The 56,797-nt window shown below is 57.0% G+C and carries 56 protein-coding genes and 4 tRNA genes; 8 read left to right on the top strand and 52 right to left on the bottom strand.

Features of this window, described 5'->3' with window-relative positions; translation table 11 throughout:
* Positions 1-4: 4 nt before the first annotated feature.
* The 12 genes from DWV57_RS11860 to ppdK form a co-directional block, all read right to left on the bottom strand.
* Positions 5-355, bottom strand: coding sequence for an LPD28 domain-containing protein (locus DWV57_RS11860; RefSeq protein WP_120020890.1), 351 nt, complete (start codon positions 353-355; stop codon positions 5-7).
* Between the two features lie 12 nt (positions 356-367).
* Positions 368-706, bottom strand: a complete 339-nt coding sequence (locus tag DWV57_RS11855; RefSeq protein ID WP_117948871.1) for a DUF3846 domain-containing protein — start codon at positions 704-706, stop codon at positions 368-370.
* A 12-nt stretch (positions 707-718) separates the two neighbouring features.
* Positions 719-1,435: a DUF1071 domain-containing protein gene (locus DWV57_RS11850; RefSeq protein WP_120020889.1), complete on the bottom strand. Its 717-nt coding sequence runs from the start codon at positions 1,433-1,435 to the stop codon at positions 719-721.
* A 61-nt stretch (positions 1,436-1,496) separates the two neighbouring features.
* Positions 1,497-2,408, bottom strand: coding sequence for a lambda-exonuclease family protein (locus DWV57_RS11845; RefSeq protein WP_243112357.1), 912 nt, complete (start codon positions 2,406-2,408; stop codon positions 1,497-1,499).
* Positions 2,409-2,425: 17 nt separating this feature from the next.
* A complete protein-coding gene (locus DWV57_RS11840) occupies positions 2,426-2,764 on the bottom strand; it encodes a DUF3848 domain-containing protein (RefSeq protein ID WP_120020886.1) in 339 nt (112 codons plus the stop codon).
* Between the two features lie 10 nt (positions 2,765-2,774).
* Positions 2,775-3,710 (bottom strand): DUF932 domain-containing protein, encoded by a 936-nt coding sequence (locus DWV57_RS11835; RefSeq protein ID WP_120020885.1) that lies wholly within the window; start codon positions 3,708-3,710, stop codon positions 2,775-2,777.
* Positions 3,711-4,133: 423 nt separating this feature from the next.
* On the bottom strand, positions 4,134-5,867 hold the full coding sequence (locus tag DWV57_RS11830) for a recombinase family protein (protein ID WP_120020884.1): 1,734 nt from the start codon (positions 5,865-5,867) through the stop codon (positions 4,134-4,136).
* Between the two features lie 90 nt (positions 5,868-5,957).
* Positions 5,958-6,101, bottom strand: a complete 144-nt coding sequence (locus DWV57_RS14575; RefSeq protein WP_015537439.1) for a hypothetical protein — start codon at positions 6,099-6,101, stop codon at positions 5,958-5,960.
* Between the two features lie 73 nt (positions 6,102-6,174).
* A complete protein-coding gene (locus DWV57_RS11825; protein ID WP_165853696.1) occupies positions 6,175-7,863 on the bottom strand; it encodes a phage/plasmid primase, P4 family in 1,689 nt (562 codons plus the stop codon).
* On the bottom strand, positions 7,856-8,431 hold the full coding sequence (locus DWV57_RS11820; protein WP_120020882.1) for a hypothetical protein: 576 nt from the start codon (positions 8,429-8,431) through the stop codon (positions 7,856-7,858). Before DWV57_RS11820 ends, DWV57_RS11825 begins: the two co-directional genes overlap by 8 nt.
* 242 nt (positions 8,432-8,673) lie before the next feature.
* A complete protein-coding gene (locus tag DWV57_RS11815; RefSeq protein ID WP_120020881.1) occupies positions 8,674-9,525 on the bottom strand; it encodes a hypothetical protein in 852 nt (283 codons plus the stop codon).
* 122 nt (positions 9,526-9,647) lie between these two features.
* Positions 9,648-12,314 carry a pyruvate, phosphate dikinase gene (gene ppdK / locus DWV57_RS11810; RefSeq protein ID WP_120020880.1) on the bottom strand — a complete coding sequence of 889 codons (2,667 nt, stop codon included), beginning with the start codon at positions 12,312-12,314 and terminating at the stop codon, positions 9,648-9,650.
* 420 nt (positions 12,315-12,734) lie between these two features.
* Here ppdK and DWV57_RS11800 point away from each other — a divergent pair, with 420 nt between their 5' ends.
* From DWV57_RS11800 to DWV57_RS11785, 4 genes are all read left to right on the top strand, one after another.
* The gene (locus tag DWV57_RS11800; protein ID WP_120020879.1) at positions 12,735-13,493 is read left to right on the top strand and encodes a DapH/DapD/GlmU-related protein; all 759 of its coding nucleotides are present in this window, start codon (positions 12,735-12,737) and stop codon (positions 13,491-13,493) included.
* 167 nt (positions 13,494-13,660) lie between these two features.
* On the top strand, positions 13,661-14,239 hold the full coding sequence (gene pth, locus DWV57_RS11795) for an aminoacyl-tRNA hydrolase (RefSeq protein WP_097774427.1): 579 nt from the start codon (positions 13,661-13,663) through the stop codon (positions 14,237-14,239).
* A 208-nt stretch (positions 14,240-14,447) separates the two neighbouring features.
* Positions 14,448-17,915, top strand: a complete 3,468-nt coding sequence (gene mfd, locus DWV57_RS11790) for a transcription-repair coupling factor (RefSeq protein WP_120020878.1) — start codon at positions 14,448-14,450, stop codon at positions 17,913-17,915.
* A gap of 25 nt (positions 17,916-17,940) precedes the next feature.
* A complete protein-coding gene (locus tag DWV57_RS11785) occupies positions 17,941-19,059 on the top strand; it encodes a foldase (RefSeq protein WP_120020877.1) in 1,119 nt (372 codons plus the stop codon).
* Positions 19,060-19,122: 63 nt separating this feature from the next.
* On the opposite strand, the gene DWV57_RS11780 is transcribed toward DWV57_RS11785, so the two are convergent.
* The 8 genes from DWV57_RS11780 to DWV57_RS11745 form a co-directional block, all read right to left on the bottom strand.
* Positions 19,123-20,892: a sugar-binding domain-containing protein gene (locus DWV57_RS11780; RefSeq protein ID WP_120020876.1), complete on the bottom strand. Its 1,770-nt coding sequence runs from the start codon at positions 20,890-20,892 to the stop codon at positions 19,123-19,125.
* 339 nt (positions 20,893-21,231) lie between these two features.
* A complete protein-coding gene (gene tatC / locus DWV57_RS11775; protein ID WP_120020875.1) occupies positions 21,232-22,032 on the bottom strand; it encodes a twin-arginine translocase subunit TatC in 801 nt (266 codons plus the stop codon).
* A gap of 2 nt (positions 22,033-22,034) precedes the next feature.
* Positions 22,035-22,238 carry a twin-arginine translocase TatA/TatE family subunit gene (gene tatA / locus DWV57_RS11770; RefSeq protein WP_097800908.1) on the bottom strand — a complete coding sequence of 68 codons (204 nt, stop codon included), beginning with the start codon at positions 22,236-22,238 and terminating at the stop codon, positions 22,035-22,037.
* Between the two features lie 91 nt (positions 22,239-22,329).
* Positions 22,330-22,908, bottom strand: a complete 579-nt coding sequence (locus DWV57_RS11765) for a twin-arginine translocase TatA/TatE family subunit (protein ID WP_120020874.1) — start codon at positions 22,906-22,908, stop codon at positions 22,330-22,332.
* A gap of 344 nt (positions 22,909-23,252) precedes the next feature.
* Positions 23,253-23,696 (bottom strand): Fe-S cluster assembly scaffold protein NifU, encoded by a 444-nt coding sequence (gene nifU / locus DWV57_RS11760; protein WP_005937858.1) that lies wholly within the window; start codon positions 23,694-23,696, stop codon positions 23,253-23,255.
* Positions 23,697-23,698: 2 nt separating this feature from the next.
* The gene (locus DWV57_RS11755) at positions 23,699-24,916 is read right to left on the bottom strand and encodes a cysteine desulfurase family protein (protein ID WP_097774421.1); all 1,218 of its coding nucleotides are present in this window, start codon (positions 24,914-24,916) and stop codon (positions 23,699-23,701) included.
* A gap of 133 nt (positions 24,917-25,049) precedes the next feature.
* On the bottom strand, positions 25,050-25,490 hold the full coding sequence (locus tag DWV57_RS11750; protein WP_097774420.1) for a hypothetical protein: 441 nt from the start codon (positions 25,488-25,490) through the stop codon (positions 25,050-25,052).
* 20 nt (positions 25,491-25,510) lie between these two features.
* Positions 25,511-25,834, bottom strand: coding sequence for a rhodanese-like domain-containing protein (locus DWV57_RS11745; RefSeq protein ID WP_005937868.1), 324 nt, complete (start codon positions 25,832-25,834; stop codon positions 25,511-25,513).
* A gap of 129 nt (positions 25,835-25,963) precedes the next feature.
* On the opposite strand from DWV57_RS11745, the gene DWV57_RS11740 reads away from it, so the two are divergent.
* Together DWV57_RS11740 and DWV57_RS11735 are read left to right on the top strand one after the other, a co-directional pair.
* Positions 25,964-26,422: an Rrf2 family transcriptional regulator gene (locus DWV57_RS11740; RefSeq protein WP_005937871.1), complete on the top strand. Its 459-nt coding sequence runs from the start codon at positions 25,964-25,966 to the stop codon at positions 26,420-26,422.
* 70 nt (positions 26,423-26,492) lie between these two features.
* Positions 26,493-26,568 (top strand) — tRNA-Trp (locus tag DWV57_RS11735).
* A 132-nt stretch (positions 26,569-26,700) separates the two neighbouring features.
* Here DWV57_RS11735 and DWV57_RS11730 read toward each other — a convergent pair.
* From DWV57_RS11730 to DWV57_RS11700, 7 genes are all read right to left on the bottom strand, one after another.
* A tRNA-Thr gene (locus tag DWV57_RS11730) sits at positions 26,701-26,776 on the bottom strand.
* Positions 26,777-26,779: 3 nt separating this feature from the next.
* Positions 26,780-26,856, bottom strand: a tRNA-Asp gene (locus DWV57_RS11725).
* Between the two features lie 213 nt (positions 26,857-27,069).
* Positions 27,070-27,145 (bottom strand) — tRNA-Thr (locus tag DWV57_RS11720).
* 239 nt (positions 27,146-27,384) lie between these two features.
* On the bottom strand, positions 27,385-28,761 hold the full coding sequence (locus tag DWV57_RS11715) for a sigma-70 family RNA polymerase sigma factor (RefSeq protein ID WP_120020873.1): 1,377 nt from the start codon (positions 28,759-28,761) through the stop codon (positions 27,385-27,387).
* Positions 28,762-28,831: 70 nt separating this feature from the next.
* Positions 28,832-29,791, bottom strand: a complete 960-nt coding sequence (gene fabG / locus DWV57_RS11710; protein ID WP_243112356.1) for a 3-oxoacyl-ACP reductase FabG — start codon at positions 29,789-29,791, stop codon at positions 28,832-28,834.
* Between the two features lie 263 nt (positions 29,792-30,054).
* On the bottom strand, positions 30,055-30,537 hold the full coding sequence (locus DWV57_RS11705) for a nucleoside deaminase (RefSeq protein WP_097777161.1): 483 nt from the start codon (positions 30,535-30,537) through the stop codon (positions 30,055-30,057).
* A 10-nt stretch (positions 30,538-30,547) separates the two neighbouring features.
* Positions 30,548-30,937 carry a CPBP family intramembrane glutamic endopeptidase gene (locus DWV57_RS11700; RefSeq protein WP_120020872.1) on the bottom strand — a complete coding sequence of 130 codons (390 nt, stop codon included), beginning with the start codon at positions 30,935-30,937 and terminating at the stop codon, positions 30,548-30,550.
* A gap of 210 nt (positions 30,938-31,147) precedes the next feature.
* Between DWV57_RS11700 and DWV57_RS11695 the strand changes: the two genes are divergently transcribed.
* Entirely contained in the window at positions 31,148-32,005 is an 858-nt protein-coding gene (locus tag DWV57_RS11695; RefSeq protein ID WP_097777159.1) for a DegV family protein, read from the top strand.
* A 155-nt stretch (positions 32,006-32,160) separates the two neighbouring features.
* Here the strand turns inward: DWV57_RS11695 and DWV57_RS11690 are convergent, their stop codons facing one another.
* The 8 genes from DWV57_RS11690 to DWV57_RS11655 form a co-directional block, all read right to left on the bottom strand.
* Positions 32,161-32,934 carry a TSUP family transporter gene (locus DWV57_RS11690; RefSeq protein ID WP_120020871.1) on the bottom strand — a complete coding sequence of 258 codons (774 nt, stop codon included), beginning with the start codon at positions 32,932-32,934 and terminating at the stop codon, positions 32,161-32,163.
* Between the two features lie 57 nt (positions 32,935-32,991).
* Positions 32,992-33,843 (bottom strand): serine hydrolase, encoded by an 852-nt coding sequence (locus DWV57_RS11685; RefSeq protein WP_120020870.1) that lies wholly within the window; start codon positions 33,841-33,843, stop codon positions 32,992-32,994.
* A gap of 22 nt (positions 33,844-33,865) precedes the next feature.
* Positions 33,866-34,855 (bottom strand): dipeptidase, encoded by a 990-nt coding sequence (locus tag DWV57_RS11680; protein WP_120020869.1) that lies wholly within the window; start codon positions 34,853-34,855, stop codon positions 33,866-33,868.
* A gap of 15 nt (positions 34,856-34,870) precedes the next feature.
* Entirely contained in the window at positions 34,871-38,173 is a 3,303-nt protein-coding gene (locus tag DWV57_RS11675; RefSeq protein WP_120020868.1) for a DEAD/DEAH box helicase, read from the bottom strand.
* Positions 38,174-38,334: 161 nt separating this feature from the next.
* Positions 38,335-38,727 carry a metal-dependent transcriptional regulator gene (locus DWV57_RS11670; protein ID WP_097774413.1) on the bottom strand — a complete coding sequence of 131 codons (393 nt, stop codon included), beginning with the start codon at positions 38,725-38,727 and terminating at the stop codon, positions 38,335-38,337.
* A 186-nt stretch (positions 38,728-38,913) separates the two neighbouring features.
* A complete protein-coding gene (locus DWV57_RS11665) occupies positions 38,914-39,468 on the bottom strand; it encodes a Fe-S-containing hydro-lyase (protein ID WP_118526597.1) in 555 nt (184 codons plus the stop codon).
* 12 nt (positions 39,469-39,480) lie between these two features.
* Positions 39,481-40,320: a fumarate hydratase gene (locus DWV57_RS11660; protein ID WP_005937916.1), complete on the bottom strand. Its 840-nt coding sequence runs from the start codon at positions 40,318-40,320 to the stop codon at positions 39,481-39,483.
* Positions 40,321-40,335: 15 nt separating this feature from the next.
* Entirely contained in the window at positions 40,336-41,508 is a 1,173-nt protein-coding gene (locus DWV57_RS11655) for a malic enzyme-like NAD(P)-binding protein (protein ID WP_005937919.1), read from the bottom strand.
* A gap of 354 nt (positions 41,509-41,862) precedes the next feature.
* Here DWV57_RS11655 and DWV57_RS11650 point away from each other — a divergent pair, with 354 nt between their 5' ends.
* Positions 41,863-43,020 (top strand): trigger factor, encoded by a 1,158-nt coding sequence (locus tag DWV57_RS11650; RefSeq protein ID WP_243112355.1) that lies wholly within the window; start codon positions 41,863-41,865, stop codon positions 43,018-43,020.
* A 272-nt stretch (positions 43,021-43,292) separates the two neighbouring features.
* Here the strand turns inward: DWV57_RS11650 and DWV57_RS11645 are convergent, their stop codons facing one another.
* The 17 genes from DWV57_RS11645 to infA all read right to left on the bottom strand — a co-directional run bounded on the left by DWV57_RS11645 (position 43,293) and on the right by infA (position 56,759).
* Positions 43,293-43,940 carry a hypothetical protein gene (locus tag DWV57_RS11645; RefSeq protein ID WP_120020867.1) on the bottom strand — a complete coding sequence of 216 codons (648 nt, stop codon included), beginning with the start codon at positions 43,938-43,940 and terminating at the stop codon, positions 43,293-43,295.
* 79 nt (positions 43,941-44,019) lie between these two features.
* Entirely contained in the window at positions 44,020-44,619 is a 600-nt protein-coding gene (pgsA, locus tag DWV57_RS11640) for a CDP-diacylglycerol--glycerol-3-phosphate 3-phosphatidyltransferase (protein WP_097777152.1), read from the bottom strand.
* 18 nt (positions 44,620-44,637) lie between these two features.
* Positions 44,638-45,963 (bottom strand): 30S ribosomal protein S12 methylthiotransferase RimO, encoded by a 1,326-nt coding sequence (rimO, locus tag DWV57_RS11635; RefSeq protein WP_005937940.1) that lies wholly within the window; start codon positions 45,961-45,963, stop codon positions 44,638-44,640.
* A gap of 38 nt (positions 45,964-46,001) precedes the next feature.
* Positions 46,002-46,511 carry a RecX family transcriptional regulator gene (locus tag DWV57_RS11630; protein ID WP_120020866.1) on the bottom strand — a complete coding sequence of 170 codons (510 nt, stop codon included), beginning with the start codon at positions 46,509-46,511 and terminating at the stop codon, positions 46,002-46,004.
* Positions 46,512-47,693, bottom strand: coding sequence for a recombinase RecA (gene recA / locus DWV57_RS11625; RefSeq protein WP_118526585.1), 1,182 nt, complete (start codon positions 47,691-47,693; stop codon positions 46,512-46,514).
* A gap of 117 nt (positions 47,694-47,810) precedes the next feature.
* Entirely contained in the window at positions 47,811-48,785 is a 975-nt protein-coding gene (locus DWV57_RS11620; RefSeq protein ID WP_120020865.1) for a HemK/PrmC family methyltransferase, read from the bottom strand.
* Positions 48,779-49,726, bottom strand: a complete 948-nt coding sequence (locus DWV57_RS11615) for a DUF1385 domain-containing protein (RefSeq protein WP_005937952.1) — start codon at positions 49,724-49,726, stop codon at positions 48,779-48,781. Before DWV57_RS11615 ends, DWV57_RS11620 begins: the two co-directional genes overlap by 7 nt.
* 62 nt (positions 49,727-49,788) lie before the next feature.
* A complete protein-coding gene (locus tag DWV57_RS11610) occupies positions 49,789-51,213 on the bottom strand; it encodes a HAMP domain-containing sensor histidine kinase (protein ID WP_120020864.1) in 1,425 nt (474 codons plus the stop codon).
* Entirely contained in the window at positions 51,210-51,917 is a 708-nt protein-coding gene (locus tag DWV57_RS11605; protein ID WP_120020863.1) for a response regulator transcription factor, read from the bottom strand. Before DWV57_RS11605 ends, DWV57_RS11610 begins: the two co-directional genes overlap by 4 nt.
* Before the next feature lie 18 nt (positions 51,918-51,935).
* Positions 51,936-53,243: a hypothetical protein gene (locus DWV57_RS11600; protein ID WP_223388546.1), complete on the bottom strand. Its 1,308-nt coding sequence runs from the start codon at positions 53,241-53,243 to the stop codon at positions 51,936-51,938.
* Positions 53,244-53,418: 175 nt separating this feature from the next.
* Positions 53,419-53,760 (bottom strand): 50S ribosomal protein L17, encoded by a 342-nt coding sequence (gene rplQ, locus DWV57_RS11595; protein ID WP_005921819.1) that lies wholly within the window; start codon positions 53,758-53,760, stop codon positions 53,419-53,421.
* Between the two features lie 23 nt (positions 53,761-53,783).
* Entirely contained in the window at positions 53,784-54,743 is a 960-nt protein-coding gene (locus DWV57_RS11590; RefSeq protein WP_044953267.1) for a DNA-directed RNA polymerase subunit alpha, read from the bottom strand.
* Positions 54,744-54,856: 113 nt separating this feature from the next.
* Positions 54,857-55,459 carry a 30S ribosomal protein S4 gene (rpsD, locus tag DWV57_RS11585; protein ID WP_120020862.1) on the bottom strand — a complete coding sequence of 201 codons (603 nt, stop codon included), beginning with the start codon at positions 55,457-55,459 and terminating at the stop codon, positions 54,857-54,859.
* 20 nt (positions 55,460-55,479) lie between these two features.
* Positions 55,480-55,890, bottom strand: coding sequence for a 30S ribosomal protein S11 (gene rpsK, locus DWV57_RS11580; RefSeq protein WP_005934894.1), 411 nt, complete (start codon positions 55,888-55,890; stop codon positions 55,480-55,482).
* 14 nt (positions 55,891-55,904) lie between these two features.
* Positions 55,905-56,276, bottom strand: coding sequence for a 30S ribosomal protein S13 (gene rpsM, locus DWV57_RS11575; protein WP_005937976.1), 372 nt, complete (start codon positions 56,274-56,276; stop codon positions 55,905-55,907).
* 82 nt (positions 56,277-56,358) lie between these two features.
* A complete protein-coding gene (gene rpmJ / locus DWV57_RS11570) occupies positions 56,359-56,472 on the bottom strand; it encodes a 50S ribosomal protein L36 (protein WP_005921832.1) in 114 nt (37 codons plus the stop codon).
* 35 nt (positions 56,473-56,507) lie between these two features.
* Positions 56,508-56,759, bottom strand: a complete 252-nt coding sequence (gene infA / locus DWV57_RS11565; protein WP_005937979.1) for a translation initiation factor IF-1 — start codon at positions 56,757-56,759, stop codon at positions 56,508-56,510.
* Between the last annotated feature and the right edge of the window lie 38 nt (positions 56,760-56,797).

The raw sequence follows: 56,797 nt of genomic DNA, 5'->3' as shown, positions 1-56,797 counted from the left end.
CTTATCAACGGTTCAGATACTGATTCATAAACTCTTCCACCGTCACGCAGGGCTTTTGATTTTTCTCTGCTCCTCCAAACGGATCATAGTTCCAGTCCGTCTCTTCATCAATGTACCGCCGTCCATCATTGGGCAGCTCCAACGGCTCTGCAAGAATAATCGTTCCCCAGTGATTGACCATGATAAATGGTGCAATCTCACAGGGAATCCCCCGGCAGTCATCATCATGCCGCACATCGTAGGCATACAGACCAGCAGGAACAGAATCCCGCTTAATGCGGACACTGGTGAACAGCGCAGGTTTGTCATAGACGGTGATTTCCTCATAGCGTTGGGTCGTTGCATCAAAAGTCACAGAAAAGCCTCCTTAAAGTGCAATCAAAAATGCACGAAATTTTTTAGCGTAATAGTTCATTTCCTGCGGCGGCAGCGAAGCCAAATTCCCTTCACCATCAGTTCCTGCAATGAAACCGGGGCCAGCAAGATAATCCGCTCCATTCCAGAGCAGCCGGTTGGGAGTCAGGTTCAGCAGCTTACCTTCATCGTTGCAGACCAAGGTGACTTCAGAGTCGGTGTCGGTCAGCGGAATGCATTCGATCAGCCCACCAACAAAGTTCTGCATGGCTTCGAGCGTGTTGTCCAGTTCGATTTCCTTTGGCAGTTCCATCGGCAGGAGAGCAAGAACTTTGATCTTTGCTTCTTTCACTTTGAAATCTCCTTATGCTACGTTCAATCTGGTGGCTTTGTAGCAGTCAGCGCACATTCCCTCATGGGTGGCTGCAAATTCTGCCGCCTGCATGATGGAGCCATCTTTCAGCTTGACCCTCTTGATGGGCTGGTTGCAGCGAGCGCAGATGCAGGGCATCGGCGGCTGTTCCTGCTTTTGGCTGGTGGGTCTCGGCTTCGGCTGCTTTTGCGGTTCTGCCTCCGGCTGTGGTGCAGCATCTTCCGGCAAATCCTCTCCGGCATAAACGTACAGGCCCAGACCAAACATAGCGAGGTTCTTTACCAAGCACCGCATGATGGCCTTATTCACATCGAACATGGATGCTGCTTCTACAGTGCGCTCTTCCATGCCGATCTTTTCACGGCGGCGGGTCTGCGGGTTGTAGTCCCATTTCGGGGTGGTATAGGTGTAAGGCACAGCTTTCATGGCTTTGTTTGCGCCATCCAGTACAGGCAGCCACATTTCGAGCGAAACGCCCTCAATCGTGACCGAGGTATACACCATGAAGCCGGTTATGGGGTCATAAACATAGGGCAGACCGTTGAATTTCTTGACCTCATAGCTGGCAGCAGGGTACAGCTTCTTCACCTCTGCCCAGGCATACGCCCAGCTTACATATTTCAGCTCCGTGTTGCCGGACTTTTTGACTTCCAGATGATCCTTGAAATCAACGGCAGATAATTTTACGAATGGATTTTCCGTAGCCATAAGATAACCTCCAAGAAAAAAGGCGGCAGAGAAGTCACTCCCTGCCGCCATATACAAAGTTTTATGCCGCATGAACGATGGTAAACCTGCGGCTGCTTACATTTTTGCTGTACTGGTTGAAAATGTCCGGCTGCTCTTTCCGCAGACGTTGGGAATCCACACGCTTACTTTCGGAGGACACCCACGATACCTTATAGCCCGGTGCTGTGCCATAGGCGGCATCCTGCATTTGCAGCTTGACTTGCTGTTCGATAGCAGTTTTCTCCTGTTCCATCTGCTCGATTTGGTCAGAAAGCTCCTGCCGCTTATCCAGAAGTCCATGCAGGGCACTCAGGTCAGCGGTCTTGTCCCGGTTGTCTACCTCATAAAGCTGGTTGATCTGCTGGGTGTCGCACTCGCAGCCGTTGGGTGCAGGGGGAATCTGGGGCACAACATGGTTCGTCCAGAAAAGTTCTTCCTTATCAATGAGATCAGAAAGCACCTGCTTATCCGTCACGATCTTGTGGATCACCAGCTCTCTGCCGAAAATCAGAGCCGCCACATACCAGCAGTCAAAACCGCTGACAGCGAGATAATGGTCAACCTGCGCCAGATAGTGAGCCGGGATTTTGCCGTTGGCCCACTTATCCGCAGAGAACGGTGAGACCGTTTTGCATTCCAGCCCTGCTTTCTGCCCAACGATCAGGCGGTCGAAATCTGCCAGAAGCAGCGGATGTTCCTCACTCTGGTAGATGGCGTTCGCTCTGCGCACCTTCAGACCGGTTGCTTCGGTAAACCGCTGCGCCACATAATTCTCCAAGTCACGACCCTGCCGCATGGCTTCGTTGTCGATATTCTCAATGGTATCGCTGATTTTATCATGGTATACCTGAAATGCAGAGCGATAGGGGTTCAGGCCAAGAATGGCACCAGCATCCGTGCCGGTAATGCCGCACTTACGGTAGCGGAGCCAATCCTCTTTGGATAAATTCAATGTAGATACAAGTCTTATCATGCAATGTTCAGCCTTTCTTTCATCTGTTCTTCTGCGATAGAGAAATCGTATTCCACCAAGTCTTTGATAATGGTGGAAAACTCATCCACCAAGGTGCGGTCATCATCCAGCCACAGGGTATACAGGAAATCCAGAATGTTCCGCTGCACCCGGAGATGGTTCCAGAAACGCTCGTCCATCTGCTTTTCGGTGTCCAGCGTAATCAAGGCACTGACGATCGTGCTTTTCATCGTGATCTCGTATGCCGTGGTGCAAGTAGGCTTTGGAAAGTTGATTTCGATGCGGTCAAGGAACTCAGAAAATTCCCGGACAGCCCGGTTGCTCACATCGTTCATACGTCCTCCTTTATGCTGCTGCCAGCACCATTTTGTAGGCTTTATCAATCATGGGATTGCCCTCTGCGGTGCGCAGGAACAGGTTTTCGTTGTAGTTACGAGTTCTACGGATGGGGTCTGCATGGGTGGCAAAATCCGAAACAGCATTCACGAACCGCCAGCCGTTCTTTCCAACCCAAGAGAGGTCAGGCGCATTGTAATAGCGGGCTTTCAGATCTTCCTGTAAGCGCAGATTGTTCTTCCGCTGGCCATCGGTCAGGTCTTCGGTGACAGGGAAGAACTCGTTGATGAACTCCTGTACCTTGCGGTCAGACAGCTTGATGTTGGTCAGGTCATAGATACCCTTGCCAAGATCTGCCATATAGCTATTGGCAAGTTGCAAAGTTTCACGGGCATCCTGCACCCGGAGCAAAACATTTTCGGTGTGCTTTGCTGTCCAGATGCGCTTTGCAGAGTCAAGGGCAAGGTTCAAAGTGTTCTGGCAGACGACTCGAACCGGGGTCATGGCGACCTTGACACCAGAGCTGCCATCGTGACTATTGAAAAATACAAGATATGGGGTCACTTCGTCTCCGGCGATGATGTATTTCTCCGGCAGCTTTGCCAGCATCCAGACTTTCTTGCCACCCTGCAAAGAACCGGCAGTTTCATAAGTAACGCCCTCACCCAGCAGGTCATCGGTAAACTGAAATGCTTCTTCGTTCTGCACAATGCGGTAGCGGTCAGACACCACACCCAGAACAGCATCATCCGTGCTGCGGACATTGGCACGATAGCCGGGGATCATAGCACCCGTGCCGGAATAGATGTTGCGGCTTTCCACCTGCCAATCCAGACCAGCCAGCTCCAAGGCTTCACGGCTTGCAGGGGCATCCATCACGATGCGGCCAAGGCCATGCCAAGGGGTCTCACGGACAGAGAACATGGTTTCAACATTTGCAGACATAACTACTACCTCCTGAAATTTTAATGTGATTACTTGTTTTCGAGTTTATGGGCGGTCCAAATAATGAGTATTACGGCAGTTTTCCCGATTGCTTTTGCACCCTTCATCAGAATCTTTACCATAACATCAGCCATTGTTTTTCCTCCATTTTCAAGTAAAAAGTAAAGACCTGTGGACAGAATCAAACTGCTCACAGGTCTCTCTACAAAGATAATATATAACTGTAATTTTTTCAGATACGCTTCGTCTTGTGTCGGGTGTGTCAAATGTGTCAGGTTTTTATGAAACTCTCTATATATTCTTTATTTTTATCCCCTTCCTCTCTATTTTTCTTAGATATGCGATAGGGTAAAAATATAAAATATAATAAAGGTTTCTCGAAAATTCTGACACATCCGGCACAGCTGACACAGTGTTTTACGTTCAAGTCCTTGTGCGGATACCCACGGCTACTGTGAGGTCATGCCACTCATTTTTACGAATCCCCTGATTTCGGGAAGCCTTAAAAGCCTTTGCTTCTTCAAATGAAATCGTAAAACGAGCCATCTCCATAAAGCCATCCAACGTACAAGTGGCACTATTTCCACTCTGCACTTCTGTCAGTTGGAAATCAAGCACCCAGCGATACTCCTCGTTCGTCAGCGGCGTGATCTGCGCCACACAGCTATTGACAAGCTCCCGGTCAACATCATTCCTCGATGCTTTCTGCCACTCATCCAACTTCTGCGCAATCAAACTCATGTCAAGAGTTCCACTTCGCTCATCCTCCTGTTCCACATTCTCATATTGAGACTGCAATTCTGCAATCTGCGCATCCAGCCCCTTTCGCCGTTCTGCCAATTCCTGTTTTGTGATGATTCCGTCTGCACACAGGTCTATGTACTTATCCAGACGCTCCCTCTGTCTGGCGATGCTGTTTTCCAGCATCGCCTTTCTGGAAATGCGAACAGTCTTTTCTTCTGCCATGCAGCGGTTCAAAATTTTATAGACCTCTTTGACCGTTTTGCCTTTGTCAAAGGTGAGATGTTCAAACACCTTTGCTGCCATCAAGTCCAACTTCCACTCACAGATTGCCTTGATTTGGCAACTAATTCCCAAGTCCAAGCCATGTTCCTGCAAGTAGCTGATGCTTGGCCTACGGGTACGGCGGTAACACTGAAATCCATGAACCACTGCACCATCCCGATTTACACGCCACTTGAACTGGATAAATCCTGCGCCACAGCTGCACCGCAGTTTTGCTGTCCAGACTGACTTTGGCGTATTTCTCATGTACTTGTGCTTTTTTCCATTTTCATCTATTACCCGTGCTGATTTCGATGCCAAAATTTGCTGACATCTATCCCACATTTCTTCTGATACTAAAGGTTCAAAGTCGCCTTTCACATAGATGTAGCTGCTCTCGTCCAGATTTTTAACACGTTTCTGCGTCAAATATCCGTCGCTATGGGATTTATTGTAGCAAATACACCCCTTATAGGTTGCATTATGTAGGACTCTGCTCACTTTGGAAGCGTCCCACGAAACATGGCCGCCTGCATCCAATCGGCCAAGGCGGTATAATTCGTTTACGATTTTAACCAACCCATTTTCCCCGGTAGAATACATTTGGAAAATCAGTCTTACCGTTTCAGCTTGGTCAGGGTCAGGAACATAGGTTCCGTTCTCCCTGCGGTATCCTAAGATGTTTCCGCTGCCATATAAAACGTGCTTCTCCCGGCTGATTTTCTGCCCAGCCTTCACGCGCTCTGAAATTTTGCGACTCTCATCTTGTGCCATAGAAGACATGATCGTCAGCCGAAGTTCGCCATCGTTGGTCGCCGTGTTGATACCATCGTTGATGAAAAATACGTCCACCCCACGTGCTTTCAACTCCCGTGTGTAGGACAGCGTATCAACTGTATTTCGTGCAAAGCGACTCACTTCGCGAGTAATGATTATGTCAAATTTGCCCTTCTGAGCATCTTCCATCATGCGCAAAAACTCTGGCCGCTTCTGTGCTTGTGTTCCGGTGATGCCTTGGTCTACGTAGACCTCCACGATTTCCCAGTCCGAATGCCGGGAACATTCGATTTTATACCACTCCAACTGATTTTCTAGTGCGTTGATTTGCGCTTCATGTTCGGTTGAAACACGAGCGTACACGGCTACTCTCATAAAATTTAACCTCCACTGTCTCTGACTCTTTTCTGCGGCAAAAAGAAAGGCTCTGGCAGAATCCCCTCCACCAGAGCCTTTCTCTGTTGTTTACGAAGCCTTAGCAGGCGGTTCCTCCTCCTGCTCACGCTTCATCCGAAGGAAGTTCTGATAGGTGGGCAGGTTGATTACCCCTGCTGCAAAGAGAGCTTCCACCAGACAATAGGCCATCGCCTTTTCGTCAATTTCCAGCATTGTGATACCTCCCTTGGTTATCGTTAATGGTGCTTAGAGTCAGAGGTATAACGTATCATCGAAGAATCAGAAGTTACGGACGGAGCTTGATTCCTTGGAAAGCAGATACCGGATTCTTTCGGACAATCATATCCTCTCCTGTACACCGGGAACGAGTATGCTTCAGCCCCATTTGGGTAAGTCCTTTTGTGAACACCGTTTGGCTACACGCCCATATATCCTTCTCCTTGCAGTAGTCAAAGTAGGCATTATACAGGTCTTCTGTAGCAGTCACCGCTTTCGGCTCGCTCATATCACAGCTTTCCTGTACAAATTTTCCTACGGTCTTCGCAATAGAGTCTCTGACAATGCACTTTGCGTCGTCCACCTGCGGAATTTCTGGGAACTTGTAGTTAAGCTTCACCAGTTTTCGTGCATAATGCAGGGACTTGGTAACAATGGCATCTCGCTCATCCCAGATTTTATCCTCCAAGTAAGGGTCCTGCTGGTCATCCGGGATGGATTCATTGAAAGGAAGAAACACAATCCGTTTTTGAAGAGCATCGTCCTCACCGTCAATACAAAGTGGATAATTTCCGGCAAAGACAAACTTAATTCGCCTTGTTAATGTTACTGGGCTGAGATATTTGCGTTGCACCGTAATAGAGTCTCCGCCTGTAATCTGTTTAAGCCGTGAAGCTACTTCTGCATTGAGCTTCGCATTTGGCATATCCAACTCAAGATTGATTACCGCATTAAGGAAAGACATTGATGAAAACGTTCCTTTCATTTCTTGAAGTCGCAGATTACCGACACTTTCCTTCGGATATAACCGTTGGATAAAGTTACCCAGTACGCTCTTGCCGCTGTCTCTGGCATAACCCATAACAATGAAGAACTTGCCTCGTGCCGGATAAATCATCAGGTATCCAATCGCCATCCAAAAACGCTCCTCCAGTTGAGGATTTCCATGCGTAATCTGCTTTAAGAAGCTATTGAATACCGGACATTCTGCCGATTCATCGTAGCTCGCCTTGATATAGGTAAAAATCAACCGTCTTGGGTCATGCGGCTTCAGCTCTTTCTTCATCAGATCATAGACGCCATTTTCTAAAGGTGCATGGATAGATTGGTTCTCTGGCTCACTACGTTCCAATTCCGGATCAGTGGTGCAACACTGATACAAGTCTTTGTACGCATATAGACTCGGCTCGTTGTTAAGGTCATAGTCCACGTATTTTCGGTAGAGTTTTATCAGCTTCTCAAGGCCGATTGCTTCATAGTAGTAACCGTTGTAATAGTACAACACATCTCCACAGACAACGATGGGAACATATTTTTTGAGCTTTTGAACCATCTCCACAATCGATCGCCGTTTTGAGGTTTTCAGCCCAGCTGATTTTGTCGATTGGGCATCGGCGTGTTTTCTCGTTGTGTTTAATGTGTCCTCATTTTTCGGAGACTCTATAGCGGCTGCATTAGAATCTTCAAACGGATTAGGAGTCCACTTTTCGCTGTCCGTGCTTGTTGTCTTGTATCGTTCAGCATCTCGTCTTGCCTTGATTTTGTTGCGTATCGCCTCCTTTGCAGAAAAAGTGGTCTGTTGTTCAACTCGCTCTCCCATTGCACAAAGCTCGTCAAGCGATGGAATGGCTTCCTCGCTCTTCAAGCTCCCCTCTCGTAATTCGCCAGCTTCGTCCTTGATTTTTAGAGCAAGCTTCCGCTGCTTCTCCTCTTGCTTCCGACGAAATTCATTCTTTCTGTTACCGTTCAGATTATTCATGGTTCGTACCCTCCGAAGTAGCATTCTGGAAATACATCTGGTCAATCAGCTTTTCAATAGGATTCCGATTAAGGTTTCCAGAGAGGAGATAATCCATTCTGGTCAAGCCCTCATTCTTTCCATCTCCGACCCAGAGATACCCCATCTCTTCATCGCAAGCGTGTACCATCAGCTCGTAAAAGCCATCCAGTTCAAACTCGTCTGAGCTGTCAATCACAATAGGCGATTCCATTTGTCCTCGAACAAAAACGCTCCCAGAGATTTGGCCAGATTTTGAAGTTTTTGCGCTGAACTGAAGCGGAAAACTGCTTGTTCCTTCATCACTTTTCCAGCTGCATCTTACAAACGGTTCTCCGTTCTTTTTGATAATCACCTGAATTTCATTGAGCGGATAAGCTTCCTTGTTTTCGCGGACAACAGGTGCATATTTTTCCGACATTACGGCAATGCCGGCATAGTTGTCCTTGCCTTTAAAAACTTTATTCAGCCTGTCGATGTGTTCATCCAGCATTTCCTGTTGGTCCCGGCTCAGCTCTCGAATCTCGTTTTCGCAATTCTTCTGTGTCATAGCAAAATACCTCGTAAATCAATTATTTTTTGTGCTTCGAAGTAACCACTTCGTTTGCAATAGTAGTTTACCATGACCCTATTCTGTCTCCCAGGCCGTTCAAAGCTCTTTTTCGTAAATTTCGGGCGCATTTCATTCACAGTTTATTCATATTTCAAGAGTCAAATTATATAAAAATACGTTGAGGCCGAGAAAGTCAGGAGTTTCCATCTTTCTCGGCCTCAACGTATTTTAGAGTATCTTTAGTCTTCTACTTTCTTTCCTTCTTTTCTGCACTTTGCCTCATAAAATTTATTAGCACAATTTTCAAGCTCTTCATGGCACTTTGATAAACTTTCCAGTACGTCCTGATAAAGCGTTTGATACACCCATTCCGAATGCGGATAATTTTTCTCAAAGTAATAAAGTTCATCTCCAAGCCACCAAATTATCGGCCAGCCCTCAAATTTTTGACTATCTTCTATCTCACTTTTAGGTTCTTCCTTTATGTCTGGATAAAGTTCCCTTATTCTATTTTCCACAAGCTTTGGACTAATTTTATTCTCCTTTAACGAGTTTAATCCCCGAACTAGAAGCTCCCTATAATAATCTTCTGCCGTTTTTGTCTTATCTCTGGATTCACTAATTTTTATTACCAGCTCATTCTTTTTGCCTTCTATCTTTTCAATGGCTTTTGCAAGCGTTTTGGCGTTTGTGTGCAAAAGCCAATTAAAGAAAACTATATTTTTTAATGTAAGTTGCGTATTCATTCCGATTTTAATTTGGCTTTTGCATTTTGCTTTTCCGCAAAAAATTATATTTAGATGACTTATTACTTTTCTTCTTATTTTTCTTGCTCCATTCACCTCATCTTCATCATTTAAGATTTCCCCTTCTTTTCGTGCACCCATTATAGCCTTTACGAACATCTCTTCTGTAACTTCACTTTTTGTTTCATCAAGGACTATATCTCGTTCTAATGCCCAATATTTCATGCTATATTGCCCAAAACTAATAGTCCCCTTCACCTTTTCTGCATAGTTATAATCATCACGTAGTTGATAATACGGATTACTCATAATTTCTTCAAGCGGATCAATTTCTCTTTTCTTCATACTTTTTCTCCTCTTAAAACCAAAACCCTCCCCGGCAAAACCATTCAGTTTCACCGGGGAGGGTTTATCATACGTTTATCTTCCCATGTTTTGCACGATTAGTGCATCTTCATGCAACAATCTTACTTTCTGGGATTTTTGATAGCAGCCTGAGCGGCAGCCAGACGTGCGATAGGCACACGGAAGGGAGAGCAGCTGACATAGTCCAGACCGACATTGTGGCAGAACTCCACGCTCGTGGGGTCGCCGCCGTGCTCGCCGCAGATGCCCAGACCCAGATCAGGACGGGTCTCGCGGCCGTCGTGGGCAGCCATCTTGACCAGCTTGCCAACGCCGATCTGATCCAGATGCTGGAACGGATCGCTCTCGTAGATCTTGTTCTCGTAGTATGCGCCCAGGAACTTGGCGGCATCATCACGGCTGAAGCCGAAGGTCATCTGGGTTAGGTCGTTGGTGCCGAAGCTGAAGAACTCGGCTTCCTTGGCGATCTCGCCGGCAGTCAGGGCTGCACGGGGGATCTCGATCATGGTACCGACCTGATACTTCATCTCAACGCCAGCAGCAGCAATCAGTTCGTCAGCAACCTTGACCACAACGTCCTTGACGAACTTCAGCTCCTTGACCTCGCCGACCAGCGGGATCATGATGTGCGGGGTGATCACATGGCCGGTCTCAGCAGAGACGTTCAGAGCAGCCTTGATCACAGCGCGGGTCTGCATCGCAGCGATCTCAGGGTAGGTAACAGCCAGACGGCAGCCACGGTGACCCATCATGGGGTTGAACTCGTGCAGAGAAGTAACCACGTTCTTCAGGTCATCGAAGGTCATGCCCATATCGGCAGCCAGCTCCTTGATGTCCTCGTCCTTGGTGGGCAGGAACTCGTGCAGAGGCGGATCCAGATAACGAATGGTCATCGGGCGCTCACCCATGATGCGGTACATGGCCTCGAAGTCACCCTGCTGGAACGGCTCGACCTTGGCCAGAGCAGCTTCGCGCTCTTCCACGGTACGTGCGCAGATCATCTCACGCACAGCCTTGATGCGATCCTCTGCGAAGAACATGTGCTCGGTACGGCACAGGCCGATGCCCTCAGCACCCAGATCCACTGCCTGCTGTGCGTCGCGCGGGTTATCAGCGTTGGTCATGACCAGCAGCTGACGAGCAGCGTCTGCCCAGCCCATGAAGCGGTTGAAGTTCTTATTGCCGGTAGCGGCCACGGTAGCGACCTGCTCGCCGTAGATGTTGCCGGTGGAACCATCGATGGAGATCCAGTCGCCCTCGGCGAACTTGTGGCCATTGATCTCGAAGGTCTTTGCTTCCTCGTCGATCTTGACATCGTTGTCATTGCCGCAGCCGGAGACACAGCAGGTGCCCATACCACGGGCAACAACGGCTGCGTGGCTGGTCATGCCGCCGCGGACGGTCAGGATGCCCTGAGAGACCTGCATGCCCACGATATCCTCGGGGCTGGTCTCCAGACGGACCAGAACGACCTTCTTCATCTTGCCGGACTTGACCATCTCCTCTGCCTCTTCAGCAGTAAAGACGATCTGGCCGCAGGCAGAACCGGGAGAAGCTGCCAGACCCTTGCCGACGACCTCGGCGGCCTTCAGGGCAGCGGCATCGAACTGGGGATGCAGCAGGGTATCCAGCTGCTTGGGCTCCACGCGCAGGACAGCTTCCTGCTCGGTGATCATGCCCTCGTCCACCAGATCACATGCGATCTGCAGAGCAGCCTGAGCGGTACGCTTGCCGTTACGGGTCTGCAGCATGTACAGATGGCCGTCCTCGATGGTGAACTCCATATCCTGCATATCGCGGAAGTAGTTCTCCAGACGGGTCGCGATCTCAACGAACTGATCGTACACCTCAGGCATCTGATCCTTCAGGTGGCTGATGGGAGAAGGAGTGCGCACGCCGGCCACAACGTCCTCGCCCTGTGCATTGATCAGGTACTCGCCCATCAGCTTCTTAGCGCCGGTGGCGGGGTCACGGGTGAATGCAACGCCGGTGCCGGAGCGGTCGCCAGAGTTGCCGAATGCCATCTGCTGAACGTTGACTGCGGTGCCCCACTCGTAGGGGATCTCGTTCATCTTACGATAGACATTTGCACGGGGGTTGTCCCAGCTGCGGAAGACGGCCTTGACAGCCTCGATCAGCTGATCACGGGGATCCTGCGGGAAGGGACGGCCTTCGTTCTCCTCGTAGATCTTCTTGAAGGTGCCGACCAGTTCCTTCAGGTCGTCAGCAGTCAGGTCCACGTCGTTCTTGACACCCTTGGCTTCCTTCATCTTGTCGATCTCGACCTCGAACAGGCTCTTCGGGACCATCATAACGACGTCCGCGAACATCTGCACAAAGCGACGGTAGCAGTCGTATGCAAAACGGGCGTTGCCGGTCTTCTTTGCCAGACCTTCAACAGCCTCGTCGTTCAGGCCCAGGTTCAGGATGGTGTCCATCATGCCGGGCATGGACTGACGTGCGCCGGAACGGACGGAGACCAGCAGGGGGTTCTGGTTATCGCCGAACTTCTTGCCGGTGATCTGCTCCAGACCCTTCAGATGCTCAAAGATATCAGCAGTGATCTCGTCATTGATCTGACGGCCGTCTGCATAATACTGGGTGCAGGCGTCGGTGGTGATAGTGAAACCCTGCGGCACCGGCATACCGGCTGCAGTCATTTCTGCCAGACCGGCGCCCTTGCCGCCCAGAGTGTTCTTCATGGTGACTTTGTCGCCGCCGAAAGCATCATTGCCTTCGCTGAAGTAGTACAGATACTTTTTGCTCATGCGTTGTTTACCTCCCATTTTTGACTGCGGAGCATCCGCGCCGCAGCCTCATCGCTTGCCTTGTCTCATTTGATCGATGAACATTGTTTTGTGAATGCTAAATTATTATACCAGAAAATCCATCCGTTTCCACCGTGCAAAACACCGAATTTGTTTGATATTTTTTATGCAAATCACTTGAATTTTGCCGAGTTTTCCGGTAATATAAAATGGGAAAAAGTTCGAGAGGTTTTTCGTTTTCTGACGCGGATTATCCGTCTGTTGGATACAACTTTCCATCCCTGTAATTTCAGCTTTTTCTTTTTTGTCGGCACAAAGCTTCTGTTGTATCCATCTTTGGATATGGATGCATCATTTTTCCGGGTCAGGCCTTATCATCCGCCCGCCGGGAGCCGCCGTGCCGGAAGGGAGATCTATCGTATGGAAAATTCTGTTTCTTCTGCTGCGCTGAATGCAGCGCGTGAGCAGCTGGATGCCGCCGAAGCCGCCCGCGTGGTCATTCTGCTGCAGCACATCGCAAACGGCGTGATCATCGACAGCCGCACCGTGCAGATTGCACCGGACGTGGTCATCGCCCCGGGTGCCGTCATTCTGGCCGGTACCATCCTGCGCGGCAGGACGGTCATCGGTGCGGGCTGCATCATCGGCCCCAACACCCTCATCGAGGACAGCATCGTAGACGAGGGCAGCACCGTCAACGCCAGTCAGGTGTACAGCAGCCACATCGGTCCTCACAACAACATCGGCCCCTTCACCCATGTGCGGGTGAACACCGTCACCGACTACGGCGTGCATCTGGGTGCCTATGTAGAGACCAAGAACTCCAACTTTGCCCGTGGCAACACGGTGAGCCACCTGACCTACATCGGCGACAGCGATGTGGGCAAGTACTGCAACTTCGGCTGCGGCACCGTCACCTGCAACTACGACGGCAAGGATAAGTTCCGCACTACGATCGGCGATTACTGCTTCATCGGCTGCAACACGAACCTTGTAGCCCCCGTGAAGGTGGGCGATGGTGCCTACACCGCCGCCGGCAGCACCATCACCAAGGACGTGCCCGCACAGGCACTGGGCATCGCCCGGGAGCGCCAGACCAATCTGGACGGCTGGGCAGAGCCCAAGATGGAAGCCTACATTGCCAAAAAAAAGAAGCTGGAAGACGAGCAGAGCAAATAAGCTGTCCGTTTTTCGCGTACAGACCGCTGCACAGGATGGCCCTGCGCGGCGGTTTTTGTTTGCAGGTGCATCTTTTTCGCTTATAATGTATATCTTTTTGCACGCGCGTATGTTATACTTAGGACTTGCATCGGACAATTTATCACAAAAAGGAAAATATAACACTCATGAATACAAATGACATCTGGCTGATCGCCGGTCTTGGCAACCCGGAAACAAAATACGACGGCACCCGCCACAATGCGGGCTATGCCGCGCTGGACTATCTGGCCGACAAGTGGGGCATTTCGGTCAGCAAAACCAAATTTGAAGGCCTGTGGGGTCAGGGCGAAGTGGACGGCCACAAGGTGGTGCTGCTCAAGCCCCTGACCTACATGAATCTCTCCGGCGACTCCATCGCCCCCACGGCGGGCTTTTTCAAGATCCCTGCCGACCACGTCATCGTTCTGTGCGACGATATCACCCAGAACCCCGGCAAACTGCGCATCCGGCCCTCCGGCTCCGCAGGCGGACATAACGGCCTGAAGAGCATTATCGCCCGCTTGGGCGGGGAGAACTTCCCCCGCATCCGCATCGGCGTGGGTGCCAAGCCCCACCCGGACTACGACCTTGCCGCGTGGGTGCTGGGCAAGTTCCCGGCAGAGGATGCCAAGGCTCTGAGCGGCCGCTACCCTGATCTGGAAGCCGCCGCAAAGCTCATCATGGACGGCAAGCTGAGTCTGGCACAGAGCAAGTATAACGGGTAAGAGCACCCTCGGTTCCCGCAGGAAACCAGCGTGGCAGCTGCCGTTTGCCTTTACGACCCTACCCGTGAAAAAGCAATTCAGGAAAATCCGCAGATTTTCCTGAATTGCAAAATATAAATCATTTTTCCGCTGAAAATATCCAGAGCGCAAGCGGAGGATATTCAAAATCGTTATTCTCCCGCATTCTGACAGGAAAGGAGGTTTTTTCATGTACGAAGCCTTGCTCAAGGCCACACCGGAATATCAGAAGATCGCGGCCAGCTTTGCACAGCCTGGTCCTGCCGCGCTGTTCGGTCTGCCGCCCGCAGGCCGTGCCCTGCTGTACGCCGCCTTGCAGAAAGACCTTGGCCGGGTGCTGTGCATCGTGACCCCCGGCGAGGCCGAGGCCACCCACTTTGCGGACGACCTCAAGGCGTTGGGCCTTTCTGCCGCCGTGTTCCCGCCCCGGGACTTTATGCTGCGCCCAGTGGAGGGCGCGGGCCGCGAGTACGAGTACCGCCGCCTTTCGGTGCTGGGCTCCCTTGCAGGCGGGCGGCTGAACGCGGTCTGCGTGCCCGCCGAAGCGCTGTTGCAGTACACCGTGCCCCGGGATGAATTTTTAAAGAACACTCTTACCCTCAAACCCGGCATGGTGTACAACCGCGAAGGTCTTGTGGCCCGGCTGTTCGCCGCCGGGTATGTGCGGCGCAGTCAGGTGGACGGCCCGGGACAGTTCAGTGTGCGCGGCGATATCGTGGATATCTATGCGCCGGATATGCGCCAGCCTGCCCGCGTGGAGTACTGGGACGACGAGATCGATTCCATTTCCTCCTTCGACCTGCTCACCCAGCGGCGGGACAGCGCACTGGAAAAGATCTATCTTTCCCCTGCCCGCGAGGTGCTGTTCGGCGATACCGCCGAGACTGCCGAGGCCCTGCGTGCCGCCATCAAAAAGGCACGCGGCCGGCACCGCACCGCACTGGAAAAGGCCACGGAAGCCGACCTTGCCCAACTGGACTCCGGCCTGATGCCGGAAGCCATGGATAAATATTACGGCCTGCGTTACCCAGAACCGGCCACCCTGCTGGATCATCTGGACACACCGCTGTTCATTCTGGACGAGGTGGGCGGCATCCGGGATGCCCAGAAGGCCACCGAGTTCCGTCGCAGCGAAGAGCTGACCGGCCTGTTGGAAGAGGGTGTGCTCTGCCCCGGGCTGGATGTACTCTACCAGACCATGGACGACCTTGCCGCTGCCGCCCAGAAGCAGAGCACCCTGCTGTGCGAGAACTTCCTGCGCGGCATGAACGAATTTAAGCTGAAAGACCTCATCAACGCCGAGGCCTTTGCCGCCCCCAACTGGAACGGCGACCTTGTCTCCCTGCGAGAAGACCTTGACCCGCTCATTGCGCAGGGCTATGCCGTCACCCTGTTTTCCGGAACGCCCAAGGGTGCCGCCGCCCTCACCCGCGACCTTGCCGACAAGGGCTACTCCGTGAGCATGAGCCGGGATGTGCGGCCCACAAAAGGCATCGTACAGGTGCTGCCGGGCCATCTGACCGCCGGGTGCACCTTTCCGTTTGCCCATGCGGCAGTGCTGTCCAGCCGCAGGCACGGTCTGGAGGAAGAAACCTCCGCCGAGACCAAAAAGCGCAAAAAGAACAAGAACGCCCTTTCCAGCCTTTCGGACATCAAGCCCGGGGATTACGTGGTGCACCAGAGCCACGGCATTGGCATGTATGCGGGCATCCAGCGGCTGGAAGTGCAGGGTGCCACGAAAGATTACCTGAAGGTGCAGTACTCCGGCTCGGATGTGCTGTATGTTCCGGTGACCCAGCTGGACCTGCTGAGCCGCTACACCGCCCCCGGCGACGAGGAAAAGGTAAAGCTGGCAAAGCTGGGCGGTGCCGAGTGGCAGCGTACCCGCGCCAGGGTAAAAAAAGCCACCGAGGAGATGGCGCAGGAACTGATCGAGCTCTACGCCCGCCGCCGTCAGGCCACGGGCTACGCCTTCCCGCCGGACGGCGACTGGCAGCGGGACTTTGAGACCCGCTTTGACTACGACGAGACCGACGACCAGCTGAACGCCACTGCCGAGATCAAGCAGGACATGGAAAAGGGCTGGCCCATGGACCGCCTGCTGTGCGGCGACGTGGGCGTGGGCAAGACCGAAGTGGCCCTGCGCGCCGCCTTCAAGTGCGTGATGGGCGGCAAGCAGTGCGCCATCCTTGCCCCCACCACCCTGCTGGCGTGGCAGCACTACAACACCATCCTCTCCCGCATGGAAGCTTTTCCCGTGAAGGTGGAGATGATGTCCCGCTTCCGCACCGCAAAGCAGCAGAAGGAGACCCTCCGGGGCCTGCAGTCGGGCAGTGTGGATATCGTGGTGGGCACCCACCGGCTGCTGTCCAAGGACGTGAAGTTCCATGACCTCGGCCTTGTCATCATCGATGAGGAGCAGCGCTTCGGCGTCAAGCACAAGGAAAAGCTCAAGGAGAACTTCATCGGGGTGGACATGCTCACCCTGTCGGCCACTCCCATCCCCCGCACATTGAACATGGCCATGAGCGGCATCCGGGACCTTTCCACCATCGAACAGCCGCCCATCGAGCGGCAGCCCGTGGAGACCTTTGTGCTGGAATACAACGACGTCATCCTTGCCGAAGCCATGAAGAAGGAGCTTGCCCGGGGCGGGCAGGTGTACTACCTGCACAACCGGGTGGACAACATCGAAGCCTGCGCCGCCCATGTGAGCAAACTGGTGCCCGGCGCACGCATCGGCATTGCCCACGGCAAGATGACCGAGGAGGAGCTGAACCCCGTGTGGCAGCATCTGCTGAACGGCGAGATCGATATTCTGGTGTGCACCACCCTCATCGAGACCGGCATTGACGTGCGCAACTGCAACACCCTCATCATCGAGGATGCCGACCGCATGGGCCTTGCCCAGCTGTACCAGATAAGAGGCCGGGTGGGCCGCTCCGGCCGCAAGGCCTATGCCTACTTCACCTTCCGGCGGGACAAGACCCTGACCGATATCGCCCAGAAGCGGCTCTCCGCTATCCGGGAGTTCACGGCCTTCGGCTCCGGCTTCCGCATCGCCATGCGGGACCTGCAAATCCGCGGTGCGGGCAGTCTTCTGGGCCACAGTCAGCACGGCCACATGGAGGCCGTGGGCTACGACCTCTATGTGAAGATGCTGGGGCAGGCCATCGCCCGGGCCAAGGGCGAACCTGTCCGGCGGGACAAGAGTGAATGCCTTGTGGACCTGCGGGTGGATGCCTTCATCCCGGAGAAATATATCGCAGACGGCCCGGGCCGCATTGAAGCTTACAAGCGCATTGCCGCCATCCAGACGGCAGAGGATGCCGCCGATGTGCTGGACGAGCTCATCGACCGCTACGGAGACCCGCCGCCCTCGGTGAGCGATCTGGTCAACGTGTCGCTGGTACGCGTGCAGGCCAGCACTGTGGGCGTGACCGAAGTGACCCAGAAAAAGGACACCCTCACCCTGCAGCTGGAAAGTCTGGAGCTGCCCATGATCCGGGGCCTGCTGGTGGCCTTCAATGGCCGCGTCACCGCCGGTGCAGGCAACCGGCCCTATCTCTTGGTCACGCTTCAGCCCGACGAAAAGCCGCTGGAGCTGCTGCAAAGCATCCTCAAGGCGATGGCAGAGATCCTTGCCTCCGCCGAGTAAAAATAAACATCATAGGAGCATTGCCATGAAAAAGAAACTTCTCGCGCTGATCTGCGCACTTGCACTGGTGTTCAGCCTTGTGGGCTGCACCATTTCCGCCCCGGACACCGTGGGCAGCATCGGTGATTTTGAGATCACCTCCGGCATGTATCTGCTGGCACAGTACGGTGCTTACCAGCAGGCCGCCCAGCTTGCCGGCACCGATCAGGACACCACCGACGTAAAAGCCTTCCTGAAAGAGACCATCACCACCGACTCTGACAGCGGCGAGAGCGCCGTGGTCAGCGACTACGTGGCCCAGCAGACCCAGCAGACGCTGGAAACGTTGGCCGCTGTGGATGCCCGCTTCAAGGCACTGGGCGGTGAGCTGACCGACGAGCAGATCGCCACTGCCGACCGTTATGCCCAGCAGATGATGGACCAGTACGGCGACACCTACACCGCCAACGGCATCGGTCTGGAGACCGTCAAGGCATATGAACGTCTGCAGATGGAGCACACCGCCCTGCTGGAACTGGTCTACGGCAAAAACGGCGAGGCCCCGGTGGAGGACGACGAGTTGACCAGCCATCTGGACGACAGCATGTATGAGATCTGCTACATCAGCATCCCGCTGTACAATACCAGCACCTACGCCTTTGCGGACGATGACCAGAAGGCCGAGATGCTCAAGCTGGCACAGGCCGCTGCCGACAGCGTCAACGCCGCAGGCGGCGAGACGGTCTCGGATCAGGTGAGCGTCCTGCATGAGGCCGCACAGAATGCCCTGCCGGACATCTACGCTGTGCTGGACAGCGAAACTTCCGACGACAGCGCCAGCGTCCAGACCGAGCTGCTGACCGAGAGCGATGTTGCTTCGGCCTTTACGCAGGATGGCGCAGCCGATGCTCTGCGCAGCCTTTCCTACGGCGAAGCCGCTGCCGTGCAGATCAACAGCTACACCCTGCTCCTGATGGTGCGTGTAGACCCGCTGAGCGTTTCCTCGCTGGACGACCTGCGCAGCCAGATCCTGAGCGATATGAAGGGCGGCGAGCTGGACGACGCACTGGCCGCAGGCGGTGCAGAGCTGGCACACGATCTGGACAGCTCTGCCATGAACAAGCTGCCCGCCAAAAAGATCGTGAACAACAGCGCCAACAACTGAGAGCTGCTGTAACATAAAACTCCCTCAGTCATCGCTGTGTGATGACTGAGGGAGTTTTTTCTTTCATCGCGTCACTTTTGCGAACTCTGCGGCAAGGGCAGCATTCACCGAGCGGACGGCATTGGCATCCGGCTTGATCTCGGCCCGGTCATAGGTGAACAGACCGTTCACCTCATCTTCCACATCCGTCAGCTGGGTGTACACCAGCGCCGAAAGTCCTTTTTTCAGCTGTGGCAGCACTGTGCCCAACTGCAGCTTTTTGCAGCGGGCGGTCAGATCTGCGCGGCTCTTGGCCGTGCCGTAGCCGTAGGTTTTGCCCGGTGCTTCGTGCCCTGGCATGGGCCATGCAATACCGCCGTATTCACTCAGGGCCACGGTACGGTTTCCGGGCTTTACATGCAGCGGATAGAAATAGTTGTGGATGGAGCACACATCTCCGCCGCCCTGATCATACCAACCGCTGGCCTCGTCCACAAGGCGGGTATCGTCCAGCGCGCGGATGGCCTGCACGGCCCCGGCCGCATCAAACTGGCCCCAGCCTTCGTTGAAGGGCACCCAGCAGCCGATGCACGGATGGCAGCGCAGGGCTTCCACGGTGGCTTGCAGCTCTTCGCGGTATGTTTCCCGGCTGGATGCTTTTCCGCGGCTCAGCAGGCCCCAGAGTGGCTCTGCGTCGGGCAGGCGGCGCACAAGAGGCTGCAGCACATTGGTCAGGTAGGTGACGAACCACAGGTTGTATCTGCTGCCGCCGTTCACCATGTCCTGCCAGACCACAAGGCCCAACCTGTCGCAGTGGTAGTACCAGCGCTGCGGCTCGATCTTGGCGTGCTTGCGCAGCAGGTTGAATCCCAGCGCTTTCACCTCGCTCAGCTCCCGCTCCACCGCCGCATCGGAAGGCGGGGTATACAGGCCCTGCGGCCAGTAGCCCTGGTCCAGCAGGCCGTTGAGCAGGATGGGCTTTCCGTTCAGGCAGAAGCGCAGCACGCCCCGCGCATCCGGCTCACAGCTCCACTTGCGCAGGGCAAAGTAGCTGTGCACGGTGTCGAACTGCTCCTCCCCTCCCTGCGTGGTACCCACGGTCAGGTCATACAAAAACGGGGTATCCGGGCTCCACGGAAAGAAATGTTCCTCCGGGATGTTCAGCGTCACCTCGCCGTCCCGGTCCGCTTCGTCGCTGCCCCAGTCCTCGGCAATGGTCACGCCGCCAGCGCGCACCACGGCCCACAGGTTCACTGCACCTCCGGGCATGGAAGTATGGGCTTTCACGGTCACGGTGCGGGCATCGTAGTCCGGCGTGACCGTGAGCGACTGGATGTAGTTTTCCGGCACACGCTCCATCCAGACCGTCTGCCAGATGCCGCTCTGGGCCGGATAGAACATGCCGCCGGGCTTCAGGGTCTGCTTGCCCCGGGCCTGCGTGCCGCTGTCCGTGGGGTCCTGCACGGCCACCCACAGGCTGTTGCGGCCCGTATCGTTGAGCTGGGCGGTGACATCCAGTGTGAAGGGCCAGTAGCCGCCCCGATGGCCGCCCACCAGATGGCCGTTCACCTGCACCGCACAGGCATCGTCCACCGCGCCGAAGTGCAGCAGCACCCGGCCCCCTTCTCCCGGAGGGGGAGCAAAGGTGCAGTGGTAGTGCAGCCACTGGCCGGGCTGCAGGGTGCGGCCCACGCCGGAGGCCTTTGCTTCCGGCGAGTAGGGCACCAGAATGCTGCCGTCCCACGCAGCAGGGTATTCAGCTGTCTGGGTAATGGCGTACTTCCACAGGCCGTTCAGGTTCTCATAGCTGTCCCGGCGCATGGCCGGGCGAGGGTATTCCGGGAGTGGATGCATGGTTTCACCGCCTTTGATTTGTTGGTTTCATTCTAGCACAGGGCGGGTGGCTTGTATAGACTGAGCAGCAACGATTTGGAATTGCCGCCGCGTTCGCTTTGGCAATCATAGCGGAAAAATTATTTTTATATCTGCAGATCAGAAAAGCCTGCGGGCTTTTCTGATCTGCTTTTTCACGGGAAGGGTCGCGGCAGCAAACGGCATATTGCTGCTGTCAGCCTGCGGCTGCCGCGCAGCAGATAGCGCAAAAGTGCTTTTTACGCAACAAAGGCCGCTGCACCAAATGGCGCAGCAGCCTTTGTTTTTGCAATGATAAAACAGAAAACCAGAAGTCAGAGCTTACTCTTCGTCCTCATCCTCGTCATCTTCGTCATCATCGTCCTCTTTCGGCTTATAGAAGATGCCGCTCAGGAAGATGCTGATGAAGTACAGCAGCACCATGGGGCCGGCCACCATGCACTGAGACACGATATCCGGCGGGGTGACAACGGCTGCGATGAAGAAGATGATCACGATGGCAACGCCGCGCACCTGCTTGAGCAGCTGCGGGTTGATAATGCCCATCTTGGACAGGATGATGGTGATCAGAGGCATCTCAAACACGCAGCCAAAAATGATGAACATGGTCAAGCAGAGGTTGACATAGCTCTCGATACTGGTGGTGGTCTGGATGTACTCTGCACCCTCGATGCCGGTGCTGAGGAAACGCAGCATGAACGGCATCATGAGCTTGTAGGCGAACAGCACGCCTACGCAGAACAGCACCAGACCCAGCAGCATGACCATTTTGAAGAAGAAGCTCTCGCTCTTTTTCAGGCCCGGCTTTGCAAATGCATAAATGTGGTAGAACGCCACCGGAACGGTGACCACCACGCCTGCCAGAATGGAGACGCGGAAATACTGCATCAGCTTTTCCTGCGGGGCAATGGAAACAAACTCGTAATAGTCGCGGCCCATGGCAGTGAGCAGATCGATCAGACGGTCGGCGTATGCCAGCGAGACCACAACACCCACCACGAACACCACCGCGCAGATGATCAGCCTGTTCCGCAGTTCTTTCAGATGGCCGGTCAGCGTCATGCTGCCGTCCTCTGCCATGACTTCGGCTTTTTTCTTTTTGCGCTTAACGTTCGTAGCCACAATTACTCCTCGTCTTCGTCCTTCTTGGAAACCTTCTTCTCGGTCTTCTCCTCGGAATCATCGGAGCCTTCCTCGTCCTCCATGCCCTTCTTGAAGCCGTTGATGGTCTTGCCGAACATCTTGCCCAGCTTCGGCAGGTTCTTGGGTCCAAAGATCAGCAGAGCGACGACCAGGATGATCAGCAGTTCGTTAGTACCAATACGCATAATAAAAATCTCCTTTTTACTTTGCCGCGCCGCGTGGCGGGCTTATTGCATGTATCAGGCAACCGCGGGCGCGGGTGCATCCAGTAAGTAATCAGTCCTTCGGCAGAACATCATTCTGACGAGGGTCTTCCTCCACCGGCTCGGCCGCAGGAGCAGCCTCGGCAGCTTCCTGTGCGGGAGCCGCTTCTGCAGCAGGCTCGGCCTTTTCCACCGGGGCGGCGGGTTCTTCGGCCTTCTCGGCAGGTGCAGCGGTCTCCTCAGCGGGAGCGCTTTCCTCTGCCTTGGCGGCGGCAGGTGCAGCGTCCTCTTCCAGCTCTTCCACCGGCTCCTCGGTCAGCTCGGCCACTTCCTCGGCGGCTTCCGCCTTGGCAGCTTCCTCCTTGCTGGTCTTGCCGATACCGGTAAAGCTCTTGGTCACATCCTTGACGCTGTTGTCGATATCCTTCTTGATATCGGTCAGCGGGGCAACAGCTTCCTTCAGGGGGGCCTGGATCTCATTCAGCGGCTCCACAACGTTCTTCTGGATCTCCTCAGAAGCAGCGCCGGTGTACTTTTTCAGTTCACGCAGCATCTTGCCGATCTTCTTTGCGTAGACAGGCAGCTGATCCGGGCCGATGAACACGAACGCCACGATCACGATGACGACAAGTTCCCAAAAACCAATTTTCATACTAACTCGTTTCCTTTCCTGTGCGGCGGGACGTTTTCCGGGGCCGACGCACCTGCATTGCAGTGCGTGCCGCGAACCGTTCTTTGCCCTGTTCTTCGTCCGCTTCCGTGGGAGTTCGGCGCTCTTTGCGCCTGTGTTGCCCTACTTATACCGAAAAGTGGTGAACTCATTCTGAACAATATATGAATTTTTCATGAACGAGTGCATATTCAGGGTATTTTTGTAAACAAATAATATTTTACGCTTGCTTTATTACGTTTTGGATAGGATACAACAACGCAGCCTTTTGCAAAAAAAGAGGACACCGCACAAAACGGTGTCCCCTAAAGCGTCCTTTGCGGGGATCAGTGGCCGCAGCTCTCGCAGTGGTCGCAGTCCTCTTCGAGCTTACCCACGATGGGTTCCGGATCGATGCCCTGACGGCGGTAGTAGTCGGACAGAGCAGCCTTGACGGCCTGCTCGGCCAGAACAGAGCAGTGCACCTTGATGGGAGGCAGACCTTCCAGAGCTTCCACAACAGCCTTGTTGGTCAGCTTGAGCGCCTCGTCGATGGTCTTGCCCTTGATGAGGTCGGTGGCCATGCTGCTGGTGGCGATGGCGGCACCGCAGCCGAAGGTGAGGAACTTGACATCCACGATCACGTTGTTCTCGATCTTCAGGTACATGCGCATGATATCGCCGCACTTGGGGTTGCCCACTTCGCCCACGCCGTTTGCGTCGGGGATCTCACCCACATTGTGCGGATTTGCAAAATGCTCCATGACCTTTGCGCTATACATGCTTGCCATAATTACTGCTCTCCCTTCAGGCTGAACTGGCGGGCCGTGTTCTGGCCCTGCAGCCACATACAACTCATAGCACGGCGGCGGGGGATCACTTCCTCCAGCACGTCGCACAGATATTTTGCTTCTTCCATGGTGTTCTGCGGGCCAAAGGTGAACCGCATGGAGCCGTGGCCGATCTCCTCAGGCACGCCGATGCTCAGCAGGACGTGGCTGGGGTCCAGACTGTCGGAGTTGCAGGCAGAGCCGGTGGAGGCGCAGATGCCGTGCATATCCAGATCCAGCAGGATGGTCTCGCCTTCCAGACCCGGGAAGCTGATGTTCACATTGTTGGGCAGACGAGGGCTGCGGCCGCCGTTCAGGCGGGCTTCCGGGATGTTCTTGAGGACGCGGTCGATGACATAATCGCGCAGCTCGCTCTCGTGGGCCATGCGCTCATCCAGATGCGCCGTGGCGATCTCCAGTGCCTTGCCCATGGCAGCAATGCCGGCCACATTCTCGGTGCCTGCACGGTGGCGGGCCTCCTGACTGCCGCCATCGATCAGGTTCTGGGGCCATACGCCCTTGCGGCAGTACAGGGCACCCATGCCCTTGGGGCCGTTGAACTTGTGGGCGCTCATGGACAGCATATCCACGCCCAGCTCCTTCACGTCCACGGGGATGGCACCCACAGCCTGCACCGCGTCGGTGTGCATCCAGACACCGTGCTTGTGAGCGACCTCGGCGATCTCCTTGATGGGCTGGATGGTGCCGATCTCGTTGTTGGCCATCATGATGCTGACCAGCGCGGTATCGGGACGGATAGCAGCTTCCACGTCCTCGGGACGGATGTAGCCCTCGGCGGTGGGCTTGATATAAGTCACTTCAAAGCCCATGCGCTCCAGTGCAGCCATGCTGTGCATGATCGCATGGTGCTCAAAAGCGCTGGTGATGAGGTGCTTTTTGTTCTGGCGTGCCTTGGTGAAGGCGGTGCCCTTTACGGCCCAGTTGTCAGCCTCGGAGCCGCAGCTGGTAAAGAAGAGCTCAGCCGGACTTGCATTGATGGCCTTTGCCACCTGCGCACGACCGGTGTCCACGAATTCCTTAGCCTCATAGCCCACACTGTAATGGCTGCTGGGGTTGCCGCAGGCACCGCTCAGGGCTTTGACCATCAATTCCAGTGCCTCGGGAGCACAGGGAGTGGTGGCAGCATTATCCAGATAAACCACTTTTTCCATGTTTTCCATAGGAATGATCCTTTCTTATTGAACGCGTCTGCGGGAGCCTTGAATGCCCTGTGCAGATGCGGAATCCTTTCAACGGATAAGTTATACCATATCATTCCCTAGTATGTCAATATGAATACTGGATTTTCGTGATTCAGTCACCTTTTTTGCCCTTTCCGGTCAGTTTTCCCAGTACCACCTTCCACTTGGGGTAGCCCCAGCGCTTATCCTCGGCAAAATCGTCCGCCAGCTTCCACGGAAAATTGCTGCCGTCAAAGTAAAGATTGCCTGCCTCGTCCACGCGGTCCAGCTTTTTGGGCAGATACGCCTCGTCGTAGTAGCTCTTGCGGCGGTCGGGCAGCACCCAGTGCAGGGTGCCGTCCTCGTCCATGCCGGATGCCCATACGCCGAACACGAAGGTTGCGGCTTCGCCGTAGCAGTGCTGCTCAAAGCGGATGGCACCATCATAGTAGAACTTGATGACCTCCAGCGTACCGGATTCCTTTTTGCCGTCGCGGCCCAAGGTGGGGCGGTAGTCCTGCTGGTAGCGGCAGCCGCAGTGGCTGCCGGCAAAATCTTTTGCGTGGAACGACATGGAGTTATCCTTCTTTCTTTTTAAAAATGCCCTTCAAAGTCGCCCTCGATCTCATAGGGCCAGCTCAGAATGCCGCCCAGATCGTACAGGCGGGTGTAGCCAAGGCTTTCCAGCTTGCGCACGGCATCGGCACTGCGGCGGCCGGTGCGGCAGTAGACCAGCCATACAGCGTTCTTATCCGGCAGCACCTCAGCCGCACGGCTCAGCACCTGACCCAGCGGCAGCAGCTTTGCGCCGGGGATGTGGCCCACGGCAAACTCGTCCGGCTCCCGGACATCTACAGCAGCCGCCTCGTGTGCATCCAGCAGACGGATGGCATCGGCAGCCGTGATCTTCTCACTCATACTCTCACTCCTTATAATATCCTCTTATCCATCCTATGATAACAGACCTTTTTTGTTTGCACAAGAGGATACCTTTGCAAAATCCGAGCAACGTGCTATACTATAGGAAGCAATAAGGAGAGGATCGCCATGAAATTTTCGACCAAAAGCCGTTATGCCCTGCGCCTGATGGCCGAGCTGGCACGTTATGCGCCGGGCACCACCGTGAGCCTGAAGGAGATCAGTGAGCGGCAGAACCTGAGCCTGAAATATTTGGAGCAGATCGTGACCCCGCTGGCCCGTGTGGGCCTTGTAAAAAGCGAGCGCGGCAGTCAGGGCGGCTACCGCCTGACCAAAGCCCCTGCCGACTACACCGCCGGCGAGATCCTGCGCGCCATTGAGGGCAGCGTGGCACCCATTCCCTGCCTTGGCAGCGAGACCAACGAGTGTCCCATGTGGGAGCAGTGCTTCACCCTGCCCTTCTGGACCGGCCTTGATGAGGTGATCAACCAGTATATCGACAGCGTGACGCTGGAACAGCTTTCCAGCCAGCTGCCTGCATCCGATAAAAAAGAAGGCTGTTGCAGCTGCGGCACGAAAAATGCCTGAATCTTGAAAGAAATGCTTGACATTCGCCTTTGCATCGGCTATAATAACAAAGCATTCAGCGAATGCCTATAGGGGTATAGCTCAGCTGGTAGAGCAGCGGTCTCCAAAACCGCGTGCCGTGAGTTCGAAACTTACTACCCCTGCCATAAACGCACAGGTTCTTCGGAGCCTGTGCGTTTTGTTTTTGTACTCAAAGCAATCCGCACTCCGTCAGCCTGCTTTTGCAGTCATACAACAAAAAAACACCCCGAAGTCCTAAGGCTTCGAGGTGTCTGCTGTGGAGCTGCTATCCAGATTCGAACTGGAGACCTCATCCTTACCAAGGATGCGCTCTACCAACTGAGCTATAGCAGCAAATGGCGCCCCGGATCGGGCTCGAACCGACGACCCCCAGCGTGACAGGCTGGTGCTCTAACCAACTGAGCTACCGGGCCATGATTGCTCAAGTTTCGCGCGGCGCTTACCGCCGGAACGTGCTTTATTATATCGAAAAAGCGTCCGCTTGTCAAGCATGAATTTACGAAAAACGCAAAAAAGCTTGAAAGGGCCGTTCAAAGCCTGCTCTGCCCTGTTCCGGACCCGCACAGCAAAAACGATCTGCACAAAGAAAAACGCCCCGAAATCTTTCGACTTCAGGGCATCTGAGCTGGAGCTGCTATCCAGATTCGAACTGGAGACCTCATCCTTACCAAGGATGCGCTCTACCAACTGAGCTATAGCAGCGCAATCACAGCTCAGTTATAATACCACAGTTTCCACCGTTTGGCAAGAGGTTTTTGCAAAAAAAATCCGGATTTTTGCAAAAAGTCGTTTTTTACGAAAGAACTCCCCAGTCTGCTTACGCAGACAGCCCCCTCGGAGATGGGGCCTTTGGCAGTACGGATAACTTTCCGGTTTTGCCAAGGGCTCCCTCTCTGAGGGAGCTGGCATCGCGCAGCGATGACTGAAGGAGTTTTACTTTATCACTCGATCAGGCCGTTCAGCAGGGACAGGCACTTGCGGCTGTGCAGCTTACGGATCGCCTTTGCCTCGATCTGGCGCACACGCTCACGGGTAACGCCAAAGTCACGGCCAACCTCTTCCAGTGTACGGGGACGGCCATCGTCCAGACCAAAGCGCAGGCGGATGACCTTCTCTTCACGAGGGGTCAGGCTCTTGAGCGCCAGATTGATCTGCTGTGCCACCATGGCGCGGTCTGCGGCCTTGCCGGGGGCTTCGGCGTTTTCGTCTGCGACGAAATCGCCCAGAGAGGAATCCTCTTCCTCACCCACGGGGCTTTCCAGACTTGCCGGCTCCTGTGCCATGCGCTGGATCTCGCGCACACGCTCCACGCTCATATCCATGGCCTTTGCCAACTCTTCCGGGGTCGGCTCGTGGCCGTTCTGGTACACCAGCTGGTTGGTGGCCTGACGCATCCGGTTGATGGTCTCCACCATGTGCACCGGAATGCGGATAGTACGGGCCTGATCCGCAATGGCACGGGTGATGGCCTGACGGATCCACCAGGTTGCATAGGTGGAGAAGCGGAAGCCGCGGTCGCAGTCGAACTTCTCGGCAGCCTTGATCAGGCCGATGTTGCCCTCCTGGATCAGATCCAGGAATGCCAGATTGTGGCCCACATGCTTTTTGGCAATGGACACCACCAGACGCAGGTTCGCTTCGCTCAGGCTGCGGCGGGCGTTCAGGCCATCGCGGCGGGTCTTGAGCAGCTCAGCGCGCTTTTCGTCGCTCAGAGGGCCGTTCTCCACAGCCTCCATAGCTTCCTCTTCGGCAGCCTTTTCCTCGGCATCCTCGCTGGGCTTCTCGTTGCCCTCCTCGTCCAGATCTTCGGTATAGCTGCGGCTGTTCTCATCCTCTTCAAACGAGAAGCGGGCGCTGTTCTTTTTGATGTACTCCGGCCCGCCGTACTTCTGGCGGTCGGCCTGCAGGATGTGCGCCGCCTCGGCACCGGCATGGATGCGGCGGCTCAGCTCCACTTCCTGCTCCGCGCTCAGCAGCGGGATCTGGCCGATCTGCTTGAGGTAGTTCTTAACGGGGTCGTCCAGCAGTTCGTCCATGGCAGCCTTCAGGTCTGCAGGGTTCTCCTCGCTCTGCTCTTCCTCGTCCTCGCTGATGCCCATATCATCGTTGTTGTTCTCGGCATTCTCGACCTCGGCCATGATGCTGTCCACATCCAGCGTAGGCTCTGCATCCTCTTCCTGAACCTTGATGCCGCGTTCTTCCAGAAGGGTGTAGAGCGTTTCCTCATCCATTCTGCACTGTGCAGCCAGCGCCTTGGCCTCCTTGGCCGAAATGGTGCCTTCGCCTTTCGTCAACAGTTCCTTTAAAGTCATGCCCATTTTGCTCTCTCCTTCTTGCTCCGGGGATGCTCCCGCCGGGGGAAATCCTGTAATAAAGTGTTCCTGCGCATCAGATCACAAGTCCTCCGTTCACGCCGAACACCTGACCGGTGATGTAGCCCGCACCCTCGCCGGCAAGGAACACCAGCAGCTGCGCCACTTCGTCTGCGCTGCCAAGACGGCCCACAGGGGTCTCTTCGGCCAGCGCTTCCTTATCCTCGGCGGTGAATGCTGCCATCATATCGGTATCAATGACCCCGGGCGCAACACAGTTCACTGTGATGCCGCTTGGGCCTTCTTCTTTGGCCAAAGCCTTGGTCAGGCCGATCAGGCCTGCCTTTGCTGCAGAGTAATGCACCTCGCAGCTGCCGCCGGTCTGGCCCCACATGCTGCTCACGGTCAGGATGCGTCCGGCCTTGCGGCGGATCATACCCGGCAGCGCCAGCTGACACAGGTGGAACGCACCGGTCAGGTTCACATCCAGCATATGCTGCCACTCTTCCGGGGTGATGTCGGTGAACAGCTTCTGCTGGGCGATGCCCGCATTGCTCACCAGCACATCCACACGGCCCAGTGCCTGTTCTGCGGTGCGGAACGCAAGCTCGCAGCTGGCGCGGGACGCCACATCGCACTGCACGGCGGTGATGCCGGGCAGCTGTTTTTCCAGCTCTGCAGCGGCTTTGGCATTGCTGTGGTACAGCACCGCCACGCGGTAGCCCGCCGCATAGAACGCCCGGGCCGCAGCGGCACCAATGCCGCGGTCGCCGCCGGAGATCAGCACACAGCGGCCATTGGCTGCTGTGTGCACGGTAGGTGCAGGTGTTTTCTCCGGCTCTTCCTGCACAGGCTCCGGCATTTCCGGCTGCGGCGCAGGCTGGGGCTTTTCCAGCACCATCACCCGGGTGGGTTCGTCCACCACGGGTGATGCCGCCTTTGGCTTTGGCGGTACGGGCGGCTCCTGTGCAGCCTGTTCCGGCTGCGGCTCCTCACCCGACAGATTGAACGTCAGTTCAAATTCATCTTCGTACAAGAGTATAATCCTCCTGTCGTGATCTCTGCACTGCAAAGGTATGCCGTGCAGGAGATGTCTGTGCGGCCCATCGCCGTCCGTTCAGCGTCCATTTCTTATCCGGTCAAAGTCCGGTGCTCGGCGCGGCAGACAGCTGCATAAGATGGGTTTCGACAAAACACCATTAAATAATATAGCACAATTTGCCGAAAAAAGAAAGTGGAAGCCGCCTACTTTTTCACGCAGCTTCCACTTTTTTACGGTTTCTTCATATTCCGTGCCGGTCATACAGGCGGTTTCCACTTCGGCCGGGCCGCAAGCCGTGCCCGCAGATCCTTGAAAAACACCTGCAGCAGCTCCTGTGCTTCCTCTGCGCGCAGCCCCTGCTCCACCACCGGGTGGTGGTTGAAGGGCATTGCAAACAGGTCAGTCACACTGCCGCAGCAGCCCGCCTTGGTGTCTGCCGCGCCGTATACCACCCGCCGGATGCGGCTGTTGATGATGGCCCCGGCGCACATGGGGCACGGCTCCAGCGTGACGAACAGCTCGCACTCCCACAGCCGCCAGCCGCCCAGCTTTTTGCAGGCGGCATCAATGGCCAGCAGCTCTGCGTGATGCAGGGCGTTTTTTTCGGTCTCGCGGGTGTTGTGGGCGGCAGCTACCACTTCGCCGTTGCGGGCCACCACGGCCCCCACCGGCACCTCGCCCAGTGCAGCCGCCTTGCGGGCTTCTTCCAGCGCAAGGCCCATCAGTTCAGAATCGGTCATAGGTTCCCCTTTATCCTGCTGCAAAAACCAGCAGATTATTCAATGTATGCAAAAGCATCCCCGGCCATATCCTGCCGGTGCGTTCACGAAGTGCGCCCAGCACAAGGCCGCAGCCAAGCGCCCACGCCATGCCCGCCGGGGTGCCGTGCTGCACCGCAAACAGTACCGCCTGCAGCGCCGCGGCCTGCCATCTGCCCAAGGGCTGCGCCAGCTGCTGGATGGCACCGCGGAACACCAGTTCCTCCACGACAGGTGCAGCGATGCAGTGGTGCACAAAACTCAGCGCCCGCACATCCCACGCCGGGGCAGGCAGAAATGCCAGCACTTTGCCTGCCAGCAGGTATGCCAGTGCGCAGCCGAACGCAGCCAGCAGCGCCCTTGTTTTTGCCTTTTGCTCCATGGCCTGCCCTCCCTGCCGTGCGGTTCTCAGCGCCTATCTTATCATAAGCAGCGGTTTTTACGCAAGTATTTTGCGCTGGGACGAAGCAATTTTTGCTCAGGTAATTGACTTTTCCCTGTGGATTCTGGTATAATGTTTCCCGACGTTTTATTGCAAAGCGTCGGGAAACATGACTTGAATTTGTTTTTACCGGAAATCCGGAGGTATTTTATGATCCGTATTCTCACCGATTCTGCGTCCGACATCCTGCCCGCCGAAGCCGAGCAGCTGGGCGTGACCGTGATCCCTCTGAACGTGACGCTGGAGGATGGCAGCATCCTGCGGGATGGTATCGACATGACCCCCACCGAGTACTATGCCCACCTGGCCAGCTGCCGCAAGCTGCCCACCACCAGCCAGCCCAGCCCGGAGCTGTTCGAGAAGTTCTATCTGGAAGCCGCTGCCGCCGGAGACGAAGTGCTGGGCATCTTCCTGTCCCACCAGCTGTCCGGCACATGGCAGTGCGCAAAGCTGGCCGCAGACCTCGCCAATGTAGACAACGTGCTGTTTGTGGACAGTGCCACCGTGTGTCTGGGTGAATCGCTGCTGGTGCGTCTGGCCGTGCAGCTGCGTGACGCAGGCAAGACGCTGGTGCAGATCGCCACCGATCTGGAGCACGCCAAGGAGCACCTGCATCTGGTTGCCGCAATCGACGATCTGAAGTATCTGCGCAAGGGCGGCCGTCTGCCTGCCGCTGTGGCCGTCGCGGGCGGGATGCTGGGCATCAAGCCCCTCATCACCATCAAGGACGGTAAGGTAGCCATGGCCGGTAAGGCCCGCGGCCTGCCCGGTGCCTATGTGGCCCTGTTCAAGAAGATCGAAGAGCTGGGCGGCATCAGCCCGGACTTTGCCGCTGTTGCCGGTTATTCTTCCAGCCTGCGGGAAGTGCAGCCCATCGAGAACTACTTCCGTGAAAATCTGCACATGGGCGAACCGCTGGTGCGCCAGATCGGCTGCGTCATCGGCACCCACGCAGGCCCCGGTGCATTTGGTCTGGCATTCTTTGACAAAGGGCTGGTGCTGGAATAAGCGACCCCCGAAAAAAGATCATCCGAGCAAAGCCGGGCAGCCTGCGGGCTGCCCGGCTTGTTTTTTGCAGCGGGAAACGGGCGCAGACTCCCTCAGTCAAAACCTGACGGTTTTGCCAGCTCCCTCGGAGAGGGAGTCTCTGGCGCGCCCGGCGCTCACAGCACTGCGTCCGAGATGAGCTTGCCCAGCAGCAGCACCAGCACCACCAGCATCATGGGACGGATGAAGCGTGCACCCTTTTTCAGGGCGAAATGGGACCCCAGCAGGTTGCCCAGAATGTTGCTGACGGCGCAGGGGATGCCGATGTGGAACACCACCAGACCGTTCATCAGATAGGTGAACAGGCTGGCGTAGTTGCTGGCAAGATTCAGCACCTTGCCGTTGCCGCCCGCCGTACGCAGGTCAAAGCCCATCAGGGTGGTAAAGGCAATGATGGCAAAGGTGCCGGTGCCCGGGCCCACGATGCCGTCGTACAGGCCGATGCCCAAGCCGATGCCCAGCGCCAGCAGGATCTTTTTCAGGTTCAGGGTTCCGTCGTCCCGGTTCTGGTCCGGCAGGTCGCGCTGCCACAAAATGACCACCGCCGCCACTGGCAGGATGAGGAACATCATGGTGCGCAGCAGCTCATCGCTGAGCAGCAGCACGATATGCGCCCCCAGTGCACTGCCCGCAAAGCTGCCAATGGCTGCAAGGATGCCCACCTTCAGGTTCATTGCACCGTTTTTAAAAAAGTTGGCTGTGGCAAAAGTGGTGCCGCAGGCGGCGCTGAATTTGTTGGTAGCATAGGTGTAGTGGGGCGGCAGCCCGGCAAACAGATAGGCCGGCAGGCTGATAAGACCGCCGCCTCCGGCTGCCGAATCCACAAAGCCTGCAAAGCCCGTCATCAGAATGAGAAACACCATCATCCATGGCGAGAGCGTGATACCCATTGTTATAATTCCTTTTATTTTTCCAAATTATTCCCATTTATGGCGCGGATACGTGCCTCAGGACAGGGACAGTCGGCCCTCACAGGCCAGTACCTGATCCAGAATCATCCGCGAGACGCGGGCACCGTACACCATGGCGGGGTGTTCATTGTACTCGATGATATCGTGAAAGTCCTTGTTCATCAGCACGATGACATACTCGCCGTAGGGGGTGTGGACGATGCCGCCGTCGTTGCGGCAGGCGTTCATGCTGCCGCTCTTGCTGGCCACCCAGATCAGCTCCGGCGCGCCGGTCTCCTCGCAGTCCAGATAATACTGCGGGAAGTCGTGGGTCAGCATGGTATTGTAGTGCTGCTGGCGCAGGATGGAAAGCATCTCGGCGCTGGCTTCCCGGCTGACAAGCTCCCCTTTTGCAATGCGGGCGAACAGCGCCGCGTAGTCGCGCGGCGTGGTGGTGCCAAGCCGGCGGTAGCGGTCAAAGTGCAGCGGATTGTGCAGCACAGTATGCGCAAAGCCCAACTCCCGGATGCAGGCGTTGATGGTATCCAGTCCCAGATAGTCGATAATCATATTGGTGGCGATGTTATCCGAGCAAATGATCATCATGGTAGCGGTGTCCTTCACCTTGAGCTTTGCGCCCACGCCCAGCGCGCGCAGCATACCGCTGCCGTCCACGAACTGGCTCTGCTCATAGGTGATCTCTTCGGCAAGGTCTGCTTTGCCGCGCTGCGCCTGCAAATACAATGCAGCGAGAATGAACGCCTTGATGGTGGATGCCGTCTCAAATTCTTCGTCCGCGCCCACCTCCACGGTATGGCCCTGCAGGTCGTCCACGAACACGCTCATTTTGCCCTGATAGCAGTACAGCTCCGCAGCAATGCGCTTTTCCAGCGTCATGTTTTTATCCATGTCGGCATATTCTCCGTTGTTATTACAAATTTTCCTCAAAAAAGCGCATGGCATTGCGGTAGTAGATGCCTTCCACCTCGTCCTCAGTAAAGCCCTCTTTGCGCAGGGCATCCGCCAGCAGCGGCAGGAAGGCAGCATTTTCCAGCTGGTGGGGGCCATCGATGCCATCAAAATCGCTTCCAAGGGCAATCATCTGCGCACCGCCTACCTGCTTATAGTGGGCCGCATGCTTCGCAATGAGCGCCGCCGTGCTGCGGCATTTTTCCGGGTGGGTGGGGTCGGCATCCAGAAAGGGCGCATAGTAGTTCAGGCCCGCAATGCCGCCGTGCTCCGAAAGGGCGCGGATCATCTCATCGGTCAGGTTGCGGGTGTGGGGTGCCAGTGCACGGCAGTTGGAGTGGCTGGCCGCAAAAGGCCGGGTGCTGTGCCGTGCGATATCCCAGAAGCCCTTGTCCGAAAGGTGGCTCACATCCACGATCATGTGCATCCGTTCCATCTCGGCCAGAAATTCAAAGCCCTTCCCGGTCAGGCCCTTTTCGGTCTGGGGCACCAGCACCCCGCTGGGGTTCCGCTGCGGGCTTGCCAGCTCGTTTTCGTGGTTCCATGTCAGGGTCATCATGCGCACGCCCAGCTCATACATCCGGCGCAGCACCCCCACGCTGCCCTTGCAGCAGGCCCCTTCCTCGATGGTGAGCATCCCGCTGATCTTTCCCGCCGCAGCATTCCGGCGGATGTCCGCCGCCGTGTACACCGGAGCAATTTTTTCCGGATATGCCGCCATGATGCGCTTGAACTGGTCGATCTCTTCCAGCGCTGTCACCAGCGGGTCCGCTCCGGGCGTTTTGTCACCCAGATTGACGAATGCTGCAAAGCACTGCAGCAGATAGTCGCCTTTTTGTAATTTTTCAAGGTCGATATGCAGATCGTTCTGCGCAAAGCTCTTGGGCCGGCCCGCATGTTCGGCTTTGCGCAGCTCGCTGAGGGTATCGCAGTGCAGATCCCAGACTTTCATGATGTTTTCTCCTCTTTATTCCTCTTGCAGCAGCTGCAGCAATTCCTCTGGTCTCATGGACAGGATGGCTCCATCTGCCGAGCCGGTGACCGTCTCGGCAAGTTCCTGCTTTGCCTGCTGCAGCTCCACAATCTTTTCTTCAATGGTGTCCTGCGCAATGAGCTTGTACACCTGCACCGGGTTGCGCTGGCCGATGCGGTAGGCGCGGTCGGTGGCCTGATTCTGCGCAGCCACGTTCCACCACGGGTCGTAGTGGATGACGATATCTGCCGCTGTCAGGTTCAGGCCGGTGCCGCCCGCCCGCAGCGAGATGAGGAACACGTCCGCTTCGCCGCTGTTGAACCGGCGCACAAGTTCCGCACGCACCGGCTTTGGGGTGGAGCCCTGCAGGGTAAAGTGGCTCACGCCCGCTTCGTCCAGCCGTTTTGCCAGCAGCTCCAGCATGGAGGTGAACTGGCTGAACAGCAGGATGCGGTGTCCGCCCTCCACAGCAGCCGTCACCAGCTCCATGCAGGCATCCAGCTTGGCGCTGCCGCCGTCCCAGTTGTCTGCCACAAGGCGCGGGTCGCAGCAGATCTCCCGCAGGCGCATGAGCACTGCGAACACCGCCATTTTATCCTCCGGCTTTGCAGCGCGCAGCTTTTCCCGCGCGTCCACCACAGCGGCAAGGTAGAGCTTGCGCTGCTGCTCGTCCAGCTCGATACGGTGGAGATTCTCGGTCTTGGGGGGCAGCTCTTTGAGCACCTCGGACTTCATGCGCCGCAGGATGAACGGCCCGGTGAGCTGGTTCAAACGGCGCAGTGCGTCTTTGTCGTCCTCCTGCACGATAGGCTTTTCAAACCGGGCGCAGAAGGTCTTGTAGGGCGGCAGATACCCCGGCATCAGGAAGGAGAAGATGCTCCACAATTCGCCCAAGCGGTTCTCCACCGGGGTGCCGGTAAGGGCGAACCGCACCTTGCTGTTCACCCCGCACACCGCCTTGTACTTTTGGGTCGTGTGGTTCTTGATGGCCTGCGCTTCGTCCAGAATGCAGGCGTAGAATTGCTGCCCGCTGTAAAGCTCCTCGTCCCGGCGCATCAGGTCATAGCTGGTCACCACAAGGTCGGCTTCCGCCCACTGCTTTGCCAGCTCTGCCCGGTGAGCAGCGTCACCGTCCACAGCCACGCAGGAAAGCTGCGGCGTGAACTTCTGGCATTCCTCCTGCCAGTTGAGCACCAGCGATGCCGGGCAGACGATGAGGCTGGGCAGGCGCTGGCCGCTTTCCTTCACGGCCAGCAGGTAGCTGAGCACCTGCACGGTCTTGCCAAGGCCCATATCGTCGGCCAGAATGCCGCCCATGCCGTAGCCGTCCAGCGTGCGCAGCCAGCGGTAGCCATCCCGCTGGTACTTGCGCAGCACATTGTGCAGGCTTTCCGGCGGAGTATACTCGCTGTCCTTCACGGCGTGAAAGCTGCGGCTGATGCGGCGGAACGCATCGTCGCGGTTGAAACGCAGGCCGTTCTGGCCCGAGAGCGCCCAGTCGAGACTGGGTGCACGGTAGAGCGGCAGCTCGGCGTGGCCGCTCTTGAGCTTGGCCCCGGAAAGTTCCAGTGTATCGTTCAGTTCGTCCAGCCCTTCCAGACTGTCGTCCAGCCGCAGCAGACGGCCGTCCCGCAGGCGGTGGTAGCGCTTTTTCTGGTGCAGGGAGCGCAGCAGGTCTTTCAGCTCTGCCACCGGGAACTCGCCGGTATCCACTTCCAGATCCAGCACACTGCCGTGCACCGAAACGCCCACCGTGATGCGAGGCGGCGCGGCCTGCAGGCTGCGGAAGGCATCCGTCAGGTATACTTCACCCTCGGCCAGCAGGGCCGGCACGCCCTCCTCCAACATGCGGTAGATCTCGTCCTCGTCAGCGGTGCCGTACACTTCCTCTCTGCCGCCCACACCGGGCTGCAGATAAGAGGCCAGCAGCCGCTTTGCCCGGCTCTCGGCGCGCACATCCCGCAAAAGCCCTGCCGGAGACGGCACGAACGGCGTGACCTTATCCTCCCCGTACAAAAACTCCGCGTGTGCTTCGATGCGGAAGCTGTCCGGTGCGTCCAGATAGAACTGCACCACCGGTTCCAGCGGGATCTGGTTCAGCAGCAGACGTTCCGGGTCCACGATGTTCAGCTTGCTGCCCAGCTCCGGCAGCACATAGCTGCAAAAGGCCGTGGCATCTGCGCTGGTAAAGAACAGGCTTTTGCCGCCCAGCGCCTGCAATGCGGGCAGGATGCGGGTGCACCCGGGCCGCTGCAGCCGCCAGAGCGTATCCTCGCTGAACAGGTAATCATAGTCAAGGCCCTGTACGCTGGCAAGGGCCGGGCTGCCCTCCACCTGCACACCGCCGCGGCGGCGCTCCACGGTCATGGTAATGACGGGCAGACCTTCCCGCAGCTCGTACCCGCCCAGAAAACCGGTATGCTCGTACAGCTGCACAAGGTCATCAAAGATCTCGCCGGTCAGGATCATGCCTCCCGCCGGGCCTTGTTCGGCCCCGCCGTACACCCGCACGGCGGCTTTGTCCATGCTCTGCCTTGCGTTCACCTGACGGCGCAGCAACTGCAAAAGCGCACGGGACTCTTCATCAAAGGCATCCCACCGGTGCACAAAAGCCAGTGCCTTGCCGTAGCTGACGCTTTTGCCCATCTCGACGGCTTCCATCAGGTTCGGGATGCTTTTCACCACATACTGCCGCCCGCCGTCCGAGATGCGCAGCCGCAGCCATGGCTGTGCGCCGGGCACGAGGGTCAGCTCCGGTTCCAGATGGGCAAAGCCGGTGCGCTGGGCGGTCTCGTCCACGCCAAGGTTTTCAAGGGCTGCTTCCTTGTAGGTATCCAGCAGCCTGCGGGCCTCGTAATCCGACACCGGCGTTTCGCCGTGCCACTTTTTGCCAAACAGCATTTCCAGCCCGGAGGCATAGCTGTCCCGCCGGGCCAGTTCCGGGGCAAGGCCCGCCGCGCCGCGCACAACACCGGGAATCGCATCCGGCTTTGCCGCCGGTGCAGGGGCATTCTTTTCGGCATCGTCCAGCAACAATGCGCCGATATGCTTGCAGTAGGTACCCTCGCCGTTCTGGTTATACGGGCAGCTGCAGGACGCACTGACAAAGCTGCCGTTCTCCCGCAGCCATGCCTGCGTATAGTAATAGCTGCCGCCGCTGCCCTGTACCATGGCCGAAATATGCCGCACGCCATCGGCGTTCACGGTGCAGGTGCTCTGCTGGATGCGCTTGCGGTATTTCTTGGCCCGCTCAAAAATGTTATCGCCCAAAAGCGTGCGGATCTCGTCTGCATCCATGGCTGTTTCCTCCCGGTTTGGCTGTAAAACCTTCTTATCTTATAAGAATACCGCACCCGCACCCCGGATACAAGAGGGATCTGCCGCCCAATTTCCATACAAAAAAATCCCGCTCCTTTTCAGGAACGGGATCATTTTACGATCTTGGAATGCTGTGGGGATCACTTGACAGTCTTGCCAAGCTCAGCATCCGTCTCAATAGCGCGCTCACGGATCTTTTCCAGCGTCTGCTCACTGAGGATATGCTCTGCCTTGCAGGCATCTTCGGCGGCAGTCTTTTCGTCCACACCCAGCTGCATAAAGAAGTGGGTCAGCAGACGGTGACGGCTATAGATGCGCTCTGCGATCTCGCGGCCCGGTGCCAGCAGGGTCAGGTTGCCCTCGCCGTCCACCGCGATATAGCCGTTCTCGCGCAGCTTCTTCATGGCAATGCTGACGCTGGCTTTGGTAAAGCCCAGCTCATTGACAACGTCGATGGAGCGCACTTTGCCCATACGCTGACTCAGCATCAGGATCGTTTCAAGATAATCTTCTGCGGATTGGTGGATCTGCATGGTATGTTTGCCTCCTGTCTGTGCCGGGATGCAAAGCACCACGGTTTCATATAGTACAAGATATCACACTTTTTGCCGATGTGCAAGCAATTCGCGGAAGTTTGTTAAAACAAACCAAATTTATCCTGCGCAAATCTGCTGTTTTGCCGGTTTTTAGTCGGCCGCGTTTTGTGCAAAGGCGATCAATTATTTTGCTTCTAGATATGCCGCCGGGCCGGACTGGTACAGGTCGCCGCCGTGGGCATCCAGGATCACCGTCAGCGGCATATCCTTCACTGTCAGGCGGCGCACGGCTTCACAGCCAAGGTCCGGCCATGCGATCACTTCCAGCGTCTGCACGCTTTTTGCCATCAGCGCACCGGCCCCGCCAAGCGCTGCCAGATACACAGCCCCGTTGCGCACCACAGCCGCCTTTACGGCATCGTCCCGCTTGCCCTTGCCGATCATGATCTTATTGCCAAGGTCCAACAGGCGCGGGCTCATGGCATCCATGCGGCCACTGGTGGTGGGTCCCGCCGAGCCGATCACCTGGCCCGGGCGTTCCGGCGTGGGGCCAACGTAGTAGATGGCGCTGCCGGTCAGATCAAAGGGCAGCGGTTCGCCTTTTTCCAGCGCTTCGGTCATCCGCCTGTGGGCCTGATCGCGGGCAGTATACACCACACCGGAAAGCAGCACGGTGTCGCCCGCCTTGAGCGGGGCAAGGTCCTCGGCCGTGCAGGGAGTCGTCAGTCTGTATTCCATCTTTGCCCCTCCTTACAGTTCCGCGCTTGCACGGCGGGTCACATGGCAGGAAACATTCACCGCCGCAGGCAGGCCCGCCACATGGGTAGGCATCTGCTCAATGGCAAGGCCCAGACAGGTGGTCCTGCCGCCAAAGCCCTGCGGGCCGATGCCCAGCTCGTTGATGGCGGCAAGCAGCTCCTGCTCCAGCTGTGCGTAATAGGGGTCGGGGTTCGGCACATCCAGCGGACGCAGCAGGGCCTTCTTTGCCAGATACGCCACCTTGTCAAAGCTGCCGCCCACGCCGATGCCCAGCACGATGGGCGGGCAGGGGTTGGAGCCTGCCAGCTTCACCGTGTCCAGCACGAACTTTTTGAAGCCCTCCACGCCGTCGGCGGGCTTGAGCATTTTGATCTGGCTCATGTTCTCGCTGCCAAAGCCCTTGGGTGCCACCGTGATGCGGCAGCCCTCGCCGTCCACCAGATGCACTGTGATGGCCGCCGGGGTGTTGTCGCCGGTATTGCCTCGGCGCAAAGGGTCTGCCACGATGCTCTTGCGCAGGTAGCCGTCGGTGTAACCCCGGCGCACGCCCTCATGGATGGCAGCTTCAAAGCTGCCGTCAATGTGCACATCGGTGCCAAGCTCCACAAACACGCAGGCCATGCCGGTATCCTGACAGATGGGCAGGTTTTCTTCTTTTGCGGCGGAAAGGTTCGACCACAAAAGGTCGAGAGTGCTCTTTGCCAGCGGCCACGGCTCTTCCTGCCGGGCCTTGTCCAGCGCCGCCTGCACGTCCTGCGGCAGGCGGGTGTTGGCTTCGATGCACAGCCGTGCAACGGTATCTGTGATCTCCTGTGCGGAAATGGTTCTCATAACCCTGTCCTCCGCTTACAGACGGGCCACGCCGGTCTCGCGGGCAGCCTTTGCCACGGCGTTTGCCACTGCCTCGGCCACGCGGGGATCGAACGCGCCGGGGATGATGTTCTCCTCGCTGCGGTCGGCATCGGTGATGAGGTCGGCGATGGCGTAGGCTGCAGCCAGCTTCATCTCATTGTTGATGTCACGGGCGCGCACACTCAGTGCGCCCTTGAACAGGCCGGGGAAGCACAGCACGTTGTTCACCTGATTGGGGAAGTCGCTGCGGCCGGTGGCCATCACCCGCACGCCGCCGGCCTTGGCCTCGTCCGGCATGATCTCCGGGGTGGGGTTGGCCATAGCAAAGACGATGGCATCCTTGTTCATGGTCTTGCACAGCTCAGTGGTCAGGATGCCGGGCTTGGAAACGCCGATGAACACGTCGGCACCTTCCAGTGCTTCCTTCAGGCCGCCCTTGACCTGACGGGGATTGGTCACCTCACCCAGCCAGTTCTTGTGGGCTTCGGCGCTGTTGCAGCCCTTGTACAGGGTGCCGAACTGGTCCACTGCAATGATGTCCTTTGCACCGGCGGTCATGAGCATCTTGATGATGGCAGTACCGGCAGCACCGGGGCCGTTCAGCACGATGTGCACATCTTCCATCTTCTTGCCCACCACGCGCAAGGCGTTGATGAGGGCAGCAGTAACGACGATAGCAGTGCCGTGCTGGTCATCGTGGAACACGGGGATGTCCAGCTCACGCTCCAGCGTTTCTTCGATCTCAAAGCACTCGGGGCTCTTGATATCCTCCAGATTGATGCCGCCAAAGGTGGGCGCAATGGCCTTGCAGGCAGCAATGACGCTGGCTGCGTCGTGGGCATCGATGCAGATGGGGAAGGCATCCACGCCGCCGAACTCCTTGAACAGCACCGCCTTGCCCTCCATGACCGGCAGACCGGCTTCCGGGCCGATATCGCCCAAGCCCAGCACGGCGGTGCCGTTGGAAACGACAGCCACCATGTTGCCCTTGAAGGTGTACTTATACACGTCGTCGGGGTTTTCCTTGATCTTGCGGCAGGGTTCGGCCACGCCGGGAGTGTAGGCGGTGGACAGGTCATCGCGGGTGGCGACCTCCACCTTGCTTACGATGCCCACCTTGCCCTTGTGGGTCTCGTGCATTTCCAGAGCAGCTTTATTGTAATCCATTTGAATTTCCTCCAATATCTTACCGTCCTCGCCCTCTCCATTGCACAGCGATGACGGAAGGAGGAACTCCTCCAGTCTCGCATACGCTCGACAGCCCCCTCAGGGAGGGGCCTTATGTTTCCGGGAAGGCTCACTTATTTTTATTGTAACAGAACCGCCCGCCCATTTCCACCGGTTTTGGTCACTTTTGCGCCTGTAGACGGGCAAAAGTGATACAAACCCGCCGCAGGATTTGTGGAAATTTTGCAAAGAACTTTCCTTTTGCCGTCAGAACGTATATAATAAATGGGTATCTGTTCTGCCTGTACCGGTCTTTTGCTGTGCATCAGGCCGATTTTTATGGAGGTATTTCTTTTGAAAAACAACACCAAAAAACTCCTGTGCATCCTGCTGGCCATCGCCGCAGTGGTGTGCGTCATTTTTGCCTGTTTCATGCTGACAAAGCACAAGCAGACCGACAGCGCTTCTTCGGCTGCCGCATTCGTCTCGCAGTTTGGCTCTGTTGCCGACTTCGACTACGAGGCCTTTGATTACAGCGATGGTCTGGACGAAAACGGCTATTGGAGCGGCATCAAAGCGCTGGACTATGTGACCCTGCCGGAGGACTTCGGCTCCATCGCCCTGAAGGAGAACGACCTGACCCCCACCGAAGATGAACTGCAGCAGCAGGTGGACAACCTGCTGAACCAGTACACCTCTTCCCAGCCCGTTACCGGCCGTGCCGCCCAGAGCGGAGATGTTGCCAACATCGATTACACCGGCACCGTGGACGGCGTGGCCTTTACCGGCGGCACTGCCACCGGCTACGACCTGACCCTTGGCAGCGGTTCCTTCATCGATGGCTTTGAGGACCAGATCATCGGGCACAATGTGGGCGATACCTTTGATGTGACCGTCACCTTCCCGGACGGCTACGGCGATTCCACCGATGCCGAGGGCAACACGATCACCCTCAGCGGCAAGGAAGCCGTGTTCAGCGTGACCCTGAACTCCATTTCCGAAAGCGTGACCCCCGAGCTGACCGACGAGTGGGTGGACTCCAACTTTGGCACCAGCGATGATCTGCACACCGCCGACCAGTTGCGCAGCTACTTTAACGATGCGCTGTATGCCACCAACTATGAGAACGCCATCGTGGACTACCTGATGGCCAATTCCACCTTCAAGGAGCTGCCCAGCGAGATCACCAGCTATTACATCCGCATGTTCCTGAACTACTACAACCAGTACGCCACCGCCTACGGCATGGATCTGAATGCTTTTGCCCAGACGCAGGGCTACACCGATGCCGATGCCATGCTGGCCGCATCCGACGCTTACTTTGAGCATCTGGCAAAGCAGGACCTGATTTTTCAGGCCGTGGCCGAGACCAAGAGCCTTGCTCCCACGCAGGAAGAGCTGGACGATGCCGAGAGCACCTATGCCGACACCTACGGTGAGAACCGTGCGCACCTGAACGCCCTGCAGTCCTGTGTGCTGGACTGGCTGGAAGAGAATTCCACCGTAGCGTAAAAACACAAGAACCATTTAGAATGCCCTCCGCTTCGCTCTGGGCATACTCAGAGGATAATTTATCTTTCATTTGCAGCTCCGAAAAGCCTGCGGGCTTTTCGGAGCTGCTTTTTCACAGGAAGGGCCGGAGCTTTCAGATGCTGTTTTTCTTTGCGGCCCCTTCTGTGAAAAATGCAATACCGGACAGACCGCAGTCTGTCCGGTATTGCTCTAATAAAAAATAGTATTTCCGCTATTTATGCCCAGAGCAAAGCGGAGGGCATTTCAAATCGTCAGGCTTTTTCTTTCTTCCCGCCGTTCAGCTTCCAGAGCAGCCATGCATAGAAGTAATTCATCAGCAGGATGGCGATGCACCACAGCACCGACGCCTGCACGCTCTGGTCATACACCTTCATGAAGGGATATGGCCCATCTACCACGCGCTGGATGTTCAGCCACAAAATGATGCCGCCGTACAGCACCGTGGGCAGCAGCGCCCACTTGACCGTACTGCGGGGCAGGCGCGGTGAGCGCTCCAGCAGCACAAAGGAGAAGATGGCCGCCAGCGGGTTGAGCAGGTGATGGTACAGCATGGAGCTGGTGCACAGCATGATGTACCAGCCGTTGCCGTCCTCATACATGGGACCCAGCACGAACACCACCGTGAGAAAGGTCATGGTCAGGCAGCAGGTGGCAATGTACTTGAGGGTGTGCAGCCAGCGCGGCAGTTCCCTGCCGGTAAAGATGCACACCAGCTGGCCCACCGCCACCATGGCGCAGATGCAGGCCGAAAGGATGTTGGAATCCTCGGTGTAAAAAATGAACATCTGCTCTTTGCCCCAATCCCAGCTCATGGGCAGGGCAATGGGCTCCGCCCAGACGATGAACAGGTTCAGTGCGATGGAGAGCAGGCGGCGCACTGTATCAGCAAATTTTTTCATGGAAAGCCTTTCCGTCTTGTAATATTTCCTCGAAAATTTGAAAAAGGGCAGGTCTCCCTGCCCTTTTTCAAAAAACGCTTTATTTTGCGGTGTTGATGAAGCTGCGGTTGTCCCACAGGTACTTGATGCCGGAAATGGCCGTCACGGCAGCCACCAGCCAGCACAGCACCACCGAGGCTCCCACAACCATGACCGTGGCATCCCAGGACACATTCGCCGCAATCGCCATGCCAAAGAAGTAGAAGATGATGCTCAGCATCTGCAGCACGGTCTTCACCTTGCCCCACATGTTGGCGGCGATCACCTTGCCGTCCTTGGCACCGGCGGCCACCATGCGAAGACCAGACACGGCAAACTCACGGGCCAGAATGATGCACAGCACCACCGGGCTGCATACGCCGTCCCGCATCATGTAAATGAAGGCCACAGTGGTGAGCAGTTTGTCGGCCAGCGGGTCGGCAAACTTGCCGAAGTCCGTTACCATGTTCCACTTGCGGGCCAGATGGCCGTCCAGAAAATCAGTAAAGCTGGCGGCAGCAAAGACGATGCCTGCGATCAGGTAATACGTCGGCTGGAAGGAGCCATCCGCGATGCCGCTCAGGCTGGTGAGGGACACAAAGACCATGAACACCGGCACCAGCAGGATGCGGGTCAAAGTGAGTTTATTGGGCAGATTCATACAGATTCCTCCAATTTGTTATTTTGCAACAGTACCATACAGATCGTAAAGGTCGCTGTCGTCCACCAGAACATCGTAGAACTGGCCGGGGTACAGCGGTTCCTCGCTGGAAACGCACACATTGCCGTCCACCTCAGGAGCATCGCCGGTGGTGCGGCACAGATACAGGCCGCTCTCCTCGTCGATGCCGTCGCAAAGTACATGCACGGTCTGGCCCACCTTTTCGGCCTGCTTCTGGGCCATGATGCCGGTCTGGATCTGCATCACCAGTTCGGCGCGCTTGTCCTTGACTTCCTGCTCGATCTGGCCGTCCATCTTGGCAGCAACGGTGTTCTCCTCGGCAGAATAGGCAAAGCAGCCCAGACGATCAAACTTTACTTCCTTGACAAAATTGCACAGATCCTCGAACTGCTCCTCGGTCTCGCCGGGGAAGCCTGCGATCAGCGTGGTGCGCAGGGTGATGCCGGGGATCTCGCGGCGCAGCTTGCCGATCACCTCCAGCAGCTCGGCGCGGTTGGAGCGGCGGTTCATATTCTTGAGGATGGTATCATTGCAGTGCTGGATGGGCAGATCGAGGTAGGGCACCACCTTCTCATTGCGCTTCATGGCGGCAATGAACTCATCCGTGATGCGCTCCGGGTAAGCGTACATAATGCGGATCCACTCGAGGCCCGGCACCTTGTTCAGCTTATCCAGCAGCTCGCAGATGCTGCCGGGCTTGCCCCAGTCCTCGCCGTAAGCGGTGGGGTCCTGTGCGACCACGATCAGCTCTTTCACGCCCTCACCGGCCAGCCAGCGGGCTTCGGCCACGCAGTCGGCCATATCGCGGCTGTGCAGCGGGCCGCGGATGCCGGGGATGGCGCAGTAGTGGCAGCGGTTGTTGCAGCCTTCAGCGATCTTTAAGTACGCATAGTGGGCAGGCGTGCCGATGACACGCTTGCCGCCCAGCGGAAAGTCCTTTTTGGCACCGTAGCTTTCCAGATGGTCCTCACCATGGAACAGGCGGGCCACGATGGTGTCGATGGCCTTGTTGGAGGCACAGCCCACCACCGCGTCCACCTCGGGGATCTCTTCCTCGATCTGGCTGCGGTAGCGCTCGGCAAGACAGCCGGTGACGATGACCTTCAGCTCCGGGTTCTGCTGCTTGTAGGAGCAGGCTTCCAGAATGTTTTCAATGGCTTCGGTCTTGGCGCTCTCGATGAAGCCGCAGGTGTTCACAAGGATCACATCTGCTTCGGCCAGATCGGCCACGGTCTCGTGGCCGGCAGACAGCAGGATATGCACCATCACATCCAGATCGACCTGATTCTTGGGGCAGCCAAGGGAAATACACGCAATTTTCATAGGGGATGATACTCTCTTTCTCTTTTGAGGGGTGCTTTTTATTCTTCTTCCGCTCTTTTTATCGCTTCTTTTATGACCGAATACGCAAAGCCGCGGCGCTGCAGGGCGGCCACCACAAGGTCGCGGCGGCCATCGGCCAGCTTTTTCATATAGCGGCTGCGCACCAGAGCGGCGGCAGCTTCCAGCTCCGGGCTTTCGCCGTCTGCGTCCGGGGCATAGACATTTTCCAGCGCCTGCTCGATCTGCGCGCCGGAAAGGCCCTTCTGCCGCAGGTTCTGGGCCGCCGCACGGCGGCTCTTGCGGGCGGCAAGCAGGCTGTGTGCCCGGGCTTCGGCATAGCGGTCATCGTTTACGTAATCCAGCTCCACCATCTCAGCCACAGCAGCCGCTGCAGCCTGCTCGGTAAAGCCATAGCACAGCCGTTCATACAGCTGTGCCGAGGACATCTCGCGCGAGGCCAGCGCATCCAGTGCGCGGGCGCGGGCCTTGGCCGGGTCGGCGCACTTTTCTTCTTCCGGCTTCGGGCGGCGGCGTTTATAAAAGGACATTTAGTCCTCCACCATGATATCCAGTTCGCTCTCGCTGCTGCGGGCAGGAGCCTTGACCACCGGCTCCTTGGCATCTGCAGCCTTGGCGGGTTCCTCGGCCTTGGCCGCAGCGCCCTTGCCTGCCGGGCGGCGGGATGCGTACAGCTTATCGGCATTGGCGCGGATCTGGCCCTCGATGTCGTTTGCGATCTCGGGATTGTCCTTCAGGAACTGCTTTGCGTTGTCACGGCCCTGACCCAGACGGACATCGCCATAGTTGAACCATGCGCCGCTCTTCTGCACGATGCCCAGCTTCACGCCCACATCAATGAGTTCGCTCATCTTGGAAATGCCCTCGCCGAACATGATATCGAACTCTGCCTCACGGAACGGAGGTGCCACCTTATTCTTGACGATCTTGGCGCGGGTGTGGTTGCCGATGAACTGGCCGGAAGAGTCCTTCAGGCCCTCCACGCGGCGGATGTCGATGCGCACCGAGGCGTAATATTTCAGGGCGCGGCCGCCGGTGGTGACCTCCGGGTTGCCGTACATCACGCCCACCTTCTCGCGCAGCTGGTTGATGAAGACGCAGACCGTGTTGGTCTTGCCGATGACCGAAGTCAGCTTGCGCATGGCCTGACTCATCAGGCGGGCCTGCAGGCCCACATGGCTGTCGCCCATTTCGCCCTCGATCTCAGCCCTCGGCACCATGGCGGCAACCGAGTCCACCACGATGGCATCGATGGCACCGGAGCGCACCAGTGCTTCGCAGATCTCCATGGCCTGCTCACCGGTGTCCGGCTGGCTGACCAGCAGATTGTTGATGTCCACACCCAGCGCTTCGGCATAGGTGGGGTCCAGTGCGTGCTCCACGTCAATGAAGGCCACTTCGCCGCCCTGCTTCTGGGCTTCGGCCAGGATGTGCAGAGCCAGCGTGGTCTTACCGCTGGATTCCGGGCCGTACACCTCAATGATGCGGCCGCGGGGCACACCGCCCACGCCCAGAGCCAGATCCAGACCCAGACTGCCGGTGGAAATGGCATCCACCTGCATGGAGGCGTTATCACCCAGCTTCATCACGGCACCCTTGCCGAACTGCTTTTCGATCTGGGCCAGCGCAGTGGCCAGCGCATCCTTTTTGGCCTCCGGCTCGGTCTTTTTGGTCGCCGGGGCAACGGTGTTGTTGTTCTGATTTTTTGCCATAGCGTGCTGCTCCTTTTCTTCCTGCTGCCCGCCGTGCGCGGGCTGTCCGTATACTTTCCAGTATAGTATACCACAAAATCAAAATATTACAACAAGAAGTTGTTTCTATTTTCACTTTTATTTTTCGGGTCTGTGGGCGATCATGCACCGGTCATTGCCGCCAAAATCCTTGCGGCACTCAATGTCTGCCCAGCCGTTTGCAGCCAGCAGTGCCGCCACAGCCTGCCGCTGCTGCCAGCCGATCTCCAGCACCAGTGCGCCGCCGGGCCGCAGTGCATTCTGGTAATGCTCTGCAAGGGCACGGTAAAACATAAGGCCGTCCTTTCCTGCTTCCAGCGCCATGGCCGGTTCCTGCGCCACCTCCGGCTGCAGATGCCGCATCTCCTCGGCGGTGAGGTAGGGCGGGTTGGATACGATCAGATCAAGCTGCCCTTCCGGCAGGCCCTGCCAGTAGGTGAACAGGTCGCCCTCCACCGGCTGCACCGCATAGGCTTGCTTTGCCTTTGCGCGCAGAGCGTTCAGCGCCGGCCCCCAGTCAAAGGCCGGGGCATCTGCCTGCTCAAACGCGGTAGGCTCCAGCAAGTCCTCCGTCTGCCCGCCCTGCCCTTTCAGGGCGCAGCGGCAGTTCTTTTCCAGATAAACAAAGGCTTCCGGGCTTTTTTCCACGCAGGTCACCTGCGCCGCCGGACAGAAGCGCTTGACGCCCAGCCCCAGACAGCCGGTCCCCGCGCAGAGATCCAGCACCCGGGGCGCTGCAATGCCCGTCAGGGTATTGGCAGCCGCTTCCGCTACCACCTCAGTGTCTGCCCGGGGGCAGAGCACACCGGGGCCAACAGCAAGGTCAAAATCCAGAAAGCTCCAGATCCCGCACAGGTATTGCAGCGGTTCCCGCTGCTCACGGCGCGTGCAGAGGGCTTCCAGCTTTTCCGCTTCCTCCGTGGTCAGCACCCGGTCGGAAAGGCGGGCATCCCGCCCGGCTGCCACGCGGAACAGCTCCCGTGCATCGTAATCGGCATCCGGACACCCTGCAGCGGAAAGCCGGGCTTCCACAGCCCGCACCGCTTCGCGCGGGGTCAAACCAGCAATTACCATCTGCCATCCTCCGGGTCCTCGGGCAGCACAGGGGTCACGGCGGCAATGGCCACCTCGATCATGCTGTCGTCCGGTTCAAACACGGTCAGGTGCTGCACCCAGATACCGGGCTGGCGGATGATGCGGGTGGCAATGTTATCGGACCGGCCGCACCACTTGAGCAGCTCATAGCTGATGCCCATGACCAGCGGCAGAAGCAGCAGTTTGAACAGCACCCGCAGGCCGATGCTGCCCCACGGCAGCACGCTGTAGAGGAACACGCTGACGATGACCACCAGAATGAGGAAGCTGGTGCCGCAGCGCGGATGGAACCGAGTGTACTTGCGCACATTCTCCACGGTCAGCTCATCACCGGCCTCATAGCAGGCAATGGTCTTGTGCTCGGCACCGTGGTACTCAAACACGCGGTGGATCTCCTTCATCTTGGAGATGGCCACCATATAGGTGAGGAAGATGCCAACTTTCAGCACCGCTTCCAGCACCACCTTGGCCCAGCGGCCCAATGTTACAAAGTGGTTCACGCCGCCCACGATGAGGGTGGGCAGCACGGTGAACAGCAAAATCGCCAGCAGGCCGCCCAGTACGGCGGCACAGGCCAGCAGTGCGTCCTCTGCCTTTTTGCCCAAGTGGTCGCCCACCCATTTTTCAAAGGCAGTCTCTTCCTCTTCGGGGTCGTAGTCGTCACCCATGCTCACCTGAGCCGAGTACATCATGTAGCGGTAGCCCACGATCAGGCTTTCGATCATGGAGATGGCACCGCGCACCAGCGGGATCTTTGTCCAGATGCCGTGGTTCTTCACAGGGTCGATCTTGGTCTCAATGGTGCCGTCCGGCTTGCGCACGGCGCAGCAGATGAGCTTCGGGCCGCGCATCATGATGCCTTCCATCAGCGCCTGCCCGCCGACGCTGGTCTTGAAACGTTCCTTTTTGGGTTGATTCATTGGGTTCTCCTATCGGATCATATTTTTCCCGGTTATTTTACCACAGAATTGTGACAAAATCTTCACGCCTTATGGTACAGCGGCAAGCCCAGTGTGACCACTGTGCCGCGGCCCAGCGTGCTCTTGATGTCCATGGTGCCGTCCAGTGCAGTCATGATGGAATCCACCAGCGCAAGGCCGATGCCGCTGCCGCGCACCGAATTACTGCCCTTGTAGAACTTGGTCTTGACATTCTCAAGGTCTTCCGGCGGGATGCCGCGGCCCTGATCGATGATCTCCGCAAAAGCCTTGTATTCGCCCGCCCACAGCTTGACCGTGATGCGCCCGCCGGGGGCCGAGTACTTGATGGCGTTGTCCATGATGTTGATGAACACCTGCCGCAGACGGTCCGGGTCGGCATAGACCGGGATCATCTCCTCCGGCTCGGTGTAGCTGAGCACAAGGCCCTCGCGCTGGATGCGTGCTTCACAGAACAGCACCGCATCGGTCAGCTCTGCCACAAGGTCCAGCGGGCGGCAGTCCATACGGATGCGGCCGTTCTGCAGACGGCTGAAATCCAGCAGCTCTTCCACCATGTTGTACAGGCGGCCCGTCTCATTGTTGATGATCTCAAGGCCCTTGCGGTAGTTCTCGTCTGCCGGGTCGTCCAGTGTGCGCAGGGTCTCCACCCAGCCCCGGATGGAGGTGAGCGGCGTGCGCAGCTCGTGAGAGACGGAACTGATGAACTCGTTCTTCATCTTCTCGGTCTCTTCCAGCCCTTCGGCCATCTGGTTGATGGTGCCGCGCAGGCGGTCCACCTCGTCGTGTTCGTTGCCAGTGACCGGCAGGCGCACATCCAGCTCACCCCGGGCGATGCTGGCTGCGGTGCGCTCCACCTGCCCCAGCGGCACCACGATGCTGCGGATGAAGTACAGGCCGGACATCACGGTGAAAGCAAGGATCACCGCCGCGATCACAACACTTACCGCGATGGCGTTCTTGATCTGCGCTCCCACAAGGGTCAGGCTGGTGACAAGACGCATCGCCGCCACATCCTCGGCGGCATAGGGCACCAGATAACAGGCCGCCATCACCAGCTCACCGGACTGGGTGCGGTAGACCGCCACACCAAGGCCGTCAGAAGCCTCCTGCGCCTGCTCAAAGTCGATGCCGGTCACAATGCCGTCCGCATTTGTGCCGCTGGAGGACGCAATGACCCCGCCATAGCTGTCCAGCAGCATGAACTCGTATTTGTCCTTATCGGCAAACTGCTCCACCATGCGGCGCAGGGCCACGCTGCGGGTAGCTGCCGTGCTCTGCACCGTATCGCCGGTGTACATTTTCAGCTGGCCGGACACCGAAGAGAACCGCCGGTACATGGTCTGCTGCACGCTGTTATAATAGCTGCGTGAGTAGTTGTACAGGAACATGGTTTCGGCCAGCAGCACCAGCAGCACGGTGATGAGCAGATTGCCCCGCAGCCACCGGCGGGTGATCCCGCTTCTCATTCTTCCCATCTGTAGCCGTAGCCCCACACAGTAAGGATATGGGTGGGATGGCTGGGTTCATCCTCCACCTTCATGCGCAGACGGCGGATGTTCACATCCACGATCTTCACGTCACCAAAATAGTTCTCGCCCCAGACACCCTTCAAGATCTTCTCGCGCACCAGCGCAATGCCGGGGTTGCGGAAGAACAGCTCCATGATCTGGAATTCCACCTGTGTCAGCTCGATGGGCTGGCCTGCCTTGAGCAGCACGCGGCGGTTCTCGTCCAGCACAAATTCGCCGCTGGTGAGCATCCCCAGCGGGTTTTCCTTTTCTTTTTCGTCCCCGCCTGTAGTACGGCCGACGCGGCGGCACAGCGCTTTCACACGGGCCAGCAGTTCGCTTACGCTGAAAGGCTTGGTCATATAGTCATCGGCACCAATAGAAAGGCCGCGGATCTTGTCCTGCTCCTGTCCCTTAGCGCTGAGGATGATAATGCCGATCTTCTGATCGGTGCGGCGGATGGTCTCGCACAGGGAGAAGCCGTTCATGCCCGGCAGCATCACATCCAGAATGGCCGCATCGCAGCCCGGCTTCTTCTCCAGCAGCGGCAGAGCCGCCTCGGCGCTTTCGGCCTCCACAGCCTCCATGCCCGCAAGGCGCAGGTTCAGCGCGATCATCTCGCGGATGTTGGCTTCATCTTCAACGACAAGCACTCGTACCATGAACTGTTCCTCCGTTCTTTAGTTGAGCAGATACAGCGCCTTGGACAGGCGGTAATTTTTATCACGGATCTCCACATCCGGGGCAAGCTTCGCCTGCATCTGGCGGGATGCCACGATGCCAAGGCGGGTCCAGCCCTTCAGGCTGGAGGTGGTGCGCACCAGACGCAGGGTCATTACCAGCTGGTCTTCGTCCACCGTGCGCAGCTCCACTGCACCATCATATTGTTCGCTGTCGGTCAGTTTGAGGTTGCCCTCCCACTCCATGGGCAGCTCGATATAGCAGTTGGTCTCTTCGTCCAGCAGCCCGAAGCTTTTTTCCGGGTGCGGGCTGGTATAGTCCATCCACACGATAAAATCCATGCGGCGGCTCTGGCTCATGTTCAGCAGGCCCGCTTCGTCCGGCTGGGTGGGGATCTCCACGATGCCGTCGCCGTCCAGATCCTGACTGACCAGACTGGGCACATTGCGCAGGGATGCGGTGTAAAGCTTTTCGGTGCTGATCTGATCGGCAGGCACCATCTGCTGCGTGTCTTCGTCAAAACGCAGCAGCACGCTGGCCAGATTGTTGCCGGAAATGCCGGTCCAGCCATCCAGCACCAGATAATGCCTGCCGTCCGCACCCACACCCGCCGCCACCGAGGCGCAGCCGGCGAACCGATTGGCGGAAAGGCCCATAACAGCCACCTGCTGGAAGCTGCCCTCTTTATCCACGGTCAGCAGTTCGATCTGCACGCCGCCGTCCTCCAGCGTAGACATCAGGATCAGGTCCTGATTGCCGCCGCCAGTGATATCCTCCACCAGATACTGCTGGTACTGCTGCTCCAGGATCGTGGAAAGTACGCCGTCGGTGTAGGAATACACAGCCAGATAATGGTCGCCCTGTGCCGCTGTATAACCCACCACCAGTTGGGTGGCATCGCCGGGCTGCAGCTGGGCCAGCCCCACCGACTCTACCGTGTCTGCAAGGCCCTCTACGTTCTGGCGCACATGCCAGATGTCGGCATCATCCTTCTGCAGGATGGCAATGCACACGTTGGAGCTTTGGGCGGTGGTGTAAAGCACGGCGGCATCCTGCCTGCCGTCACCGTCCAGATCCTGCAGCAGGAAAGGCGAAAGCAGGTCGCCCTGCATGGGATATTTGAGCTGTGCGCTCTCCCCCAGCCAGTCGTTCAGGGCAGTCTGCACATCGCCGTAATCGCCGGAAAGCTTGGGCGCACGCAGAAGCTCTTCCACCTGCACCTGTTCACCGGGCATGCTGCAGCCTGCCAGAAGCAGGCACAGCAGCACGCAAGCCAACCACCGGCCAAAATGATTCGGATGTTTCAACCGCTGCGCCTCCTCTGTGTGGAAAACTTGTCCGGCCAAAGGCCGAAAACATGCTATTGTCAGTATACCACGGGCCGGGCGCAATTCCAACACCCGAAAATGAGAAAGCAAAAAAGAGACTACCGTACAAAATACGATAGTCTCTTAAAAAACTGTTATAAACAGTCAGAGCAGATCAGACCAGCTCCAGAACTGCCATCTCAGCTGCGTCGCCGCGGCGAGCGCCGATCTTGATGATGCGGGTGTAGCCGCCGTTGCGGTCAGCGTACTTGGGGCTGATCTCATCAAACAGCTTCTTTGCAACATCTTCCTTGGTGATGTAGGCATAAACCTGACGCTTGGTGTGCAGGTCGCTTGCCTTGCCAAGGCTGATCATCTTCTCGGCCATGGAACGAACGTCCTTAGCGCGAGTGACAGTGGTCTCAATCTTGCCATTCTCTAACAGGTAGGTAACCATAGCGCGCATCATAGCGTTGCGGCTGTCGCTGGTTCTACCGAGCTTTCTGGTACCGGGCATCCCGTTTCACTCCTTAATTATTTTTAGTTATCGTCATCCGTGTTCAGCTTGAAGCCCAGAGAGTCCAGCTTTGCCATGACCTCTTCCAGGCTCTTGCGACCGAGGTTGCGGACCTTCATCATCTCGTCCTCGCTCTTGCTGACCAGATCTTCCACCGTGTTGATGCCTGCGCGCTTCAGGCAGTTGAAGGAACGCACGCTCAGATCCAGCTCTTCAATGGTCATTTCCAGAGCCTTTTCCTTGTCGTCGTTGGTCTTCTCCACCATGATCTCAGCGCCGGCTGCCTCATCGGACAGGTTGACGAACAGGTTCAGGTGCTCGGTCAGCACACGGGCAGCCAGAGAAACGGCTTCCTGCGCATTGATCGTGCCATCGGTCCAAACCTCAATGGTCAGCTTGTCATAATCGATCGCCTGGCCAACACGGGTGCTCTCGACGTTGTAGTTCACCTTGAGCACAGGGGTGTAAATGCTGTCAACGGGAAGAGTGTTGATATCGTTCTTCTCGATGATAGCCTGTTTGTTGCGCTCTGCGGGCACATAGCCGCGGCCCTTATCGAAGGTCAGCTCCATGACGAGCTTGCCGCCCTCGCCCAGGGTTGCGATGTGCCACTCAGGGTTCAGAATTTCGATGTCGTCGCCCTGCTTGATGTTGTCAGCGGTGACCTCACAGGGGCCGACTGCCTCAACACGCACTGTCTTCGGACCATCGGTGTACAGCTTTGCAGCAATACCCTTCAGGTTCAGGACAATTTCGGTAACGTCTTCCTTGACGCCCTCAATGGTGGAGAACTCGTGAACCACGCCATCAATCTTGACGCTGGTCACGGCGACACCGGGCAGAGAGGAAAGAAGCACACGACGCAGGCTATTGCCCAGTGTGATGCCAAAGCCACGCTCCAGCGGTTCTGCCACGAATTTGCCGTAGCGGCCGTCCGGGGACAGGCTTGCCGTTTCGATTTTGGGACGTTCAATCTCCATCATATCTATGCCCTCCTTGTCAAACCGGCGCTGCCGCCGGCCCATTATTAAATTCTTTCAAAGAAAAGAATGCGAAAGTGAGCCGTCCACGGGGAAGGCCCAGCCTTCTTAATGGATTACTTGGAGTACAGCTCGACGATGAGGTGCTCTGCGACTTCGTAGTCGATATCGCTGCGCTCGGGCAGCTTTGCGACAACACCCTTCAGAGAACCGGTCTCACGGTTCAGCCATGCGGGCAGAGCAACAACGGGAGCCTCGGGGCCGGTCAGCTTTGTAAACTTTGCAGAGCTGCGGCTGGACTCGCGCACTTCGATCACGTCGCCAGCCTTCACCTGATAAGAAGGAATGTTGACCTTCTTGCCGTTGACGGTGAAGTGAGCGTGGGACACCAGCTGACGAGCGTCGCGGCGGGTCTGAGCAAAGCCCAGACGGAACACGACGTTGTCCAGACGGCACTCCATGATCTGCAGCAGGTTCTCACCAGTCTTGCCGGGGCGGGCCTCAGCACGCAGGTAAGCATTGTGGAACTGCTTTTCCAGAACGCCGTAGATAAACTTGACCTTCTGCTTCTCCTTCAGCTGAGATGCGTACTCAGACTGCTTCTTGCGCATGTTGCCATTGGAGTTGCGGGTGGTATTCTTCTTTGCATAGCCCATGACCGCAGGAGAAATGCCCAGGGCCTTGCAACGCTTTGCGATAGGCTGCGTATTCTTTGCCATAATTCAATTTCCTCCTTCGATCAGACACGACGGCGCTTCGGGGGACGGCAGCCATTGTGGGGGATGGGAGTCACGTCCTTGATCAGGGTGACTTCCAGGCCGGTAGCCTGCAGCGCACGAATAGCGGACTCACGGCCAGCGCCGGGGCCCTTGACGTAGACCTCAACGGTCTTCATGCCATGCTCGATAGCAACCTTAGCTGCGGTCTCAGCAGCAGACTGGGCTGCGAACGGAGTGCTCTTACGGCTGCCGCGGAAGTTCAGGGAGCCGGAGGAGCACCAGGACACTGCATTACCCTGCAGGTCGGTGATGGTGACAACAGTATTGTTGAAGGTAGACTGGATATGAGCCTGACCAGCAGCAATGTTCTTGCGCTCTTTGCGCTTCATGCGGACATTAGCGCCCTTCTTGGCATTATTTGCACTTGCCATTTCTCAAATCCTCCTTACTTCTTCTTGTTAGCGACAGTGCGCTTGGGACCCTTGCAGGTACGTGCATTGGTCTTGGTACGCTGGCCGCGGCAGGGCAGATTCTTGCGATGGCGGGTGCCACGGAAGGACTGGATCTCAACCAGGCGCTTGATGTCCAGAGCAACGTTGCGGCGCAGGTCGCCTTCAACGATGATGTTAGCCTGATCGATGTAGTCACGGATCTTAGCCTCTTCTTCCAGAGTCAGGTCCTTGACGCGGGTATCGGGGTTGATGCCAGTTGCTTCCAGGATCTTGTTAGCAGTGGTCTGGCCGATACCATAAACGTAGGTGAGACCCACCTGAACGCGCTTCTCGCGGGGCAGGTCAACGCCGGCAATACGTGCCATAGTAGTTTCCTCCAAAAATCATCCCATGTCAGTGTCGGGGTCTGCGCCGGGACTCTACGCACTTGACCCCCAGGCGCCCGAATTAGCCCTGGCGCTGCTTATGCTTGGGGTTCTGGCAGATGACCATCACGCGGCCTTTGCGGCGGATGACCTTGCACTTTTCGCAGATGGGTTTCACGGAAGGCTTGACCTTCATGATGTTGAACCTCCTTTTGGTTGATACCCTGGTGCTTATTTGGAGCGCCAGGTGATGCGGCCCTTAGAAAGATCATAGGGCGACATTTCCACGGTAACCTTGTCCCCGGGCAGGATACGGATGAAATTGGTCCGCAGCTTGCCGGAGATGTGCGCTAAGAGGATGTGACCGCTGGGAGTGAGCTTCCCGGTGTTCTTATCCTCGCTCAACATTTCCACCTTAAAGATGGCGTTGGGCATGGCTTCACGCACAATGCCTTCGATCTCGATAACGTCTTCCTTAGACAAGCTATTTGCCTCCTCATTGGATCTGCTCAGTTTGTCGT

Origin of the sequence: Faecalibacterium sp. AF10-46, from assembly GCF_003604105.1 — a bacterium.
GTDB lineage: Bacteria > Bacillota > Clostridia > Oscillospirales > Ruminococcaceae > Faecalibacterium > Faecalibacterium taiwanense.
This window is presented reverse-complemented; position numbering and strand designations above follow the sequence as displayed.

Bases quoted from the DNA above. Each gene is read 5' to 3' on its own strand.
- DWV57_RS11655 (WP_005937919.1), bottom strand. From the start codon at position 41,508: ATGGATTACAATAAAGCTGCTCTGGAAATGCACGAGACCCACAAGGGC.
- DWV57_RS11675 (WP_120020868.1), bottom strand. From the start codon at position 38,173: ATGGATGCAGACGAGATCCGCACGCTTTTGGGCGATAACATTTTTGAG.
- DWV57_RS11705 (WP_097777161.1), bottom strand. From the start codon at position 30,537: ATGACCGATTCTGAACTGATGGGCCTTGCGCTGGAAGAAGCCCGCAAG.
- pgsA (WP_097777152.1), bottom strand. From the start codon at position 44,619: ATGAATCTGCCCAATAAACTCACTTTGACCCGCATCCTGCTGGTGCCG.
- DWV57_RS14575 (WP_015537439.1), bottom strand. From the start codon at position 6,101: ATGCTGGAAATTGACGAAAAGGCGATGGCCTATTGTCTGGTGGAAGCT.
- DWV57_RS11835 (WP_120020885.1), bottom strand. From the start codon at position 3,710: ATGTCTGCAAATGTTGAAACCATGTTCTCTGTCCGTGAGACCCCTTGG.
- rimO (WP_005937940.1), bottom strand. From the start codon at position 45,963: ATGAAAATTGCGTGTATTTCCCTTGGCTGCCCCAAGAATCAGGTCGAT.
- rplQ (WP_005921819.1), bottom strand. From the start codon at position 53,760: ATGCCCGGTACCAGAAAGCTCGGTAGAACCAGCGACAGCCGCAACGCT.
- DWV57_RS11630 (WP_120020866.1), bottom strand. From the start codon at position 46,511: ATGTCCTTTTATAAACGCCGCCGCCCGAAGCCGGAAGAAGAAAAGTGC.
- DWV57_RS11645 (WP_120020867.1), bottom strand. From the start codon at position 43,940: ATGAAAAAATTTGCTGATACAGTGCGCCGCCTGCTCTCCATCGCACTG.
- DWV57_RS11825 (WP_165853696.1), bottom strand. From the start codon at position 7,863: ATGAATAATCTGAACGGTAACAGAAAGAATGAATTTCGTCGGAAGCAA.
- rpsM (WP_005937976.1), bottom strand. From the start codon at position 56,276: ATGGCACGTATTGCCGGCGTTGACCTGCCCCGCGAGAAGCGCGTTCAG.
- DWV57_RS11670 (WP_097774413.1), bottom strand. From the start codon at position 38,727: ATGCAGATCCACCAATCCGCAGAAGATTATCTTGAAACGATCCTGATG.
- recA (WP_118526585.1), bottom strand. From the start codon at position 47,693: ATGGCAAAAAATCAGAACAACAACACCGTTGCCCCGGCGACCAAAAAG.
- DWV57_RS11740 (WP_005937871.1), top strand. From the start codon at position 25,964: ATGAAATTTTCGACCAAAAGCCGTTATGCCCTGCGCCTGATGGCCGAG.
- DWV57_RS11660 (WP_005937916.1), bottom strand. From the start codon at position 40,320: ATGAGAACCATTTCCGCACAGGAGATCACAGATACCGTTGCACGGCTG.
- tatA (WP_097800908.1), bottom strand. From the start codon at position 22,238: ATGCGTATTGGTACTAACGAACTGCTGATCATCCTGGTCGTCGCTCTG.
- mfd (WP_120020878.1), top strand. From the start codon at position 14,448: ATGTACGAAGCCTTGCTCAAGGCCACACCGGAATATCAGAAGATCGCG.
- DWV57_RS11830 (WP_120020884.1), bottom strand. From the start codon at position 5,867: ATGAGAGTAGCCGTGTACGCTCGTGTTTCAACCGAACATGAAGCGCAA.
- DWV57_RS11785 (WP_120020877.1), top strand. From the start codon at position 17,941: ATGAAAAAGAAACTTCTCGCGCTGATCTGCGCACTTGCACTGGTGTTC.
- DWV57_RS11755 (WP_097774421.1), bottom strand. From the start codon at position 24,916: ATGGAAAACATGGAAAAAGTGGTTTATCTGGATAATGCTGCCACCACT.
- DWV57_RS11820 (WP_120020882.1), bottom strand. From the start codon at position 8,431: ATGACACAGAAGAATTGCGAAAACGAGATTCGAGAGCTGAGCCGGGAC.
- DWV57_RS11750 (WP_097774420.1), bottom strand. From the start codon at position 25,490: ATGTCGTTCCACGCAAAAGATTTTGCCGGCAGCCACTGCGGCTGCCGC.
- DWV57_RS11800 (WP_120020879.1), top strand. From the start codon at position 12,735: ATGGAAAATTCTGTTTCTTCTGCTGCGCTGAATGCAGCGCGTGAGCAG.
- DWV57_RS11605 (WP_120020863.1), bottom strand. From the start codon at position 51,917: ATGGTACGAGTGCTTGTCGTTGAAGATGAAGCCAACATCCGCGAGATG.
- DWV57_RS11715 (WP_120020873.1), bottom strand. From the start codon at position 28,761: ATGGGCATGACTTTAAAGGAACTGTTGACGAAAGGCGAAGGCACCATT.
- DWV57_RS11700 (WP_120020872.1), bottom strand. From the start codon at position 30,937: ATGGAGCAAAAGGCAAAAACAAGGGCGCTGCTGGCTGCGTTCGGCTGC.
- DWV57_RS11590 (WP_044953267.1), bottom strand. From the start codon at position 54,743: ATGATGGAGATTGAACGTCCCAAAATCGAAACGGCAAGCCTGTCCCCG.
- DWV57_RS11850 (WP_120020889.1), bottom strand. From the start codon at position 1,435: ATGGCTACGGAAAATCCATTCGTAAAATTATCTGCCGTTGATTTCAAG.
- DWV57_RS11685 (WP_120020870.1), bottom strand. From the start codon at position 33,843: ATGGATAAAAACATGACGCTGGAAAAGCGCATTGCTGCGGAGCTGTAC.
- ppdK (WP_120020880.1), bottom strand. From the start codon at position 12,314: ATGAGCAAAAAGTATCTGTACTACTTCAGCGAAGGCAATGATGCTTTC.
- pth (WP_097774427.1), top strand. From the start codon at position 13,661: ATGAATACAAATGACATCTGGCTGATCGCCGGTCTTGGCAACCCGGAA.
- DWV57_RS11695 (WP_097777159.1), top strand. From the start codon at position 31,148: ATGATCCGTATTCTCACCGATTCTGCGTCCGACATCCTGCCCGCCGAA.
- DWV57_RS11680 (WP_120020869.1), bottom strand. From the start codon at position 34,855: ATGAAAGTCTGGGATCTGCACTGCGATACCCTCAGCGAGCTGCGCAAA.
- DWV57_RS11765 (WP_120020874.1), bottom strand. From the start codon at position 22,908: ATGAAAATTGGTTTTTGGGAACTTGTCGTCATCGTGATCGTGGCGTTC.
- rpmJ (WP_005921832.1), bottom strand. From the start codon at position 56,472: ATGAAGGTCAAGCCTTCCGTGAAACCCATCTGCGAAAAGTGCAAGGTC.
- DWV57_RS11780 (WP_120020876.1), bottom strand. From the start codon at position 20,892: ATGCATCCACTCCCGGAATACCCTCGCCCGGCCATGCGCCGGGACAGC.
- rpsK (WP_005934894.1), bottom strand. From the start codon at position 55,890: ATGGCAAGTGCAAATAATGCCAAGAAGGGCGCTAATGTCCGCATGAAG.
- DWV57_RS11610 (WP_120020864.1), bottom strand. From the start codon at position 51,213: ATGAGAAGCGGGATCACCCGCCGGTGGCTGCGGGGCAATCTGCTCATC.
- DWV57_RS11615 (WP_005937952.1), bottom strand. From the start codon at position 49,726: ATGAATCAACCCAAAAAGGAACGTTTCAAGACCAGCGTCGGCGGGCAG.
- nifU (WP_005937858.1), bottom strand. From the start codon at position 23,696: ATGGCAAGCATGTATAGCGCAAAGGTCATGGAGCATTTTGCAAATCCG.
- DWV57_RS11840 (WP_120020886.1), bottom strand. From the start codon at position 2,764: ATGAACGATGTGAGCAACCGGGCTGTCCGGGAATTTTCTGAGTTCCTT.
- DWV57_RS11815 (WP_120020881.1), bottom strand. From the start codon at position 9,525: ATGAAGAAAAGAGAAATTGATCCGCTTGAAGAAATTATGAGTAATCCG.
- DWV57_RS11690 (WP_120020871.1), bottom strand. From the start codon at position 32,934: ATGGGTATCACGCTCTCGCCATGGATGATGGTGTTTCTCATTCTGATG.
- DWV57_RS11665 (WP_118526597.1), bottom strand. From the start codon at position 39,468: ATGGAATACAGACTGACGACTCCCTGCACGGCCGAGGACCTTGCCCCG.
- rpsD (WP_120020862.1), bottom strand. From the start codon at position 55,459: ATGGCAAAGAATACGCAGCCTATCGCAAAGCGTTGCAAGGCCCTGGGC.
- DWV57_RS11620 (WP_120020865.1), bottom strand. From the start codon at position 48,785: ATGGTAATTGCTGGTTTGACCCCGCGCGAAGCGGTGCGGGCTGTGGAA.
- DWV57_RS11745 (WP_005937868.1), bottom strand. From the start codon at position 25,834: ATGAGTGAGAAGATCACGGCTGCCGATGCCATCCGTCTGCTGGATGCA.